This is a genomic window from Streptomyces sp. NPDC093544 (assembly GCF_040683495.1).
GTDB lineage: Bacteria > Actinomycetota > Actinomycetes > Streptomycetales > Streptomycetaceae > Streptomyces.
In genome coordinates this window covers 111,473-169,143 of the sequence record NZ_JBFBEA010000021.1, presented here as the reverse complement: position 1 = coordinate 169,143, position 57,671 = coordinate 111,473, and the positions used below count along the sequence as shown (strand labels likewise).

General features: G+C 68.0%; 46 protein-coding genes, 1 pseudogene and 1 riboswitch (1 of these 48 cut by a window edge). Of the genes and pseudogenes, 23 read left to right on the top strand and 24 right to left on the bottom strand.

Translation table 11 applies throughout. The features are described from left to right. The 4 genes from sigM to AB0N66_RS29940 form a co-directional block, all read right to left on the bottom strand. Positions 1-427, bottom strand: partial view of an RNA polymerase sigma factor SigM gene (gene sigM / locus AB0N66_RS29955; RefSeq protein WP_365440815.1) — the 5' portion only. The gene continues 290 nt to the left of window position 1, outside the view; the window shows 427 of its 717 coding nt (coding positions 1-427); its start codon is at positions 425-427; the stop codon falls past the left edge of the window. 28 nt (positions 428-455) lie between these two features. Next, entirely contained in the window at positions 456-2,171 is a 1,716-nt protein-coding gene (locus tag AB0N66_RS29950; RefSeq protein WP_365440813.1) for a protein kinase family protein, read from the bottom strand. Positions 2,172-2,287: 116 nt separating this feature from the next. After that, positions 2,288-4,543, bottom strand: a complete 2,256-nt coding sequence (gene murJ, locus AB0N66_RS29945) for a murein biosynthesis integral membrane protein MurJ (protein ID WP_365440811.1) — start codon at positions 4,541-4,543, stop codon at positions 2,288-2,290. A 46-nt stretch (positions 4,544-4,589) separates the two neighbouring features. Further along, positions 4,590-7,001 carry a DUF6049 family protein gene (locus AB0N66_RS29940; RefSeq protein WP_365440810.1) on the bottom strand — a complete coding sequence of 804 codons (2,412 nt, stop codon included), beginning with the start codon at positions 6,999-7,001 and terminating at the stop codon, positions 4,590-4,592. A 222-nt stretch (positions 7,002-7,223) separates the two neighbouring features. Between AB0N66_RS29940 and AB0N66_RS29935 the strand changes: the two genes are divergently transcribed. Beyond that, entirely contained in the window at positions 7,224-8,723 is a 1,500-nt protein-coding gene (locus AB0N66_RS29935) for a CCA tRNA nucleotidyltransferase (protein ID WP_365440809.1), read from the top strand. Positions 8,724-8,769: 46 nt separating this feature from the next. Here the strand turns inward: AB0N66_RS29935 and AB0N66_RS29930 are convergent, their stop codons facing one another. The 3 genes from AB0N66_RS29930 to AB0N66_RS29920 all read right to left on the bottom strand — a co-directional run bounded on the left by AB0N66_RS29930 (position 8,770) and on the right by AB0N66_RS29920 (position 11,963). Then, positions 8,770-10,053, bottom strand: a complete 1,284-nt coding sequence (locus AB0N66_RS29930) for an MFS transporter (protein ID WP_365440807.1) — start codon at positions 10,051-10,053, stop codon at positions 8,770-8,772. A 100-nt stretch (positions 10,054-10,153) separates the two neighbouring features. Further along, positions 10,154-11,236: an inositol-3-phosphate synthase gene (locus tag AB0N66_RS29925; protein WP_365440805.1), complete on the bottom strand. Its 1,083-nt coding sequence runs from the start codon at positions 11,234-11,236 to the stop codon at positions 10,154-10,156. Between the two features lie 43 nt (positions 11,237-11,279). After that, positions 11,280-11,963: a PadR family transcriptional regulator gene (locus AB0N66_RS29920; protein ID WP_365440803.1), complete on the bottom strand. Its 684-nt coding sequence runs from the start codon at positions 11,961-11,963 to the stop codon at positions 11,280-11,282. A 376-nt stretch (positions 11,964-12,339) separates the two neighbouring features. Here AB0N66_RS29920 and AB0N66_RS29915 point away from each other — a divergent pair, with 376 nt between their 5' ends. Both AB0N66_RS29915 and AB0N66_RS29910 read left to right on the top strand, forming a co-directional pair. Then, positions 12,340-15,045 carry a transglycosylase domain-containing protein gene (locus AB0N66_RS29915; protein ID WP_365440801.1) on the top strand — a complete coding sequence of 902 codons (2,706 nt, stop codon included), beginning with the start codon at positions 12,340-12,342 and terminating at the stop codon, positions 15,043-15,045. A gap of 118 nt (positions 15,046-15,163) precedes the next feature. After that, positions 15,164-16,669, top strand: a complete 1,506-nt coding sequence (locus AB0N66_RS29910) for a glycosyltransferase 87 family protein (protein WP_365440799.1) — start codon at positions 15,164-15,166, stop codon at positions 16,667-16,669. A 90-nt stretch (positions 16,670-16,759) separates the two neighbouring features. Here the strand turns inward: AB0N66_RS29910 and AB0N66_RS29905 are convergent, their stop codons facing one another. From AB0N66_RS29905 to AB0N66_RS29895, 3 genes are all read right to left on the bottom strand, one after another. Further along, a complete protein-coding gene (locus AB0N66_RS29905) occupies positions 16,760-17,791 on the bottom strand; it encodes an alanine racemase (protein ID WP_365440797.1) in 1,032 nt (343 codons plus the stop codon). Positions 17,792-17,919: 128 nt separating this feature from the next. Continuing rightward, positions 17,920-19,041, bottom strand: coding sequence for a peptidoglycan bridge formation glycyltransferase FemX (gene femX, locus AB0N66_RS29900; RefSeq protein ID WP_365440795.1), 1,122 nt, complete (start codon positions 19,039-19,041; stop codon positions 17,920-17,922). Positions 19,042-19,208: 167 nt separating this feature from the next. After that, on the bottom strand, positions 19,209-19,523 hold the full coding sequence (locus AB0N66_RS29895) for a hypothetical protein (protein ID WP_365440793.1): 315 nt from the start codon (positions 19,521-19,523) through the stop codon (positions 19,209-19,211). A gap of 287 nt (positions 19,524-19,810) precedes the next feature. On the opposite strand from AB0N66_RS29895, the gene rpsF reads away from it, so the two are divergent. The 4 genes from rpsF to rplI all read left to right on the top strand — a co-directional run bounded on the left by rpsF (position 19,811) and on the right by rplI (position 21,563). Further along, entirely contained in the window at positions 19,811-20,101 is a 291-nt protein-coding gene (gene rpsF, locus AB0N66_RS29890; RefSeq protein ID WP_073787253.1) for a 30S ribosomal protein S6, read from the top strand. A gap of 77 nt (positions 20,102-20,178) precedes the next feature. Continuing rightward, positions 20,179-20,811 carry a single-stranded DNA-binding protein gene (locus AB0N66_RS29885; RefSeq protein WP_365440790.1) on the top strand — a complete coding sequence of 211 codons (633 nt, stop codon included), beginning with the start codon at positions 20,179-20,181 and terminating at the stop codon, positions 20,809-20,811. A 50-nt stretch (positions 20,812-20,861) separates the two neighbouring features. Continuing rightward, a complete protein-coding gene (gene rpsR, locus AB0N66_RS29880; RefSeq protein ID WP_003949403.1) occupies positions 20,862-21,098 on the top strand; it encodes a 30S ribosomal protein S18 in 237 nt (78 codons plus the stop codon). An 18-nt stretch (positions 21,099-21,116) separates the two neighbouring features. Further along, a complete protein-coding gene (rplI, locus tag AB0N66_RS29875; RefSeq protein ID WP_266458477.1) occupies positions 21,117-21,563 on the top strand; it encodes a 50S ribosomal protein L9 in 447 nt (148 codons plus the stop codon). A 145-nt stretch (positions 21,564-21,708) separates the two neighbouring features. Here rplI and AB0N66_RS29870 read toward each other — a convergent pair whose 3' ends face one another. After that, complete coding sequence (locus AB0N66_RS29870) at positions 21,709-23,046, bottom strand: MATE family efflux transporter (protein ID WP_365440787.1); 1,338 nt, start codon at positions 23,044-23,046, stop codon at positions 21,709-21,711. A gap of 459 nt (positions 23,047-23,505) precedes the next feature. On the opposite strand from AB0N66_RS29870, the gene dnaB reads away from it, so the two are divergent. Both dnaB and AB0N66_RS29860 read left to right on the top strand, forming a co-directional pair. Then, positions 23,506-24,981, top strand: coding sequence for a replicative DNA helicase (gene dnaB / locus AB0N66_RS29865; RefSeq protein ID WP_365440785.1), 1,476 nt, complete (start codon positions 23,506-23,508; stop codon positions 24,979-24,981). A gap of 101 nt (positions 24,982-25,082) precedes the next feature. Next, on the top strand, positions 25,083-26,468 hold the full coding sequence (locus AB0N66_RS29860) for a serine hydrolase domain-containing protein (RefSeq protein ID WP_365440783.1): 1,386 nt from the start codon (positions 25,083-25,085) through the stop codon (positions 26,466-26,468). Positions 26,469-26,540: 72 nt separating this feature from the next. Here the strand turns inward: AB0N66_RS29860 and AB0N66_RS29855 are convergent, their stop codons facing one another. Then, the gene (locus AB0N66_RS29855) at positions 26,541-26,993 is read right to left on the bottom strand and encodes a GNAT family N-acetyltransferase (RefSeq protein WP_365440781.1); all 453 of its coding nucleotides are present in this window, start codon (positions 26,991-26,993) and stop codon (positions 26,541-26,543) included. Positions 26,994-27,033: 40 nt separating this feature from the next. Next, the gene (locus AB0N66_RS29850) at positions 27,034-27,492 is read right to left on the bottom strand and encodes a MarR family transcriptional regulator (protein ID WP_365440779.1); all 459 of its coding nucleotides are present in this window, start codon (positions 27,490-27,492) and stop codon (positions 27,034-27,036) included. Positions 27,493-27,633: 141 nt separating this feature from the next. Between AB0N66_RS29850 and AB0N66_RS29845 the strand changes: the two genes are divergently transcribed. Beyond that, positions 27,634-28,842 (top strand): MFS transporter, encoded by a 1,209-nt coding sequence (locus AB0N66_RS29845; RefSeq protein WP_365440777.1) that lies wholly within the window; start codon positions 27,634-27,636, stop codon positions 28,840-28,842. A 99-nt stretch (positions 28,843-28,941) separates the two neighbouring features. Continuing rightward, on the top strand, positions 28,942-29,364 hold the full coding sequence (locus AB0N66_RS29840; RefSeq protein ID WP_365440775.1) for a heme-binding protein: 423 nt from the start codon (positions 28,942-28,944) through the stop codon (positions 29,362-29,364). An 85-nt stretch (positions 29,365-29,449) separates the two neighbouring features. Here the strand turns inward: AB0N66_RS29840 and AB0N66_RS29835 are convergent, their stop codons facing one another. Further along, positions 29,450-30,316, bottom strand: coding sequence for a GNAT family N-acetyltransferase (locus AB0N66_RS29835; RefSeq protein WP_365440773.1), 867 nt, complete (start codon positions 30,314-30,316; stop codon positions 29,450-29,452). An 820-nt stretch (positions 30,317-31,136) separates the two neighbouring features. Here AB0N66_RS29835 and AB0N66_RS29830 point away from each other — a divergent pair. Continuing rightward, entirely contained in the window at positions 31,137-32,807 is a 1,671-nt protein-coding gene (locus AB0N66_RS29830; RefSeq protein WP_365440771.1) for a globin domain-containing protein, read from the top strand. Positions 32,808-32,856: 49 nt separating this feature from the next. Here AB0N66_RS29830 and AB0N66_RS29825 read toward each other — a convergent pair whose 3' ends face one another. The 5 genes from AB0N66_RS29825 to AB0N66_RS29805 form a co-directional block, all read right to left on the bottom strand. Beyond that, positions 32,857-33,339: an NUDIX hydrolase gene (locus AB0N66_RS29825; protein WP_365440769.1), complete on the bottom strand. Its 483-nt coding sequence runs from the start codon at positions 33,337-33,339 to the stop codon at positions 32,857-32,859. Positions 33,340-33,441: 102 nt separating this feature from the next. Beyond that, positions 33,442-34,347: a LysR family transcriptional regulator gene (locus AB0N66_RS29820; RefSeq protein ID WP_365440767.1), complete on the bottom strand. Its 906-nt coding sequence runs from the start codon at positions 34,345-34,347 to the stop codon at positions 33,442-33,444. Positions 34,348-34,658: 311 nt separating this feature from the next. Further along, positions 34,659-35,804, bottom strand: coding sequence for a cystathionine gamma-lyase (locus AB0N66_RS29815; protein ID WP_365440765.1), 1,146 nt, complete (start codon positions 35,802-35,804; stop codon positions 34,659-34,661). Then, entirely contained in the window at positions 35,801-36,292 is a 492-nt protein-coding gene (locus AB0N66_RS29810; protein WP_365440763.1) for a low molecular weight protein-tyrosine-phosphatase, read from the bottom strand. Before AB0N66_RS29810 ends, AB0N66_RS29815 begins: the two co-directional genes overlap by 4 nt. Positions 36,293-36,301: 9 nt before the next feature. Beyond that, positions 36,302-36,682, bottom strand: a complete 381-nt coding sequence (locus tag AB0N66_RS29805) for a phage holin family protein (protein ID WP_365440761.1) — start codon at positions 36,680-36,682, stop codon at positions 36,302-36,304. 81 nt (positions 36,683-36,763) lie between these two features. Here AB0N66_RS29805 and AB0N66_RS29800 point away from each other — a divergent pair, with 81 nt between their 5' ends. The 4 genes from AB0N66_RS29800 (at position 36,764) to AB0N66_RS29785 (ending at position 39,246) form a co-directional block, all read left to right on the top strand. Further along, entirely contained in the window at positions 36,764-37,081 is a 318-nt protein-coding gene (locus tag AB0N66_RS29800) for a cupin domain-containing protein (RefSeq protein ID WP_266458532.1), read from the top strand. 164 nt (positions 37,082-37,245) lie between these two features. Then, the gene (locus AB0N66_RS29795; RefSeq protein ID WP_365440758.1) at positions 37,246-37,458 is read left to right on the top strand and encodes a DUF5326 family protein; all 213 of its coding nucleotides are present in this window, start codon (positions 37,246-37,248) and stop codon (positions 37,456-37,458) included. A 450-nt stretch (positions 37,459-37,908) separates the two neighbouring features. After that, positions 37,909-38,709 carry an IclR family transcriptional regulator C-terminal domain-containing protein gene (locus AB0N66_RS29790; RefSeq protein ID WP_365440856.1) on the top strand — a complete coding sequence of 267 codons (801 nt, stop codon included), beginning with the start codon at positions 37,909-37,911 and terminating at the stop codon, positions 38,707-38,709. Positions 38,710-38,808: 99 nt separating this feature from the next. After that, positions 38,809-39,246, top strand: a complete 438-nt coding sequence (locus AB0N66_RS29785) for an SsgA family sporulation/cell division regulator (protein WP_365440756.1) — start codon at positions 38,809-38,811, stop codon at positions 39,244-39,246. 103 nt (positions 39,247-39,349) lie between these two features. Here AB0N66_RS29785 and AB0N66_RS29780 read toward each other — a convergent pair whose 3' ends face one another. Next, on the bottom strand, positions 39,350-40,864 hold the full coding sequence (locus tag AB0N66_RS29780; protein ID WP_365440754.1) for a YibE/F family protein: 1,515 nt from the start codon (positions 40,862-40,864) through the stop codon (positions 39,350-39,352). Between the two features lie 71 nt (positions 40,865-40,935). Then, positions 40,936-41,092, top strand: a riboswitch (TPP riboswitch). On the opposite strand from AB0N66_RS29780, the gene thiC reads away from it, so the two are divergent. Beyond that, a complete protein-coding gene (gene thiC, locus AB0N66_RS29775) occupies positions 41,085-42,908 on the top strand; it encodes a phosphomethylpyrimidine synthase ThiC (protein ID WP_365440752.1) in 1,824 nt (607 codons plus the stop codon). (Overlaps the previous riboswitch by 8 nt.) A gap of 227 nt (positions 42,909-43,135) precedes the next feature. After that, a pseudogene (locus AB0N66_RS29770) lies at positions 43,136-43,446 on the top strand (stress response protein); the annotation flags it as partial. Positions 43,447-43,785: 339 nt separating this feature from the next. Here AB0N66_RS29770 and AB0N66_RS29765 read toward each other — a convergent pair. The 3 genes from AB0N66_RS29765 to AB0N66_RS29755 form a co-directional block, all read right to left on the bottom strand. Beyond that, complete coding sequence (locus AB0N66_RS29765; RefSeq protein WP_365440750.1) at positions 43,786-44,649, bottom strand: hypothetical protein; 864 nt, start codon at positions 44,647-44,649, stop codon at positions 43,786-43,788. 182 nt (positions 44,650-44,831) lie between these two features. Beyond that, positions 44,832-45,908, bottom strand: a complete 1,077-nt coding sequence (locus AB0N66_RS29760; RefSeq protein WP_365440854.1) for a metallophosphoesterase — start codon at positions 45,906-45,908, stop codon at positions 44,832-44,834. 186 nt (positions 45,909-46,094) lie between these two features. Continuing rightward, complete coding sequence (locus AB0N66_RS29755; protein ID WP_365440748.1) at positions 46,095-47,207, bottom strand: LacI family DNA-binding transcriptional regulator; 1,113 nt, start codon at positions 47,205-47,207, stop codon at positions 46,095-46,097. 420 nt (positions 47,208-47,627) lie between these two features. Here AB0N66_RS29755 and hisC point away from each other — a divergent pair, with 420 nt between their 5' ends. Next, the gene (gene hisC, locus AB0N66_RS29750) at positions 47,628-48,707 is read left to right on the top strand and encodes a histidinol-phosphate transaminase (protein ID WP_365440746.1); all 1,080 of its coding nucleotides are present in this window, start codon (positions 47,628-47,630) and stop codon (positions 48,705-48,707) included. A 4-nt stretch (positions 48,708-48,711) separates the two neighbouring features. On the opposite strand, the gene AB0N66_RS29745 is transcribed toward hisC, so the two are convergent. After that, a complete protein-coding gene (locus AB0N66_RS29745) occupies positions 48,712-49,122 on the bottom strand; it encodes a cyclophilin-like fold protein (RefSeq protein ID WP_365440744.1) in 411 nt (136 codons plus the stop codon). Positions 49,123-49,372: 250 nt separating this feature from the next. Between AB0N66_RS29745 and AB0N66_RS29740 the strand changes: the two genes are divergently transcribed. The 4 genes from AB0N66_RS29740 (at position 49,373) to AB0N66_RS29725 (ending at position 57,580) form a co-directional block, all read left to right on the top strand. After that, positions 49,373-50,890 (top strand): cytochrome ubiquinol oxidase subunit I, encoded by a 1,518-nt coding sequence (locus tag AB0N66_RS29740; protein WP_365440742.1) that lies wholly within the window; start codon positions 49,373-49,375, stop codon positions 50,888-50,890. A gap of 20 nt (positions 50,891-50,910) precedes the next feature. After that, complete coding sequence (gene cydB, locus AB0N66_RS29735) at positions 50,911-51,918, top strand: cytochrome d ubiquinol oxidase subunit II (protein ID WP_365440740.1); 1,008 nt, start codon at positions 50,911-50,913, stop codon at positions 51,916-51,918. Between the two features lie 97 nt (positions 51,919-52,015). Continuing rightward, positions 52,016-55,567: a thiol reductant ABC exporter subunit CydD gene (cydD, locus tag AB0N66_RS29730; protein WP_365440738.1), complete on the top strand. Its 3,552-nt coding sequence runs from the start codon at positions 52,016-52,018 to the stop codon at positions 55,565-55,567. A gap of 252 nt (positions 55,568-55,819) precedes the next feature. Continuing rightward, on the top strand, positions 55,820-57,580 hold the full coding sequence (locus AB0N66_RS29725; protein WP_365440736.1) for a GAF domain-containing protein: 1,761 nt from the start codon (positions 55,820-55,822) through the stop codon (positions 57,578-57,580). Positions 57,581-57,671 lie beyond the last annotated feature (91 nt).

Below are 57,671 nucleotides of genomic sequence, written 5' to 3'. Positions count from 1 at the left end.
GGTCGGGCGGAAGGGTGGCCAGAGCCTTGAGGAGCTCTCGGTGTAGATCGTTGCGCTCCGCCGGAGCGGAGGCGGACTCGTGCGGCTCGAGGAGCTGCTCCAGGCGTTCGGTGTCATCGACGGGAGAGGTCTTTCTGGAAGCGGCTTTGCGGGCGCGGTCCAGGCAGGCGTTCACCGTGATGCGGTGCAGCCAGGTGGTGACGGCCGACTGGCCGCGAAAGGTGTGGGCGGCGCGGTAGGCGGAGACCAGGGCGTCCTGGACGGCGTCAGCGGCTTCCTCACGGTCTCCCAGCGTCCGCAGGGCCACCGCCCAGAGGCGGTCGCGGTGACGCCGCACAAGCTCACCGAAGGCATCGGAGTCACCCTCGACATGCCGGGCGAGGAGGTCCTGATCGCTTGCTTCGCCGTATGTGGCTTCATCGGCCATCGGACCCCCTCCCCTTTGTCGATGAGCGTCAGCTGGTGAACTTCACGTCCGTGATGGCTTGCTTGTAGCCGGCGTCGCTGTATTGGTCGCCGGATGCGTGCGGCACCGCGGTGAGCCAGAGCAGAACGTATCGGGTCTTCACCGGCTCCTTGGCCGAGATCTTCAGGTCCTTGCCCGAGGTCGTAGCTGTCGCGATCTGCGACATGGAGCTGAGCGGGGCGGACGACGACAGTGAATCGGCGGCGTACAGGGTGGCTGTCGTGTGATCGCCGGGGTAGTAGAGCCCTATCGAGGCCGCCGACAGATCCTGGCTGGAACCGAGGTCGTAGACGATTCCCACGCCTTGCTTGAACGGTGCCAGTTCGGGACCGCCCTTGTAGGAGTAAGTCCGCCAGTACGTCGAACTGTCGTCGTCGTAGGTCAGCTTCGCGTCACTCGCGTGCTGCGGTTTGCCATCCGGGTAGTACTCGGCCGCATCCTGGATGGTGATCGGCTCGACAGGCTTTGCCTTTTCGCTGCTCTTGTCGTCGCTGTCCGTCGTCTGCGTCTGGTTCGTGTCGTCGGACTTGAGCTGTTCCATGAGCGCGTCCGCGAGCTGCCAACTGCCGAGGCCCAGCGCGGCGATGAGGAGAGCCGACACGGCCCACTTCAGGGCCTTGCCGGTGCGGCTCTGTAGCGGGGACGGCGGGGCAGGCATGGGCTGTGTCACGCCTGGACGCGGCGCCTGACGACCGTAGGTGCCCTGCTGGTACGACGTGCGCTGGTACTCCGGCGGGGCGGTGAACGCGGGCTCCGGCGGGCGGATGCGAGGCATCTCGCTGATCGCCTTCACCAGTTCCTCCGGCGCGGTGCACGCGGTCTCGTGGCGGGAGGCGGTCGCGCCGTCGTTGGCGAGCGCGCGCATGGTGAGTTCGGACAAGCCTCGGTGAACGCCGGCCCGAACCTGGTCGGGAGGGATGAGACCGATGTCTTTGGGCAGCCCCGACAGACCGTAGGCGTCGTTGTCGTACGGCCAGCGTTGGGTCAGCGCGGCGTACAGAAGCGCGCCGATCGCCTCCGTGTCGGTGCGCTGTGGGGTGTCCGAAGTGATGCCGCGCAGCGCGGCGTTGACCGCGAGCCCGCGGATGCGCCATTGGCCGGACGAGGTGCGCAGCACGGCGCCCGGGGTCAGCCGCAGGTGCGCCAGGCCCTCACGGTGCGCCGCAGCCATGGCCTGGGAGACCTGGGTGACCATCTGGTACGCGTCGTGCACCTCCAGCGGGCCGGAGGCCAGGAGCGTCGTGAGCTCCGTGGCGTCCGGAAGCCACTCGTGCACCACATAGACAAGGTCGTTCTCCTCAACCGCGTCCAGGACTTGGACGAAGCGGGGATCGCCCAGCAAGGCGGAGGAGCGGGCCGCTGCGAGTACGGATCGGGCCCGCGGATGGTCGGCGGGCAGCAGATGCACACCGACGGCACGGCGGAGTTTCTCGTCCATCGCACGCCAACTGCTGAAACCGTCCAGACGGGTGACGCACTCTTCGAGGCGGTACCGTCTGGCGAGCTTGTGACCGCTGTGAAGTTCGGGCGGTGAGGCCTTTCCGGGACGCTCGGTCCCGCCGCTCCCCTGTGCCTTTTCGCTCTCCGTGTCCCGCTCCCGCTTCTGGGCCACCCCGTCGGCCGTGGACTGGTCCGCCTTGGCGGTCAGCGGCTCGTCGCCGCTGTTGTCTGCCACGTCGACGGCAGCCGTGCTCCGTTCCGCCACCGTCGTTCCCGCCTCCCCATCCGTTGCGTGCTCCCACGCAGAAACCAATTGTGCCCACAGTCCGCCGCTATGCACGACACGCGGCGGCTAACGATGGTTGTGCGCGTACCCCCGCCTCAGCGTCCCAGGCGCCCGCGGACCATTCCGACCAGTGAGTTGAGCTCTTCGATGCGCATCTTCCGTGCTGCGATGTAGAAGACGCCGAGGAGGGCGATACCGCCACCGAGGAGGGCGAGTAGCGAGCCACCAACGCCCTGTCCCAGCGTGTGGCTGATCCCGTAACAGGCTGCCCCGCTGAGCAGAGCGGCGGGCAGCGATGCGATACCCAGCCGGGCGTACGTCCGCAGGACCCGTGTGCCGTCGAGGTCGCCGCCCAGCCGCTTGCGTAGACGGCTCCAGGCGATACCGACGCCGATCGCGTAGGCGAGGCCGTACGAGGCCGCCATGCCGACGACGGCCCAGCGGGCAGGGAGCACGAAGAAGCAGAGCGCCGAGGCCCCGGCGTTGACGACGGCAACGATGACCGTGTTGTAGAAGGGGGTCCGGGTGTCTTCGTACGCGTAGAAGGCGCGCAGCACGACGTACTGCACGGAATACGGGATCAGGCCGAGGCCGAAGGCCATCAGCATGTAACCCATGTTCGTGGAGGCGCTGATGCCGGATGAGCCGAAGATCAGCGTGCACATCGGAATGCCGAGTGAAACGAAGCCGAAGGCGATGGGCACAATCGCGACGGCCGTGGTGCGCAGGCCCTGGGAGATGTCGTCGCGGATGGCGCCGGCGTCTCCCTCGTGGGCCGAGCGGGAGATCCGTGGCAGCAGGGCAGCCATGAGGGAGACGGTGATGATCGCTTGCGGAAGGCCCCAGATGAGCTGGGCGTTGGCGTAGGCGGCGAAGCCGACGCCCTCGATCTTGCCGGCGTCCTTGCCTGCGGCTGTCGACAGCTGGGTGACGACCATTGCACCCGCCTGGTTGGCGAGGACGAAGAGCACCGTCCACTTGGCGAGCATCGCGGCCTTGCCGAGGCCGTGGCCCTTCCAGTCGAACCTAAGGCGCAGCTTGAATCCGGTCTCGCGCAGGTACGGGATCATCGCCAAGGCCTGTACGACGAGGCCGAGGAGAATGCCGATGCCGAGGAGACGTTGGCCCTCCGGCGGGATGTTCCCCACTGCCATCCCGGAGTCCGCCGCGCTGCCGTACACCCAGATGAACATTCCGAGCGTCACGATGATGACGATGTTGTTCAGGACCGGGGTCCACATCATCGCGCCGAATTTTCCGCGAGCGTTGAGGATCTGCCCCATCACCACGTGGATGCCCATGAAGAAGATCGAGGGCAGGAAGTAGCGGGTGAAGGTGACGGCGACGTCATTGGCCTCAGGGCTGCTGGCAACGGGCACCGAAAGCATACGGACCAGTAGCGGCGCGGCGAAGATCGCGAGCGCGGTGAGTGAGCCGAGGGCCACCATGACGAGGGTCAGCAGGCGGTTGGCGAAGGCCTCGCCGCCGTCGTCGTCATCCTTCATGGCGCGCACGAGCTGGGGCACGAAGACCGAGTTGAGCCCGCCGCCGACGGTCAGGATATAGATCATCGTCGGTAGCTGGTAAGCCACTTGGAAGGAGTCGCCCAGGAGGCCTAGGCCCAAGGCGGAGACGATCATCGCTGACCGGATGAAGCCGGTGAGGCGGGACACCAACGTTCCCGCCGCCATCACCGCGCTCGACTTCAGCAGCCCCGAAGCCCGCCCGCCCTGCTTCGGTGCGGCAGCGGGCGGCGGTGGCTGCGCGGCGGCCGGAGCCGGTTCGGGGGCCGGTGACGGTACGCCGGGCGGACCGGCGTACGGACGGCCGGCGCCCTGCCCCTGGTCACGGAAGAGGTGGGCGAAGGCGTCGGGCTCGTGCTGCTGCTCGCCCGCCTGGGTCACCAGGTCGTCGACGCCCACGAACTGGGTGGTGCGCGCGTCCTCACCGTAAGGAAGGTGCCGGGTCGGGCCCGCGGGCTCCGGCGGGGGCGTCTGGGCCCAGACGCGCGGGTCGGGGGCGTACTGCGACGTGGGCGGCTGGGCGTACAGCGGAGGCTGCGGGTAGTACGTGCCCGGGGGCGGCGGGGGGTGCGCGGCGCGGTCGTAGAGCGCCTCGGTCACCGGGTCCTGGGCGGAGAGGTCCTGCGCTCGGTAGGGGTCCTGGGCGTATGTGTCCTGGAAGTACACGTCCGCGGGGGGCCCCTGCGGCGCCTGACCGGACTGGGGCGGCGGACCCTCGGGATAGCCCTCCGGGTAGCCGGAGTTCCCGGTGCCTTGATCCGGGTAGCCCTCGGGGTAGTCCGAGCTGCCCGCGCCCTGACCGCGGTCACCGTCGTACGGCGCGTTCATGGTTACCCCACCTCATCGTCCCCGGGCCCACCGGCCACGACATCGCTCAACGGTCCACTCTCTCACCCGTCCCGGACGGGCCGGTGCTTTGCGGTCCGGTGTCCGGTGTCAGGTCACTCGGGTGCTCCGGGTCATCTGCCCCGGACTCCGCGTCGGACTCGCCGGAGGGGCGGTCCTGGGAGTCCTCGGCAGCGCTGTCCTCAGTGTCCACGGTGCCGTCGCCGCCTTCGCCCGCGCTCTCGGCCTCGCGAACGTCCTCCTCGGCCTGCCGGGCGGCCGCGCGCTTGCGCTGTGTGTACATCCGGTATCCGGCGAGCACGAGCAACAGGAAGCCGCCGCCGATGACCAGCATCACCGTGGAAGTGATCTCGGTGACCTTCACCTCGAAGGTGACGGGGGTGCCGTATCTCTGGCCGTCCACCGTATACAGCTGGGCGACCACCTTCACCGGACCGTTGGCCTTGGTCGAGGTGGTGAACTTCACCGACTGGCTGTGCTCGCCCGAGACCGCGATCGGCTTCTCGTCGTAGGGGCCGTCACCGATTTTGAGACGGGTGGGCTGCTGCGAGGTGAGGCGCAGGACCAGATGGTCGACGCCCTGCACAAGGTTGTTCTGCACGGTCACGGGGATCGTGGCGCTGCGACCCGAGAGTTGCGCGTCGGACTTCTCGATCAGCTTCACGAGGCCCGTGAGGTCGTTGAGATACGACGAAACGCTCGTCCGGAAGGCTGCCGCCGGAGCGGCACGGCCGCGCCAGGACGTGGACATCCCCCGGTCCATGGCCCGGCCGAACGGGGTGACCACGCGAGACTGGTCGGTGAGGATGACCTTGAAGTTGTCGAGACTGGTCTGCGTGTCCCGGATCCACTCGAAGGCCGACTGCGGCAGCTCCTGCTTGCGGAGCGAGGAGGAGTACGCGGACTCGGCGGGCACTTTCGTGGTGGCACCCGGGTCCGGCTTGGCCTTGGCGGCAGCGGAAAGGCCCTGGGATTCCGACCAGTTCCCGTCCCGGAGTGCCGTCAGCGCCTGCGCCATCGTCTCGGCCTGGCTCGCGGACGGCATGCGCTGCGGGGCGATCACGATGCTGCGCTGCTTCTGCGGCTCCTGCAGGCTGATCGCCAGGCTCTGGGCCAGGAACTCCTGCACAGCGAGGGTGGAGGTGGCGGCCTTGGTCATGTCGCCCTGGAACTCGGTCGAAAGCCGGGCGTCCGCAACCACCGCGGTCGTCCCGCCACCGATGGGGCGGGCGGCACTCGGCGTGTACGACAGCCCGCCCGTCTCAACCAGGCTGTCGCTGCGGGCGATCACCTTGTCGGCCCCCGCGGAGGTGGCGACCTTGACGATCGACGGGTCGAGGGCGCCGTCCGTCGGCCAGGCGAAGTCCGTGTTCGGCGTGACGTGGAGGACCGTGTCCACCGTGCCGGCGGCCACGTCCGTCGCGTCCTTGAGGTGACTCAGGGAGCCGGTGACGTTCGTGCCGTTGTGCGCCAGCGATGCGAGGTCGGGGTCGGCGAAGGGAAGGGCGACGACCTCCTTGTCCTTGACCGTCGTCTCCAGCTTGGCCAGCCACTGCTTGGCGATCGCCTGGTTCTTGCCGGCCGTGGTGGTGTCGCCGTCCTGGATCTGGTAGCTGCGCGTCATGGCGTCGACGGAGGCCAGCAGGTCCGGGTCGAGGACCCACGTGACGTCCAGGTCGCCTCCCAAGGACACCAGCTGGTCCAGGCGGCCGCCCGGGGAGATCTCCGCGGCCAGGTCGTCGTTCTCGAAGACGGGCGTCTGCTGCGCGTCCGAGCCGGTCTCCGCCGTGAGGTGGACCGTGGAGATCAGCGGCCAGAGATACGTCGTCTTCGTCTTCGTGTCAGCAGCGTCGGGCTGCCAGGGGAGGAACGTCCGCTGGATGCCGAGAATCTGGTCCCACGGCTGAGCGGCAGTCCGGCCCGTGAGGGAGACACCGAGCTGGTAGACGCCATCGGCGCCGAGGTCCAGCTCGTCGACGGGCACGGAGATACTGAAGGGCTGTGAGACGCCGACGGTGAGCTCGGAGAACTTCGCGACGTACGTGCCGCCGACCTCCGTGGGATCGAGACCCGACTGGAACCCGGTCCGCTTCGCGGCGCTGTCGATGGCGGAGCGGCTGTTGAGCGACGGACCTACGCGGACGCCCACGTGGGCGTCCGTGATCGCCTGCTTGCCGTTGTTGGTGACCGTGCCGGAGACGGTGATGGTGTCGCCGGTCGTGGGGACGCTGGGGGTGAGCGAGTCGAGGGAGACGGCGACCGTGCTGGACCCGGTGGCGTCGGCCACAGCGGTCTTCTCGGTGGCGTACGCGGACGTGCCCAGGGGCAGCTGGAGCAGCCCGGTCAGCAGGGGCACACCGGCGAGCAGTGCGCCGCTGCGCCGGAGCCACCGGCGGGCAGGTGAGGGACTCATCCCCTGGAAGTCTGCCGCCTCGGCCACGCGCTCGCCCGTCCCTCGTCATCGTCAGTGGTCGTCGGAATGTGCGTCCACGCATGGTAACGATGTGCGCTGAGGGGAAGTGCCGCGGACTGCTCCACAAGATCGGAAGACTGGGTGGGGTGTCCTGTATGTGTGTGTATCGATGCCCTTATAAGAAGGGGACGGCTGTGCGCGTTTTATGGAGGCGCCCGTGGGGGCCTCGGCCACGTACCCTTTTCTGTTGTGCCGAACGCCAATGAAGACAATCCCAGTGCCCTGAGCCAGGTGCAGCGCCGCGCGGTGACTGAACTGCTGCGGGTGTCCCCTGTCGCCGACGATCTCGCCCGCCGATTCGAGGAGGCCGGGTTCTCACTCGCTCTGGTCGGCGGCTCGGTCCGGGACGCGCTCCTTGGCCGGCTCGGCAACGACCTGGACTTCACGACGGACGCCCGCCCCGAGGACGTATTGAAGATCGTGCGGCCCTGGGCGGACGCCTTGTGGGAGGTCGGGATCGCCTTCGGCACAGTCGGCGCGCAGAAGGACGCCCGCGTGGGCGATGTGCAGCAGTCGTTCCAGATCGAGATCACGACGTACCGTTCCGAGGCGTACGACCGGACCTCCCGGAAGCCCGAGGTGTCCTACGGCGACTCCATCGAGGAAGATCTCGTGCGCCGTGACTTCACCGTGAACGCGATGGCCGTCGCGCTGCCGGAGAAGGAGTTCATCGACCCGCACGGAGGCCTGGACGACCTGTCGGGTCGCATCCTGCGGACCCCGGGTACCCCCGAGGCGTCCTTCTCCGACGATCCGCTGCGGATGATGCGAGCCGCACGGTTCGCCGCGCAGCTGGACTTCGAGGTGGCGCCCGAGGTGGTGTCCGCGATGACGGACATGGCTGGGCGCATCGAGATCGTCTCCGCCGAGCGGGTACGGGACGAGCTGAACAAGCTGATCCTTTCCGCGCACCCGCGTAAGGGTCTGACGCTGCTCGTCGACACAGGGCTCGCCGACCATGTGCTGCCGGAGCTTCCCGCGCTTCGCCTGGAACGCGACGAGCACCATCGGCACAAGGACGTCTACGACCACACCCTGATCGTCCTGGAGCAGGCGATGGAGCTGGAGGAGGACGGTCCCGACCTGACTCTTCGGCTCGCCGCGCTGCTGCACGACATCGGCAAGCCGAGGACGCGCCGCTTCGAGCAGGATGGGCGGGTCTCCTTCCACCACCACGAGATGGTGGGCGCGAAGATGACCAAGAAGCGGATGACGGCACTCAAGTACTCGAATGACCTCGTGAAGGACGTCTCACGTCTGGTCGAACTCCACCTGCGCTTCCACGGGTACGGCACCGGTGAGTGGACGGACTCCGCGGTTCGTCGCTATGTACGCGACGCGGGCCCCCTCCTGGACCGGCTCCACAAGCTGACCCGCTCCGACTGCACCACCCGTAACAAGCGGAAGGCGACCGCACTCTCCCAGGCGTACGACGGCCTGGAGGAACGCATCGCCCAGCTCCAGGACCAGGAGGAGCTGGACTCGATCCGCCCTGATCTCGACGGCAACGAGATCATGGACATCCTGGGTATCGGCCCCGGGCCGGCCATTGGCCAGGCGTACAAGTTCCTGCTCGAGCTTCGGTTGGAGAACGGGCCGATGGAGCATGACGCAGCTGTGTCGGCACTCAAGGAGTGGTGGGCCGCGCAGGGCTGTCTTGGACCGGGTCATGTTTCACGTGAAACATGACCCGGTTCGTTACGGAGGGACGATGTTTCACGTGAAACACCGCTCCTCACGGCTGGGGCGCCAACGGCCGCGCTTTGAGGCGGGCCAGAGCAGCAGCCACTGCTGCGTAGAGAACTGCCACGGTAAGGACGAGGGAGACCGACCGTCCGTCTGGAGGCAGTATTAACGCGGCTACTGCGGCCGCACCGACGAAGGCGACGTTGAACAGGACGTCGTAGACGGAGAAGATCCGGCCGCGGAAGGCGTCGTCGACCGAGGACTGCACGATCGTGTCCGTCGCGATCTTCGCGCCCTGCGTGGTCAGGCCCAGGACGAAGGCGGCGACCAGCATGGGAGCAGCGGCGAACGGTAGGCCGAGTGCGGGTTCCAGGACTGAGGCGGCGCCGGCGCACGCGACGATCCAGCCGCCAGGGCCCAATCGCCCCGCAACCCAGGGCGTCACCACGGCCGCGACGAAAAACCCCGCACCCGAGATGCCCAAGGCCAGCCCCAGCAGTGCGAGTCCATCGTCATCCGAGCCTGAGGTCCAGGCGTACCGGCACAGCATCAGCACCATTACGGTCAGAGCGCCGTAACAGAAGCGCATCACCGTCATCGCCATGAGCGCCCAGGCCGCCTCCCGCCGGGCGGGCTCGGCCAGATGGCGCACGCCTGACGCGAGGCCGCGTGCTGTGCCGGTGAGAGCCGTGGACAGCCTTGACGGCATCAACTCCTGGTCGGGTCCAAGCAGTTCCGGAGCGAGGCGCAGGGAGGCGAGGGCCGAGCACAGGTACAGGGCCGCCCCGACGAGAACGACTGCCGCGTCGGAGTCCGAGGCGACCAGCCGTACGACGAACGCGAGCCCACCGCCCATGGTCGCGGCGAGCGTTCCGGCGGTGGGCGAAAGGGAGTTGGCCATGACCAGCCGGTCGGAGTCGACGACGCGGGGCAGCGCGGCCGAAAGACCGGACAGGACAAAGCGATTGACCGCAGTGACGCAGAGCGCGGAGACGTAGAAGAGCCAGTCCGGGACATGGCTCAGCATCAGGATGGCCGTCACGCATGCCAGTGCCGCCCGTAGAAGGTTGCCGTACAGGAAGACCTGGCGGCGTCGCCAGCGGTCCAGCAGGACGCCGGCGAAGGGGCCGATGAGGGAGTACGGGAGCAGCAGAACGGCCATGGCGGAGGCGATCGAGCCCGCCGAGGTCTGCTTCTCGGGTGAGAAAACGACGTACGTGGCGAGCGCGACCTGGTAGACCCCGTCGGCGCCCTGGGACAGCAGCCGTACGCCGAGCAGGCGCCTGAAGTCCTGGAAGCGCAGGAGTACGCGCAGATCACGTACGACAGCCATGGGCACAGCCTCACATACGAGGAGGGTCCCCGGGCGAAATGCCCGGGGACCCTCAACAGCCTTCAAGGAGATGAGCTTTGGCGCGCACCCCTGTGTCTCGCTAGCGCTCGACCTCGCCCTTGATGAACTTCTCGACGTTGGCGTAGGCCTCGTCGTCGAAGTACTGGACCGGCGGGGACTTCATGAAGTAGCTCGACGCGGAGAGGATCGGGCCGCCGATGCCGCGGTCCTTGGCGATCTTCGCGGCGCGCAGGGCATCGATGATGACACCCGCGGAGTTCGGGGAGTCCCAGACCTCGAGCTTGTACTCCAGGTTCAGCGGGACATCGCCGAAGGCACGGCCTTCGAGGCGCACGTACGCCCACTTACGGTCGTCCAGCCACTGCACGTAGTCCGACGGACCGATGTGGACGTTCTTCTCGCCCAGGTCGCGGTCCGGGATCTGCGAGGTGACGGCCTGCGTCTTCGAGATCTTCTTGGACTCGAGGCGGTCGCGCTCCAACATGTTCTTGAAGTCCATGTTGCCGCCGACGTTGAGCTGCATGGTGCGCTCAAGACGGACACCGCGGTCCTCGAACAGCTTCGCCATCACACGGTGCGTGATGGTGGCGCCGACCTGCGACTTGATGTCGTCACCGACGATCGGGACGCCGGCCTCGGTGAACTTGTCCGCCCACTCCTTGGTGCCGGCGATGAAGACCGGGAGGGCGTTGACGAAGGCTACCTTGGCGTCGATGGCGGCCTGGGCGTAGAACTTCGCCGCGTCCTCGGAGCCGACGGGCAGGTAGCAGATGAGGACGTCGACCTGCTTGTCCCTGAGGATCTGGACGATGTCGACGGGGGCCTCGTCGGACTCCTCGATGGTCTGGCGGTAGTAAAGGCCGAGGCCGTCGAGGGTGTGGCCGCGCTGGACCGTGACTCCCTTGTTCGGGACGTCGCAGATCTTGATGGTGTTGTTCTCGCTGGCACCGATGGCGTCGGAGAGGTCGAGACCGACCTTCTTCGCGTCGACGTCGAAGGCGGCGACGAACTCGATGTCACGGACGTGGTACTCGCCGAACTGGACGTGCATCAGGCCGGGCACCTTGGCCGCCGGGTCGGCGTCCTTGTAGTACTCGACGCCCTGCACCAGCGAGGCGGCGCAGTTGCCCACGCCGACAATGGCTACGCGAACCGAACCCATTCCGATTGCTCCCTGTATGTACTGGTGAAACCCCGAACGGATCTCACGTGGTGGTGTCGTCGGACGGATCCGGCCGGGAGCTGTCCCGGTGCCGGGGCAGGCCGCCCGCCTCGCCAGATGTGCTGTCCTGCTGAGCGGAGCTTTCGGGGGCGGGACCTTTGACGTCCCGTCCTGCTCGCTCGCTCTCGATGAGCTCGTTCAGCCAGCGCACTTCGCGCTCCACGGACTCCATTCCGTGGCGCTGGAGCTCAAGCGTGTAGTCGTCGAGGCGCTCCCGGGTCCGCGCCAGAGAAGCGCTCATCTTCTCCAGGCGCTCCTCGAGGCGGCTGCGGCGGCCCTCCAGTACGCGCATGCGTACATCGCGTGACGTCTGCCCGAAGAAGGCGAAGCGAGCGGCGAAGTGCTCGTCCTCGTATGCGTCGGGGCCCGTCTGGGAGAGCAGCTCCTCGAAGTGTTCCTTACCTTCCGCCGTCAATCGATAGACGATCTTGGCGCGGCGCCCTGCGAGTGCAGCGGCGAGGGCGTCTTCGGGTGTGGCCCCCGTCTCCTCGATCAACCAGCCGTTGGTGACCAGCGTCTTGAGGCAGGGGTAGAGCGTTCCGTAACTGAAGGCACGGAACACACCCAGTGACGTATTGAGTCGTTTGCGCAGCTCATAGCCGTGCATCGGCGATTCGCGGAGCAGGCCGAGGACGGCGAACTCGAGGATCCCGGAACGCCGGCTCACGTCGCCTCCTCCCTGTCGCTGTCGCCTCGGCACGGTCTTTATGCCGAGCTGATGTATCGACTCGATACATCGACACGATAGAACGGCCACTCGGATGCGGCAAGAGGGGTCACGGTGAACGGCGTCACATCACTGATTCATACGAAGCAAGTTGCCTGATTTGGGGTGAACTTCGGCGCTAGGCGGGTTTTGACGGTGCGTAGTCTGTGCGGCATGCACACCACGGGGAACCAAGTGACGTCTGAGGACGTCACCGTCCTCGGTGCAGTACGGATGAATGCGATTACAACCGCATCCGTACTTCGGGGGGACCGGAAACCAGCCGCTGCCGTTTCCAGGCGTGCATGGGTGCGCCTGCCCGAGGAGTAATCGTTCGATGAGCGAGCACCGTCGCAAACTGCCGCAGACGCAGGAAGGCGGACGTGCCGCGGCCCGACGCGGCCAGTCCGGCTCGACCTCCGGCCGCCGCGCGGCACCGCGAGGCGCCACCGAGTCTCCTTCCGACTCCTATGGGTCGGGGGGTGAAGAGGAGCGCTCGTACGGTGGCCGTGCCGAGGCACGCCGTGCCGCGCAGAGAAGTGGCGGCGGCCGGCGCAGAGGAGCCGACGGCGCCGGAAGCGGTGGCCCCGGAGGCGGAGGCCGACGCGGTGGCCCCGGCGGTCCGACCGGGCCCGGTCGGGGCCGCGGCCGTGGATCCGAGCCTGCCAAGAAGCGCATTGTCGACTATCCGCGCGCGAACAAGTACGGCGCAGCGCGCTGGATTCCGTCCTGGAAGCTGGTCACGGCGCTGTTCATCGGCTTCTTCGGCAGCCTGGTGGCAGTGGCGGGTGTCGCGTACGCCCTGGTGGGTGTCCCGGACGTGGCCAAGACTGCCGAGGCACAGAACAACGTCTATTACTGGGCCGACGGCAGCGAGATGGTCGCCACAGGTGGTGAGACGAACCGCCAGATCATCAGCTACGCGCAGATCCCCAAGGAGATGCGGTACGCGGTGATGTCGGCCGAGAACAAGACGTTCGAGACCGACAGCGGTGTCGACCCGATGGGTATCGCCCGAGCCTTCTACAACATGGCCAAGGGCGGCCAGACGCAGGGTGGCTCCACCATCACCCAGCAGTTCGTGAAGAACGCGATGCTGGACGACCAGTCGCAGACGATCTCCCGGAAGTTTACGGAGCTGTTCGTCTCCGTAAAGGTCGGTGCCTCCATGGGCAAGGAGGAGATCATGGCCGGCTACCTGAACTCCGCGTACTACGGGCGCAACGCCTACGGCATCCAGGCGGCGGCGCGTGCCTACTTCGACAAGGACGCCACGGACCTGAACCCGAGCGAGTGCGCCTTCCTGGCGGCGATGCTCAAGGGCGCCACGTACTACGACCCCGCGGGTGCCGTGTCGATCGACCCGTCCGCCACTCCGGAGGCCAACCGCGAGCGCGCCGAGTATCGGTGGGACTGGATTCTCGACGAAGAGGTCAAGGACGGGCGCCTGACCGCCGCGGAGCGCAACAAGTACCCGAAGTTCCCCGAGCCTCAGAGCCCGCGTTCGAACGCCCAGCTGAGCGGGCAGGTCGGCTACCTCGTCGACCTGGCCAATTCGTACCTCATCAACAACAAGACCAAGATCACTCAGGAGCAGCTTCAGCAGGGCGGCTACGAGATCCATACGACCTTCGAGAAGGAGAAGGTCGACGCGCTGGCAGCTTCCGTGAAGGAAGTCCAGGACAAGAACATCGATCCCAAGAAGCGCCCGCAGACGGACACATTCGTCCAGTTCGGCGGGGCTTCCGTGGACCCGGACACCGGCGCGATCAAGGCCATCTACGGTGGCGAGGACGCGACCAAGCACTTCACGGACAACGCCGACGCGACCGGTGCCCAAGTCGGTTCGACGTTCAAGCCGTTCGTCCTGGCGGCCGCCATGTCGTGGGGTGCGCGGGATCCCGACGGTGACGCGGTCCAGGCGCAGGACGAGCGCACCGTCGTTTCTCCGAAGAGCCTCTACAGCGGGAAGAACAAGCTGAAGATCGAGGACTACGACGGCACCATCTGGACGGACAAGGAAGACAAGGAGTGGCTGCAGACGAACGACGGCGGTGAGTCGTACAACGCGCCCAGCTACGACATTGACCTCCGCGAGGCGATGCGCGAGTCCGTCAACTCCGCGTACGTCCAACTGGGCATGGACGTCGGCCTGGACAAGGTCAAGGAGGCCGCAGCGGACGCGGGCATCCTGGAGTCGAGCTTTGCCGGCGCCAGTTTCCCGTCCTTCTCGCTCGGTACGTCCTCCCCGAGCGCGATTCGTATGGCTGGTGCGTACGCCACCTTCGCGGCCAGCGGCAAGCAGAACGATCCGTACTCGGTCGAGAAGGTCACTGACCAGACCGGCACCGTCTTCCAGCACAAAGGCGCGGCCAAGGAAGCCTTCACCGCGGACGTCGCCGACAATGTCACCGACGTCCTGAAGACCGTGGTCGACAAGGGAACCGGCACCGCCGCCAAGCTGACGGGCCGGGATGTGGCTGGTAAGACCGGTACCACCGACGGCAACAAGTCGGCCTGGTTCGTCGGGTACACCCCGCAGTTGTCGACCGCGATCGGCATGTATCGCATGGACGACGACGAGACCAAGAAGAACCGTGAGTTCCTGGAGATGTACGGCACGGGTGGCGAGGAGAAGATCCACGGTGCCTCGTTCCCGGCTCAGATCTGGCACGACTACATGGAGCAGGCGCTCAAGGGCGAGAAGGCGGAGGACTTCCCGACGCCCAAGGACATCGGGAAGGTTCTCAACGACACCCCGAGTCCGAGCGTGACCCCCTCGCCCACCGAGAGTGTGGTGGAGAGCCCGACGCCGACGCCGACTCTCAGCGAGGAGACCGCTACGGCCTCGCCCTCGCCCTCGGCGAGTGAGACCTGTGGCAACTTCGACTGGAACTGCTCCGACGATGGTGGGACAGACACCGGCGGTACCGATACGGGTGGTACGGACGGAGGGGCGTCCGCCACACCATCGGAGTCGACCAGTGAGAGTACGAGTAACGGCAACCAAAACGGAGGTCTCTTCGGAGGATCGAGCGGATAGCCGCCTCCGTGTGTGTTTCACGTGAAACGCACCGTTTCACGTGAAACGAGGGCCGCCGCACCGACCAGGTGCGGCGGCCCTCGTCGTGTACCCAGGTGCGTACGGCAGGATGTGCGCCATGCCCAGTGCAGAGACGACGCGAGCGAGCGTGCGCGAGCCAGAGCTGGTACGGCCGACCAAGGAAGATGAGGTGGCCGCGACCGGCAGTGAGCTGATCGGCGGCCCCATCGGACGACGAGCCCTGCTCGGGACGTCCTGGTGGACCCCCGTGCGGGTGGTCGCACTCATCGCGATCGGCGTATTCGCCCTCGGAATGGTGCAGAAGCTGCCGTGCTACGACGGCGCCTGGTTCTTCGGGGCCAGCTCCCAGTACACGCACGCGTGCTACTCGGACATCCCGCACCTCTACCAGGGGCGCGGCTTCGCCGACGGTCTCGTGCCGTACTTCGACAAGCTCCCCGGCGACATGGACTACCTCGAGTACCCGGTGCTGACCGGCGTGTTCATGGAGGTCGCGTCCTGGCTCACTCCAGGCAGCGGAAGCATCCAGGACCAGGAGCAGATCTACTGGATGGTCAACGCCGGGATGCTGATGGTGTGCGCGGCGGTCATCGCCGTATGCACCGCGCGCACCCACCGTCGCAGGCCCTGGGACGGCCTCCTGGTCGCTCTCGCGCCGGCTTTCGCGCTTACGGCCACCATCAACTGGGATCTCCTCGCTGTGGCCCTCCTGGCCGCTGCGATGCTCATGTGGTCGCGAGGCCGTGTGCTGGCGTTCGGTGTGCTCATCGGGCTCGCCACGGCCGCCAAGTTCTACCCGTTCCTGGTACTCGGACCGCTTTTCCTGCTGTGCTGGCGAGCGGGCAAGTGGCGTGAGTTCGGGACCGCGCTGCTGGGCGCGGTCGGAGCCTGGCTCGTCGTGAACCTTCCGGTGATGTATCTCGCACCGGAAGGGTGGTCGAAGTTCTACAGCTTCAGTCAGGAGCGGGGAGTCGACTTCGGTTCGATCTTCCTGTTCCTCTCGAACTGGCTGAAGATCACGATCACCGCCGACACGGCGAACACCTGGGCGCTGATGATGATGCTGCTCGTCTGCCTGGGCCTGGCCGCGGTCACCCTCACCGCCCCGCGCCGCCCCCGCTTCGCTCAGCTCGCCTTCCTGATCGTCGCGGCCTTCATCCTCACCAACAAGGTCTACTCGCCCCAGTACGTACTGTGGCTGGTCCCCCTCGCCGCGCTGGCCAGGCCGCGCTGGCGGGACTTCCTGATCTGGCAGGCGTGCGAGGTCGCGTACTTCCTGGGTATCTGGATGTACCTCGCCTACACGACCAGCGGCGACGCTCACAAGGGCCTGCCGACCGAGGGCTATCAAGTCGCCATCGCTGTACACCTGTTGGGGACGCTGTACCTGTGCGCCGTGGTCGTACGCGACATCTTCATGCCCGAGCGGGACATGGTGCGCCTCGCTGGTGACGACGATCCGTCGGGCGGAGTGCTGGACGGTGCGGAGGACGCCTTCGTGTTCGGGGCCGCCGCCCATCCGCCGCGGCACGCCGCGCACTTCGACGGGCCTCAGGTGGACTGGGGCAGCGGGAGTGCCACGGCTGGAGACCGTTCGCCCTGAGCGAACAGGACGTAGCGAAGCCAGTTGAAAGGCCGTACACGGACACCGTGTACGGCCTTTCAACTGGGTCGAGCTGGTCGAGTTCCGGGGTCAGAGTTCGACGACCCGGTCGAACTGCGTGGTGGTGTGCCGCAGATGAGCCACGAGTTCGTCACCGACCTTCGGCTCGGTGGCGTCGGCGGGCACGAAGAGGATGGAGACCTGCATGTGCGGGGGCTCCGCGAACCAGCGCTGCTTGCCCGCCCAGACGAACGGGGAAAGGTTCCGGTTGACCGTCGCGAGGCCGGCACGGGCGACGCCCTTGGCGCGCGGCATGACGCCGTGCAGCGCTTTCGGGGCCTCCAGGCCCACACCGTGCGATGTACCGCCCGCGACGACCACCAGCCATCCGTCGGAGGCGGCCTTCTGCTGGCGGTAGCCGAAGCGGTCGCCCTTGGAGACGTGCGTGACGTCCAGGACAGCCCCGCGGTACTCGGTCGCCTCGTGGTCCCCCAGCCACAGCCGCGTGCCGATGCGGGCGCGGAAGCGGGTCTGCGGGAACTGCTGCTGGAGACGGGCGAGTTCGTCGGCCTTGAGGTGGCTGACGAACATCGTGTGCAGCGGCAGGCGGGCCGCGCGTAGGCGGTCCATCCAGCCGATGACCTCCTCGACGGCGTCCGAGCCGTCGGTGCGGTCCAGCGGCAGGTGGATGGCGAAGCCCTCCAGCCGGACGTTCTCTATGGCGGAGTGCAGATGGGGCAGATCCTGCTCGCTCACACCGTGCCGCTTCATCGAGGACATCACCTCGATGACGACACGGGCGCCCACAAGGCCGTACACGCCGTCGATGGACGACACGGAGCGGATCACGCGGTCGGGCAGCGGTACTGGCTCCTCGCCCCGCCTGAACGGCGTCAGGACCAGCAGGTCGCCGCCGAACCAGTCCTTGATCCGTGCGGCTTCGTATGTGGTGCCGACGGCGAGGACGTCCGAGCCCAGGCGGGTGGCCTCGTCAGCGAGGCGCTCGTGGCCGAAGCCGTACCCGTTGCCCTTGCAGACGGGGACGAGCCCCGGAAACTGCTCGGACACCTGCTTGTGGTGTGCCCGCCAGCGCGCGGTGTCGACGTAGAGCGTGAGCGCCATGGCCGGTCCCGGAACCTTTCTCGTGGCTGCGGTGTATCAGAGGTATGAAGGGAAATTCTGGCGGATTCGCCGGACCGATGGAGCGAAACCGGGCCCGGTCAAGGGCACGGCATGCGGATCGGGCCGGGTCAGCGGCGCGACATGTAGATGTCGAGTGCCTTGTGGAGCAGCTTGTTGAGCGGGAAGTCCCATTCGCCGAGATACTCCGCGGCCTCCCCGCCCGTGCCCACCTTGAACTGGATCAGGCCGAAGAGATGGTCGGTCTCGTCCAGCGAGTCGGAGATACCGCGCAGGTCGTAGACGGTCGCCCCGAGCGCGTACGAGTCCCGCAGCATCCGCCACTGCATCGCGTTCGAGGGCCGGACCTCCCGCCCGATGTTGTCCGAGGCGCCGTAGGAGTACCAGACGTGCCCGCCGACGACCAGCATCGTCGCGGCGGACAGGTTCACGCCGTTGTGCTGGGCGAAGTAGAGCCGCATGCGGTTGGGGTCCTCGTTGTTGAGGGCCGTCCACATGCGTTGGAAGTACGACAGCGGGCGGGGCCGGAAGTGGTCGCGGGTCGCGGTGATCTCGTACAGCCGCTGCCACTCCTCCAGGTCCTGGTAGCCGCCCTGGACGACCTCCACGCCCGCCTTCTCGGCCTTCTTGATGTTGCGGCGCCACAGCTGGTTGAAGTTCTTGTGGACCTCTTCCAGGGAGCGGTTGGCGAGCGGCACCTGGAAGACGTAGCGGGGCTGTACGTCGCCGAAGCCGGCGCCGCCGTCCTCACCCTGCTGCCAGCCCATGCGGCGCAGTTTGTCGGCGACCTCGAAGGCGCGCGGTTCGATGAAGTCCGCCTCGATGTCACGCAGGCGCTTCACGTCCGGGTTCTGGATGCCGCCCTTGATGGAGGTGGCCTCCCAGCGCCGGATGATCACCGGCGGGCCCATCTTCACGGAGAAGGCGCCCTGCTGCTTGAGGTGCGCGAGCATCGGCTCCAGCCAGTCGCCGAGGTTCGGAGCGAACCAGTTGATGACCGGACCCTCGGGCAGATAGGCGAGATAGCGCTTGATCTTGGGCAGCTGGCGGTACAGCACAAGACCCGCCCCGACCATCTCGCCGGACTTGTCGTCGAACCACCCGAGGTTCTCGGAGCGCCACTCCGCCTTGACGTCTGCCCAGGCCGGGACCTGCATGTGGCTAGCCGCGGGCAGACTCTGGATGTATGCCAGATGCTGCTCACGGCTGATGGTCCTCAGGGTCAGGCTCATTCCGGGCGCTCCTCGGGCTGGTGTGTCCCCATGGGTACAGGGGCTCCGGCTCTCGCGCCGAAGCCTACTGCGCCCTGCGAGCGCCTCGTCTGGCCGTATGGAAGCTGCGCCCCGACCGATACGCGGCCAGGACGCCCTGAGGTGTTGTTCGGCCGTCTGGCGGGCCGTCAGCCGATGACGCCGCCGAACAGGCCGCCATGTGCCATGCCCAGGAAGAAACCGACTCCCGCGGCACCGAGACCCAGGATCAGCCCGAAGCGCTCCCGTGTCGTCTCCGAGATGAACTGTCCACCGGCGCCGGTCAGGATGCCCACCAACCCTGTCCAGGAGCTGAGCAGATGAAGGCTGTGGAACTGGGCCGTGATGAAGGCCGTCACCCCGAGCACCAGGGTCAGCCCGACCAGTGTGTCCTGGAGGGGGTGGGGCTTGTGGTCGGTGGCGAGCAGGGAACCGACGGTGTTGGGTCGCAATGTCTGTGCCATAAGGCACCTCCTGCGGAAGGCGGCGCACTGTAGCGCCATACACACCCGATGTGTACAGATTGACGCTCAACCCGGTCGGATTTCAACCGGAAGCCCATGTGCAGGTAGTCTGTATCCTCTGCACCGGTGTCTGCCCAGGCCATGGCCAGGTCACGACAGGGAATCCCGTTCGGTTCGCCGCTCGGGGAGCCCGATTGTCAGTGGCGGCCGATACCGTTGCGTACGCATCACAACCCTCCTGCCACGGAACGACCGTGGCCGCTGAGTCCAAAGGAGGTGGGTTCCATATGCGTCACTACGAAGTGATGGTCATCCTCGACCCCGATCTCGAAGAGCGCGCTGTCTCTCCGCTGATCGAGAACTTCCTCTCCGTCGTCCGTGAGGGCAACGGAAAGGTCGAGAAGGTCGACACCTGGGGCCGTCGTCGTCTGTCCTACGAGATCAAGAAGAAGCCCGAGGGCATCTACTCGGTCATCGATCTGCAGGCTGAGCCCGCGATCGTCAAGGAGCTCGACCGACAGATGAACCTGAACGAGTCGGTCCTCCGGACCAAGGTCCTCCGTCCCGAGACCCACTGAGCTCTCCAGCTCAGCTGATCCCGGGATTCGAGTAGCAGCACCAGCAGCCAGCAGCAAACCCGCCGAGAGGTTCCCCCATGGCAGGCGAGACCGTCATCACGGTCGTCGGCAATCTTGTCGACGACCCCGAGCTGCGCTTCACCCCTTCCGGTGCGGCGGTCGCGAAGTTCCGTGTCGCGTCCACCCCCCGCACCTTTGACCGACAGACCAATGAGTGGAAGGACGGCGAAAGCCTGTTCCTGACCTGCTCGGTCTGGCGTCAGGCGGCGGAGAACGTCGCCGAATCGCTCCAGCGAGGCATGCGCGTCATCGTGCAGGGCCGGCTGAAGCAGCGGTCCTACGAGGACCGTGAGGGCGTCAAGCGCACGGTCTACGAACTGGACGTCGAAGAAGTCGGCGCCAGCCTGAAGAGCGCCACGGCCAAGGTCACCAAGACCACGGGCCGAGGCGGTCAGGGCGGATACAGCGGCGGCGGCGGTGGCGGCGGTCAGCAGGGCGGCAGCTGGGGCGGAAGCTCCGGCGGCGGTCAGCCGCAGGGTGGCGGCGCTCCCGCCGAAGACCCCTGGGCGACCAGCACTCCTGCCGGTGGCAATCAGGGCGGTGGCGGTGGCGGTGGCGGTGGCGGCTGGGGCGGAAGCTCCGGCGGCTCGACCGGCTCCGGCGCTTCTGGTGGCTCTGGCGGCGGCTACTCGGACGAGCCCCCCTTCTAAAAGGGGTGGGGCTCGTACCCCCAACTTCTTGATCACACAGGAGAAACACCATGGCGAAGCCGCCTGTGCGCAAGCCTAAGAAGAAGGTCTGCGCTTTCTGCAAGGACAAGGTCACGTACGTGGACTACAAGGACACGAACATGCTGCGGAAGTTCATTTCCGACCGCGGCAAGATCCGTGCCCGCCGCGTGACCGGCAACTGCACGCAGCACCAGCGTGACGTCGCCACGGCTGTGAAGAACAGCCGTGAGATGGCGCTGCTGCCCTACACCTCCACCGCGCGATAAGGGAAGGGTGACTGACATATGAAGATCATCCTTACCCACGAGGTCTCTGGCCTCGGTGCCGCGGGCGACGTCGTCGACGTCAAGGACGGTTACGCTCGCAACTACCTGATCCCGCGGAACTTTGCGATCCGCTGGACCAAGGGCGGCGAGAAGGACGTCGAGCAGATTCGTCGTGCTCGCAAGATCCACGAGATCGCGACCATCGAGCAGGCCAACGAGATCAAGGCCCGCCTCGAAGGCGTGAAGGTCCGTCTGGCTGTTCGCTCCGGCGACGCCGGTCGACTCTTCGGTTCCGTCACCCCGGCCGACATCGCCTCGGCGATCAAGGCTTCCGGTGGCCCCGAGGTCGATAAGCGCCGCATCGAGCTGGGCGCGCCGATCAAGACCCTGGGCGCCCACGCGACGTCCGTGCGTCTGCACCCCGAGGTTGCCGCCAAGGTCAACATCGAGGTCGTCGCGGCCTGACCGCCGCGCTCGGCATAGCTGAGGGAAGGGCCGTACCCGGCTGGGTGCGGCCCTTCTTCGTTCTACGACGGTGCGGTTGGGTTTCACGAAGGCGTGACTCTTCTTCGTTTCACGTGAAACAGGGCGGAGGTTTCACGTGAAACGCTCAGCGCGTCGCGCCCGTGACGATCCAGCGTCCCGAGCGGGAACGCAGCCACAGGGTCATCATCCGGACAGTCATCATCAGCGTCATTGCTCCCCAGAGCGCGGTAAGACCGCCGCCGAGTATGGGTACGAGCAGCGCCACGGGAGCGAAGACCAGCAGAGTGAGCAGCATCGCCCAGGCCAGATATGGGCCGTCGCCCGCACCCATCAGGACCCCGTCCAGGACGAAAACGATCCCGCTGACCGGCTGCGACACGGCGACCAGCAACAGGGCGGGCAACGCCGCGTTCTGTACGACCGAGTCGCTGGTGAACAAGGGGAGGAACAGGGGGCGGGCGGCGATGACCAGCAGGCCGAGCACGACTCCCGTGGCGATTCCCCACTGGACCATGCGACGGCAGGCCTCCCGGGCACCCTGGGTGTCGCCCGCGCCGAGGTAGCGTCCGATGATGGCCTGCCCGGCGATGGCGATCGCGTCGAGTGCGAAGACGAGCAGGCTCCACAGCGACAGGATGATCTGGTGTGCGGCCATGTCGGCGTCACCGAGGCGGGCGGCGACCGCGGTGGCGATCATGAGAATGGCACGCAGCGACAGCGTGCGCACCAGCAGGGGCGCACCGGCCTGTGCGCAGGCCCGTATCCCAGCGGCATCGGGCCGCAATGAGGCGCCGTGCTTCCGGGCGCCGCGGATGACGACGTACAGATAGACCGCGGCCATGCCGCACTGGGCGATGACGGTGCCCCAGGCGGAACCTGCGATGCCGAAGCCGGCGCCGTAGACGAGCCCGACGTTGAGAGCGGCGTTGGCGACGAAGCCGGCGACGGCGACATACAGCGGGGTTTTTGTGTCCTGCAGACCGCGCAGGACACCGGTGGCCGCGAGCACGACGAGCATGGCCGGGATGCCGAGTGCCGAGATTCGCAGATAGGTGACGGCGTACGGAGCGGCGGTGTCCGAGGCGCCGAAGAGTTCCATCAGGGCTGGTGCCGTGGGCAGGGTGACGGCTATGACGGCTGCGCCGATCAGCAGGGCGAGCCAGATGCCGTCCATGCCTTGGCGGATCGCGGCGCGCAGATCTCCCGCGCCGACGCGGCGGGCGACGGCAGCCGTGGTGGCGTATGCGAGGAAGACGAAGACACCGACGGCCGTCATGAGAAGGGCTGAGGCAATGCCGAGGCCGGCCAGTTGCGCGGTGCCGAGATGGCCGACGATTGCTGTGTCGGCCATAAGGAAGAGTGGCTCGGCGACGAGTGCGCCGAAGGCTGGAACGGCCAGCGCGACGATCTCTCGGTCGTGTCGGCGTCGGACAGCCTTGGACGCCGCGGGAGCCTGTGTCATGAGCACCAATCTAATCTTCCACAGGTAATAGATACAACCCATGAAGAACCCTTACTTGCTGTCTGATGGGACACGCCGTCGTACGCCGTTTGCAACGATCTTGGTCCGACCGGGAAAGTTTTTCTTCTGCACAGCCAGTGGACGGGAAATGGGCAGGTCAGGGCGGGTTCCTTGGAGATGTTGAGTGCTTGTTCACAGGCCTGTCCACCGGGTCGTGCACAGGTTTTGTGAGGTTCTCCACAGCATCCGGGCCGTCGTCCACATGGCCTGTGGATAACCAGATTGGCTGACGGTGCCCGCGGGCCTAACGTGGGGCGGCGCCCACTCTCTCCGACGTCCTCGAAAACCTCGCAAAAACGACGCGACAGAACCGGAGTTGGGCCTCTTAGTTGTCAGTGCTGTGCCGTAGAAATAAGGGGCACGGCTAGGTCCGCTCCGCGGACGGGAGGAGGTGGCTCGGTGAGTATTTCCGAGCCCTTGGACGACCCTTGGGCCGACAGCGGTCCCAGTGATCGTCTGCCATCCTCCCGTCGGCGCCAAGACGGCGGCCGGAGCCGCGACGAGCAGCACGACCGCGACCGGGACACCGGCTCGTGGGAGGGCGGAGGTTCGGCCTTCGAGCGCGTACCGCCGCAGGACCTGGACGCCGAGCAGTCGGTTCTCGGCGGCATGCTCCTCTCCAAGGACGCCATCGCCGATGTCGTGGAGGTTCTCAAGGGCCACGACTTCTACCGCCCGGCGCACGAAACGATCTTCCAGGCGATCCTCGACCTGTATGCGAAGGGCGAGCCCGCCGACCCCATCACGGTCGCGGCCGAGCTCACCAAACGGGGTGAGATCACCAAGGTCGGCGGGCCGCCGTATCTGCACACCCTGGTACAGACGGTCCCAACGGCGGCGAACGCCGAGTACTACGCGGAGATCGTGCACGAGCGCGCGGTCCTGCGCCGCCTGGTCGAGGCGGGGACACGTATCACGCAGATGGGATACGCGGCCGACGGCGACGTCGATGAGATCGTCAACAGTGCCCAGGCCGAGATCTACGCGGTCACCGAGCAGCGCACCACCGAGGACTATCTACCGCTCGGCGACATCATGGAGGGCGCGCTCGACGAGATCGAGGCGATCGGATCCCGGTCGGGGGAGATGACCGGCGTGCCGACCGGCTTCACCGACCTGGATTCGCTCACCAACGGTCTCCACCCGGGCCAGATGATCATCATTGCCGCCCGTCCCGCCATGGGTAAGTCGACGCTGGCGCTGGACTTCGCGCGAACCTGCTCGATCAAGCACAACATGCCCAGCGTGATCTTCTCGCTCGAAATGGGCCGCAACGAAATCGCGATGCGTCTGCTGTCGGCCGAGGCCCGTGTGGCCCTGCACCACATGAGATCCGGCACGATGACCGACGAGGACTGGACGCGGCTCGCGCGCCGTATGCCCGATGTCTCTGCCGCCCCGCTCTACATCGACGACTCCCCGAACCTGTCGATGATGGAGATCCGCGCCAAGTGCCGCCGCCTCAAGCAGCGCGCCGACCTGAAGCTCGTGGTCATCGACTATCTGCAGCTGATGCAGTCGGGCGGCAAGAGATCCGAGAGCCGGCAGCAGGAGGTCTCCGACATGTCGCGAAACCTGAAGCTGCTGGCCAAGGAGCTGGAGCTGCCGGTGATCGCGCTGTCTCAGCTCAACCGTGGCCCCGAGCAGCGCACGGACAAGAAGCCCATGGTCTCCGACCTGCGTGAGTCCGGATCGATCGAGCAGGACGCGGACATGGTCATCCTGCTGCACCGCGAGGACGCGTACGAGAAGGAGTCACCGCGCGCGGGCGAGGCGGACATCATCGTGGGCAAGCACCGTAACGGTCCGACGGCCACCATCACGGTGGCCTTCCAGGGCCACTACTCGCGCTTCGTGGACATGGCGCAGACCTGATCCGACATCTCGTCGGCCTGGCCAGACCCGGCTCCGACACCTCGCTGGGTCTCGGAGAAAATGTGCTCGACGTGCGATGCCGGGGCAGGTGGACTGGGGGCATGACGACACCTCAGGAAGAGCTCCTTCCCGCAACGGGCCGGGCTCTGTTGCACCGTATCGCCGTCGCTCAGGCCGAAGGACGGGCGCCGTCACTGGTCGCTTCGGTGGTCCGGGGCCGGGAGACGATCTGGACCGGCGCGCGCACCTCGGTGGACGGGCACGGGCCGGACGAGAACGTGCAGTACCGGATCGGCTCCATCACCAAGACCTTCACCGCCGTGCTGGTGCTGAGGCTGCGTGACGAGGGGTTGCTGGATCTCGGTGACCCCCTGGAGAAGCATCTGCCGGGCACGGGTGCGGGGGAGGCCACCATCGCCGAACTGCTCGCACACACGGCGGGGTTGGCTGCCGAGTCACCCGCTCCCTGGTGGGAGCGCACGCCCGGCTCCCTGCGCCCCGAGCTGGCCGATGTGCTGGGTGAGCAGCCTTTCCGGCATCCGGTCGGGCGTCGGCACCACTATTCGAACCCCGGCTACACGCTGCTGGGAGCGTTGGTCGAGGAACTGCGGGGCGCCCCTTGGGAAGAGGTCCTTCAGCGGGAGGTGCTCGAGCCGCTGGGACTGCGCCGTACCAGCGGACGGCCGCAGGCGCCGCACGCGGGCGGGTGGGCCGTCCACCCCTGGGCGGACGTGATGATGCCGGAACCGGCCGAGGACCTTGGCCGTATGGCCTCGGCCGGACAACTCTGGTCCACCACTGGGGATTTGGCGCGCTTTGCTGTGTTCCTTGCTGGGGGCGACGACCGGGTGCTGTGCGCGGAATCCGTGCGGGAGATGCGGACGCCCGCCGCGCCGCCCGAGACAGCGGACCTGGCCACGGGTTCCGCTTATGGCCTGGGTATGCAGATCGTGCACCGTGACGGCCGGACCCTCGTCGGCCACTCCGGTTCCCTGCCGGGCTTCCTCGCCGGTTTGCTGGTGAGTGTGGAGGACGACCTGGCGGCGGTCGTGCTGTCCAACTGCACCTCGGGACCGGCTGTGCTGACCGTCGCCGCAGATCTGGTACGGATCGTGGCGGAGGCCGAGCCCCGGGTCCCTGAGCCCTGGCGTCCGCTACCCGAAGTGGACTCAGCGGTACTGGAGTTGGCAGGGCAGTGGTACTGGGGGACCCATGCCTTCGGGCTGCGGCTGGTCGCCGACGGGGGCGTTTCGCTGGAGCCGTTGTTCGGCACGGGTCGGGGCGCGCGCTTTCGGTCGAACAGTGACGGTACCTGGACGGGGCTGGACGGCTACTACGCCGGAGAGCTTCTCCGGCCCCTGCGGCGCCCTGACGGGTCCGTGAGCCACCTCGACCTCGGGTCGTTCGCCTTCACCCGTCAGCCGTACGAGGAGGGGGCTCCTGTGCCGGGTGGGGTGGACCCTGACGGCTGGCGAGGGGTTCGGTAGGCGCTGCGTAACGGCGGGAGGCGGGTGTTTCACGTGAAACACCCGCCTCCCGCCGTATGCGCGGGTCGCTCCTCAGAGCGGCAGCTTGAAGCCCACGTGGGAGCCCGTGAAACCGAGCCGCTCGTAGAACCAGTGTGCGTCAGTACGTGTGACGTCGGAGGTCAGCTGGACCAACTGGCAGTCCTGGCGCCGGGATTCCTCGATCGCCCACTCGATGAGCCGGGTACCGAGGCCGCTGCCGCGCTCGTCGGCGTGGACACGTACGCCTTCGATGATCGAGCGGGTCGCCCCCTTGCGGGACAGCCCGGGAATCACCGTGAGCTGGAGGGTGCCGACGACGAGGCCCTGGCGCACGGCGACGACGAGGTGCTGGTTTGTATCGCCGCTCAAGCGTTTCAGGGCGACCAGGTACGGGGCGAGGTCGTCCGGCGACTCCCGCTGGGCTCCCAGCGGGTCGTCCGCGAGCATCGCGACGATGGCGGGGACATCGTCCGGAACGGCGGCTCGTATCTCAAGATCTCCCATGGCCGCACCTTACGAGAGCGGGCTCACTCCCGCGCATCGCCTAAGCGGGCACCTTCGCCGATTCCACGACCCGGACCAGTGGGGCCAGTTCGGGGTTTCCGGCCGCCTCGTCGAGCGCCCCGCGCAGGGCGGCGTCATTGGTGGGGCGCGCCTCTTCGAGGAGGGTGAGGCCCGCCTCGCTGACGTTCGTGTAGATGCCGCGCCGATCGGTCGGGCACAGGTAGCGCGAGAGCAGCCCGCGGTCCTCGAGTCGGGTGACGAGCCGGGTGGTAGCGCTCTGGCTGAGGACGACCGCATCCGCCACCTGCTTCATCTGCAGATGACCGCCCTCGCCGTCGTGCTGCCGGCTGAGCACGTCGAGCAGGGAGTACTCCCGCACACTCAGGCCGTGCTTGGCCTGCAGGGCCCGCTCGATGTGGGCCTCGATCCTCCCGTGAAGCAGGGAGAGAGCGCACCAGCCCTGTGAGAGGGCGGTGAGTGCGGGGTCCGTGGCTGTCATGGCGTTTTCTCCGTCCCGGAGCGACTGGATCCAGGATAGAGCACGACTGCAATAGCCCGCACTTGCGCATAACCCGCGTCTGCAACTATTGTGAACGCACGCAAAGCGCTACTGCAATCGTCTGGGAAGGTGTACCCCACCATGCCTCTCGCGCTTCTGGCCCTCGCGATCGGGGCCTTCGGAATCGGAACCACCGAGTTCGTGATCATGGGTGTGCTGCCCCAGGTCGCCGGTGACTTCGGTGTCTCCATCCCCACCGCCGGACTGCTGGTGACCGGTTACGCCCTCGGTGTGGTGATCGGCGCCCCGATCATGACCGCGCTCGGCACGAAAGTGTCCCGCAAGCGGATGCTGATGGTGCTGATGGGCCTGTTCGTGCTCGGTAACCTGCTCTCCGCCGTCGCCCCGACTTTCGGGCTGATGCTGACGGGCCGCGTGGTCGCCTCCCTTGCCCACGGTGCCTTCTTCGGCATCGGCTCCGTGGTCGCCGCCGAGCTGGTCGCCCCTGAGAAGAAGGCAGGCGCGATCGCCATGATGTTCAGCGGTCTGACCGTCGCCAATGTGGTCGGCGTCCCGCTGGGCACAATGATCGGGCAGTCCGCCGGCTGGCGTGTCACCTTCGCGGGCGTTGCCTCGCTCGGCGTGATCGGGCTGCTGGGCATCGCCAAGCTGGTCCCCGAACTGCCGAAGCCTGAAGGCGTGCAACTCCGTCACGAGCTGGCCGCCTTCAAGAACGTCCAGGTTCTTCTGGCCATGGCGATGACCGTGCTCGGGTTCGGCGGTGTCTTCGCGGCCATCACCTACATCGCGCCGATGATGACGCATGTCGCAGGCTTCGCGGAGGGGTCCGTCACCTGGCTGCTGGTCCTCTTCGGCCTCGGCATGGTCGGCGGGAACCTGATAGGCGGCAAGTTCGCCGACCGTGCGCTGATGCCGATGCTGTACGTGTCCTTGGGCGGCCTCGCCATTGTGCTCGCCCTGTTCACGGTCACCGCACACAACAAGATCCTCGCGGCCGTCACGATCGCGCTGATCGGCGCCCTCGGCTTCGCCACCGTGCCGCCGCTACAGAAGCGTGTCCTCGACCAGGCACACGGCGCTCCCACGTTGGCCTCTGCTGTCAACATCGGCGCCTTCAACCTCGGCAACGCCCTGTCGGCCTGGCTCGGCGGCCTCGTCATCGCTGCGGGCATGGGCTACACCGCCCCCAACTGGGTCGGAGCAGTCCTTGCCGCGAGTGCGCTCGTCCTCGCTGTCCTCTCGGCCGCCCTGGAGCGGCGCGCCGGCGCCCGCGGCGCTGTCGTCGCCGGTGGCGTGCCCACCGGACAGCGGACCGCCGTCCACCACTGACCGGGTTGGAGCTCGGTGCGGGGCCAGGGCCGTCCCCGCACCCTCTCGACTCAGCATCACCTGTTGCGACTCAGCATCACCTGCAAGGAGAACCCCCTCATGAGCACCACCACCGCCGTTGCCCCGCTGACCACTGAGGACGCCGAGGTTCTCGTCACCGCGGCCCACCGTGCCGCCGAAGTCTCCGGAGTCCGGGTCAGCGTCACCGTCCTCGACGCGGGCGGTCACCCGCTGGCTTTCCGCCGCGATGACCAGGCCGTGCTGATCTCCGGCGAGACCAGCACCCGCAAGGCCTACACAGCACTCCAGTTGGACTCCGCCACCGCGGACCTCGTCGAGGCGGTCCAGCCCGGCGGCCTCTTCCACACCCTGCCCACCGCGCTCGACCGCCCGCTTCTGTTCATCGCGGGCGGCGTACCGGTCCATCGTGACGGCCGCCTGATCGGGGCCATCGGGGTCGGCGGCGGTGCACCGGACCAGGACCACGGCTTCGCCGTGGCCGCCGTGAAGGCACTCGCCTGACAGCGATTCAGCGCAGACGCGCCGGTCCCCCAAGTCTGGTGGACCGGCGCGTTCTTGTTGTCGGCTGCCAGGCTGTCGCCGTCTTCTAGCCGGCCGCCACCGTCAGGGGAGCGAAGCGTTGTGTCCAGTCGCCGGGCAACTCCGAGATCCCGTACGTCATCACCGCGTTGAAGCTGGTGGACACGAGGCCACGCTCCTTCACCCAGGACAGCAGCTCTTCGTGCCGTACGTCGATGTCGGTGCGCAGAGGGCCGTCGATGTGAGCGGCAAGCGAGGCGATGAGTGCTTTCGCCGTCTCTGTGTCGTGGGCGATCAGCGGACCCACCACGTGGTTGTCCATATTGGGCCAGGCGGCTGCGTATCCGGTGATCCGGCCGTGCTCCTCGGCGACGTGCAGTTGGTCGGAGAAGGCGGGCAGTCGGGTGATCACATGGGTGCGGTCGCAGCCGAAGATCTCCTCGTCGAGCCGGAGAATCGCGCTGAGGTCGCCGGCCGTCGCCGGGCGCGTGAAGACCTTGGGATGCGGCCCGCCGGTGGTGAAGTGGCCGCGGACCATCTCGGCCCGGCCGGTGACTTTGAAGCCCATCTCCTCATAGAGCGGACGGCCGTACGGGGTGGCGTGCAGCGTCAGTGGGGTAGCGCCCATTTCCTCGACGACATGCCGCATCAGACGTCGGCCAACTCCCTGACGGGCGTGTCGTTCGGCGACGAGCACCATGCCGATTGCGCTCAGATCAGGGCGCTCGCGCGGTCCGTACTCGGTCACGATGCAGGCTGTGACAAGTCCGCCTTCGGTTGCGTCGATGCCGTATCCCGTGCCGGCAGCGAGGAGGAGGCCCCACTTGTGTTCCTCGCGGGGCCAGCCTCGGTCCTCGGACAAGTCGGCGCAGGCGATGAGATCGCGAAGCGTCAGGCGACGAATGGGCAGAGCGGCGAGGGAAGGTGTCGGCACGCAGGTCAGGCTGTCCGACCCGCACCCGCGGCGTCCACCTGTTTGCGGGTAGACGTACATGCTTTTGGCCAGGTCATACGCAACCACACAGCACGCGGACAGATGTTTCACGTGAAACAGCTCGCGCTTCCCGGCCGTTGCCTCGGGCGAGCCAACGGATCCGAGTGGGGGATTCCCACTCCCGTGGACAAAGTGCAGATCGCGAACCGGCTCTGTGAAGAATTCGAGGTGAACCGGGCTGACTGTGTGGCCCGCGATGACTCACTGCCGGACAGGGAGCAGTTCGGTGCAGTACCCGTATCCGTAGCGGTCAATACGGGTCGCGATCTGACGGGCCTAGTCACCTACCCCTATGCAGGCAGGACCCTGTGGGGTGCCTATGAATTGACCCGTCGGGCCCGGCAATTGAGGCGACGGAGGCTTGGGTCCAGCCCATTCGTGCTGAAGGAAGGCAGGACTTGTGTCTGAGGCGGCTGCCGGTATGGTCGAGTCCGGTTCGCGGCCGCCGAGATGTGCGCAAGTCGCGTGGAGGCACGAACGCATGCCAATGCAGCCTAACGGGACGGAGAGATCGAAGACCCGCATTCTCCGTTATGTGGCCAGGCATTGGCTCGGGGTGGGATGCTGCAAGTACTGCGGTCAATGTCACATTCTCGACTTACTTGTCCGTACGGAGTGGTAATCCGGGTTCAATGTGGCCGCATTGACCGACCGGGACTGAACCGGGAAAGAAAGCAAGCCGTCTGCGGGGGAAAGTAGGCATCTTCCGACCGTGGAGGTGCGCAGACCGACCGAAAGATGTTCGAGGCGAGGCACACCCATGGACGCTCCGACCACCACGTCGGCCGACAACGGCACTTCCGGCGGCAACGGCGGGGGCGGCTGGTTCACACCGCGCAAGGATCCCGCACCGGCGTCCGCCGGCAGGGAGCAGGAGGCGGAGGGGAGCCGTCTGGCCGCGTTGCGACCGGTGGGCCGGTCGACCGAGAGCAGGCCGACGGACGCGGGTCACACCGGAGGCACTCCCCGAGCAGGCGAGGGCTCAGCCCCGCAGGAGCGAATACAGGCCGTCGAGCGCTCCGAGACCGCTCACACCCGGCGCCCCGAGGCCGCACCCGCCGCCCCAGCGGTGCACCGCAAGCAGGGGCCCCCACCCGAACCCGTACGACCGCAGTCGGACCCCGCACGGCCCGAGCCCGGTTCTCCGCAGACCGAGCAAGCCTCGCCACAGTCCGGGTACGGCTCTCCGAGGCCCGAACCCGGTTCTCCGCATTCAGGCCACGGCTCTCCGCGGCCCCAACCGGCCCCGGAGCAGCCCGCTCCCGCGCCGGAGCCGCGCGTGCCCGCCCAGAGTTCCGTCTCCACTCCTGAGGCGTCTCCGGACGCCGTACTGGTCCGTCGGACCATGGCCGAGGCCGGCCCCGTCGCCGACAAGGTCACCTCCTACTTCTACGCGCTGCTCTTCGTGCGTCACCCGGAACTGCGGTCGTTGTTCCCCGCCGCGATGGACACCCAGCGGGACCGGCTGCTCAAGGCACTGCTGACCGCGGCCGAGCACATCGACAACACCGAGGTCCTCGTCGCGTACCTGCAGAACCTCGGCCGTGGACACCGCAAGTACGGCACCAGGCCCGAGCACTACCCGGCCGTCGGAGAGTGTCTGATCGGGTCACTCAGCCGGTTCGCCTCGGCGGTCTGGGACCCCGAGACCGAGGCGGCCTGGGTCCGCACGTACACGACGATCTCCCAGGTCATGATCGACGCGGCGGCCCGGGACGAACTGCGAGCCCCGGCCTGGTGGTACGCCGAAGTGGTCTCGCACGACCTCAGGACTCCAGACATCGCGGTCATCACGGTCCGCCCCGACCAGCCGTACCCCTTCCTTGCCGGGCAGTACACGAGCCTGGAGACGCCGTGGTGGCCGCGGATCTGGCGCCACTACTCGTTCGCCTCGGCGCCCCGCTCCGACGGGCTGCTTTCTTTCCACGTCAAAGCGATTCCGGCAGGTTGGGTGTCCAACGCGCTGGTGCACCGCGCCCGGCCCGGCGACATCATCCGGCTCGGCCCGCCGACCGGTTCGATGACCGTCGACCACACCACCGACAGCGGACTGCTCTGTCTGGGCGGCGGCACCGGCATAGCGCCCATCAAGGCGCTGGTCGAGGATGTCGCCGAGCACGGGGAGCGGCGCCCGGTCGAGGTCTTCTACGGTGCCCGTACCGATCACGACCTGTACGACATCGACACGATGCTGCGGCTTCAGCAGAGCCACCCGTGGCTCGAGGTGCGCCCGGTGGTCGACCAGCGGGCCCATCATCTCCAACTTCCCGATGTCATACGCGAGTACGGGCCGTGGAGCGAGTACGACGCCTACCTCTCGGGTCCGCCCGGGATGATCCGCAGCGGGGTGGACGCCCTCAGGGACATCGGCATCCCGTCGGACCGCATACGCCACGACGCGGTGGAGGAACTCGTCGCCACTGCGGACTGACCTCAGGACGCGTCGGCACAAGACTGACACGGCGTGGCCCGGCAGAGCGTCAGCCCAGGTCAGGCGCGTGCATGGCCCGTACGCCCTCGATGTTCCCATCGAGATAGTGCCGCAGGGACAGCGGGACTAGGTGGACGGAGGCGATGCCGACCCGGGTGAACGGGACCCGTACGGTCTCGTACTCGCCGCACGGCTCGTCCATCTCGGGGCCATGCCGCAGCGCCGGATCCATGGACTCCAGACGGCAGACGAAGAAGTGCTGCACCTTCACGCCGGTCGCGCCGCCGTCGTCGCCGATGTGCTCGACGGTGTCGACGAAGCAGGGCACCACATCGATGACCTTGGCGCCGAGTTCCTCGTGTACTTCACGGTGGAGGGCGTCGACGACAGTTGCGTCCTCCGGTTCGACCCCGCCACCCGGTGTGAGCCAGTAGGGGTCGACGCCGGGCTTGGTGCGCTTGATGAGAATCAGGTCGTCGCCATCCAGCAGGATGGCGCGGGCGGTGCGCTTGACCACGGGTCGGACGGTCATGGGAGGAATGTGGCCCGGTTGGTTCCACGTGAAACATCGCGAAGCCGCTGGGGTGTCAGGAGATGACTCAGAAGGGGGAGGTCGGGGGCCCGGGAGGGGACTTCACGACCAGTCGGCCGCGGCACGCAGCAGCCACTCGTGTGCCCGTGCGATATGTGGCATGGCGAGCGTGCCGGTGCGGACCACCAGAAAGTAGGTACGCAGCGGAGGCACCGCCGGATCGAGGAGCGCCACGACATCCCCGCGCTCCAGGGCGGCGGTGCACAGATACCGGGGCAGCACGGCGAGCCCCGCGCCCGTGGCAGCGCAGGCGAGTACCGCGCGGAGATCAGGCACGACGACAGTGCCGGAGGCCGCCGGGCGGCAGTCGAAGACGGAGGCCCAGTAGCGGGCGACGAGAGGAAGGGACTCGTGCACCTCGACGACGGGGAAATTCTCCAGCGTGTGGGCGCCCTTGCGGTGCAGCTTGCCGGGACCTATGCGGGAGGCCCAGCGCGGGGCGGCGACCAGGACGTGCTCCTCGTCGCAGAGCGGAGTCGCGGTGAGCAGCGGGCCGCGCGGTTGGGCTGTGGTGATGGCCAGATCGTGATGTCCGGCAGAGAGCCCGTCCAGCGTTTCTTCTGCGTTCCCGAAGGAGGCGCGCAGCGCGAAACCCTGGCCGTCGTCGCCCGTCAGCTCCGTCAGCGCGGGCAGGGCGCGTTCGGCGGTGAACTCCGGCGGCCCGGCGAGGTGCAGGGTCCGTAAGGAGGAGTCCACTTCGAGCCCGGTCTCGGCGATCTCCACCAGGGCGTCAAGGTGCGGTGCGGCCTTGTGGGCGAGCTCGTCGCCGATGGTCGTGGGTGTCACCCCGCGCGCCTGACGCAGGAAGAGTGGCCTCCCCAACTGCCGCTCCAGTGCGCGGATCTGTGAGGTGACGGCAGGCTGCGAGAGTCCGAGCAGTGCGGCGGCCCGGGTGAAGGAACCGGCACGGTGCACGGTCACGAACGTCCGCAGCAGCGCCAGATCCATGGTGCCACTCCCCTCCCACCGCTCCCGGCCGAGCCCCAACTATAAATAAGTCGATAGGTCGCTGTCGCTACTGTGATTGGACACTGACAAAGAGTCAACTAGCCTTGTGCGCGCGGTTCTTCGCGCGTGGAACCGGGACGGTCCGAGCCACGAGGGGGGAGGCTCGGACCGTCTGTTGTGCGTAGCGAAGTGCCACAACTCCCAGCTCGGACGGGCGTTGCCGCTCGCTCACCGGTCGCCCGGGAAGAACTCGGCCCGCGGACGAGAAGGGCTCGGCCCTCGGATCGGTGAAGGCGCTGATCGTTGAAGACTCAGTCCCCGGACTCGTCGAGCGCCCGCAGCACGTCCGCCACCAGGTCCTCCGGATCCTCGGCGCCTGCGGAGAAACGGATGAAGCCCTCGGGCACCGCGTCCCCGCCCCATCGTCCGCGCCGCTCGGCCGTGGACCGTACCCCGCCGAAGCTCGTCGCGTCGTCCACCAGCCGCAGCGCGTCGAGAAAACGATCGGCACGCGCGCGCGTGGGCAGCGTGAAGGACACCACGCACCCGAAGCGCCGCATCTGCTGCGAGGCGATCTTGTACGAGGGGTCGTCGGGCAGCCCCGGGTAGCGCAGCCCGGTCACCTCGGACCGATTCCGCAGCGCCTCGGCGATCGTCAGGGCGTTGGCTGTCTGCCGGTCGGCACGCAGGTGGAGGGTGGCGAGCGAGCGGTGTGCCAGCCATGCCTCCATGGGCCCGAGGATCGCGCCGACGACCTTGCGCCAGCGCCGTACGGGAGTCATCAGAGCGGCGTCGCGCCCGGTGACGTATCCCAGGAGGATGTCGCCGTGCCCGGTGAGCATCTTGGTGCCGCTGGCCACGGAGAAGTCGGCGCCGAGCTCCAGCGGGCGCTGCCCGAGAGGGGTCGCCAGTGTGTTGTCGACGGCGACGAGGGTGCCCTGTTCGTGTGCCGCCGTCACGAGCCGCCGTACGTCGCACACGTCGAGCCCCGGGTTCGACGGGGTCTCGATCCACAGCAGCTTCGCGCCGTCGAGGACGTCGAGCTGGGCGTCGCCGCCGGTCGGGGCCGTGCGTACCTCGATGCCGAACGCGGTCAGCTGCTCCCGCACCAGTGGCAGCACCTGGTAGCCGTCGTCCGGCAGTACCACGATGTCGCCGGCCCGCAGCTGGGAGAAGAGCACCGCCGAGATGGCGGCCATGCCCGAGGGGAAGGCGAGCGTCTCGACGCCGTCCTGGCCCGGGGCTTCCAGCTCGCCGATGGCGCTCTCCAGGAGTGTCCAGGTCGGGTTCTCGTCACGGCCGTAGGTGTACGGGCCGGTGGGTTCCCCCGGCAGATGGAAGTGCGCGGCGAAGACCGGGCCCGGGAGCGTCGGCTCGTACTTGACGGGTTCGGGCAGTCCGGCCCGCACGGCGCGCGTGCCGTCACCGCTCCCGGTGACGAAATCCCCTGACGTCATGCCGCTCGTCCCTCCACTTGCTCCTGCACGGCGGCGAGCAGCCCGCGGCTCGCCGCCTCCACCATCTCAAGACAATCCTCGAAGCCCTCGATATGTCCGTAATACGGATCGGGGACGTCGGGATCGGCGCCCGCGGCGGGGTCGTACGAACGCAGCAGTCGGACCTTCTCCGCGTCCTGAGGTGTGGGTGCGAGGCGGCGCAGGGCCTTGAGGTGGCCGGAGTCGAGGGCGATGACGAGGTCGAGGCGGGCGAACCACGAGGCCTGGAACTGCCGGGCCGCATGGTCGCTCCCGTAGCCGTGCGCCTCCAGCACGGCGACTGTGCGTGGGTCGGCGCCGTCGCCCTCGTGCCAGCCGCCCGTGCCCGCGCTGTCGACCTCGACCAGGCTGTCGAGCCCGGCCTCCTCTATGCGGGCACGGAAGACGGACTCGGCCATCGGGGAGCGGCAGATGTTGCCGGTGCAGACGAAGCAGATGGAGAAGGTCATCGGACGCACTCAGTCCTTGCCGTCGGGCAGGACGACGTTGAGCGCCCAGGACACGATCGAGATGATCAGGCCGCCCAGGACGGCGGTCCAGAAGCCCTCGACGTGGAAACTCAGGTCCAGCTTGTCGGACAGCCATGAGGTGAGCAGCAGCATCAGGGCGTTGACCACCAGTGTGATCAGGCCGAGCGTGAGGATGAAGAGCGGGAAGGTCAGCACCTTCACGACCGGCTTGACCAGGAAGTTCACCAGGCCGAACACCAGTGCTACGAGTAGGAGTGTGCCGACCTTCTTGCCCGTGCTGTCACCGGTCAGGGTGATCTTGTCCAGCACCCAGACGGCGATGGCCAGGGCCGCCGCGTTGGCGATCGTCTTGACTACGAAATTCTTCATGTGTCTGATCGTGGCAGAAGAGATCGACTGGCGAGCGCGGCTGTGGACAGAGCAGACCGCGTACGAGAGTGGACGAGGGCGATGAAGGCATTCCGGCTGGATGAACTGGAGGCGGAACGCGCCGCCAACGACGGTGCCTATCTGCAGTTTCTGCGAGAGCGGAACATGTCGGTCGGTCTGTACGCGCTCGACGCGGGGGACCAGGACCCGCAGCGGCCGCACCAGCAGGACGAGGTGTACTTCATCGTGAGCGGGCGTGCCTCGATCACGGTCGGTCTGGAGACCACGCAGGTGGCGCGGGGAAGCGTCGTCTACGTACCCGCGGGGGTCGCCCACAAGTTCCATCACATCACCGAGGACCTACGGGTTCTGGTGGTGTTCTCTCCGCCCGAGAGCTGACTGCCGTCTCGGGGTTCCCTAGGGGAACGGTCAGGGGGGAACAAGGGATGCGGGGCCCCCGTCCGGTTCCTCTCCGATCTAGCATCGAATGCGAGACACCAAAGAACCCGGAATCAGTGCCCCGGACTTGGGGCGACGGGCGGACAGAGGCAAGGACAAGGGCGATGCGAGAGATCTTCAACGGTATGCCGTGGTGGGTGAAGTGGGTCGCGGTGCCGGTCATCGCCCTCGTGGTGTTCGGTGGCCTGATAGCGACCGTCGTCGGCTTCGTCATCGGCCTGCTCTTCAAGGCGCTGATCTTCGTCGCGCTGGTCGGCGGCCTGATCTACGTCGTGCGAAAGTTCACGACGAGTTCGTCGTCGCGCGGCGACTGGTGAGGTGACGGGGAGGCGCGAGCGGGTGAGCGATCGGTAACGGGTGGGCCGGTAAAGGGAAGCCGAGGTTCCCTCGGCAGGGGGAAGTTTCCCGGTGGGGCGGTCTGCGAGCGGCGGCCGGCAGTTAAAGTCCGGAAGCTCGACGCGGGGTCGACCCCGCGAGCAGCGCACACCTCCCTCCCGTGTTCCCCCGCACGGGCGGTCCCCCTCGCGCTCAGGGAGTGCCCCTTGGCCACCGTTGACACCGTGCCCGCAACATCACACGCTCCACCTGTCCAGCGGTCCGGAGCGACTGCGGGGTCTCGTGTCCCGCCGACCCAGCCGCGCACGTCGCCCGGAGAGGCGCGCGCGAAGACTTCGCCCGCAGAGACGCACGACGGACGGACGGCAACCGCTGAGCAGGACGCTCCGCCGCCCGCGGCCACGCGCACTCCACCCGCGGCCGCCCACGCCCTGCTCGCCGGGGCACGAACGCCCCCGGCGGAGGCCGCGCCGCTGGAGCCGCACCCCACGACCCTCATCGGCTCCGTACAGCGGGCGATGCGCCTCCTGGAGGCCGTCGCCGCGCGCGAGCACGGTGCGCCCGCCAAACAGCTCGCCCGGGAGGCAGGGCTCGCGCTGCCGACGGCGTACCACCTGCTGCGCACTCTGGCTCACGAGGGCTATCTGCGCCGCGAGAAGGGACTGTTCTTCCTCGGCGAGGCCGCCGAGCGATTGAGCAGCAGCGGAGCCCAGCAGAAACGTCGCAGCACGGTGAGCGACCTGCTCGCGCACTGGCGCGATTTGATCGGCGTACCCGTGTACTACGCGACGTACCGCGACGGCGAGATCGAGGTCGTGTGCGTCGCCGACAGCCCGGGCAATCCCGCGGTCGAGGAGTGGGCCGACTTCCGGGAGACCGGGCACGCCCACGCGATCGGTCAGTGTTTGCTGTCGCAGCTGGACGAGAAGGTCCGCAGGGATCATCTCGACCGCTATCCGGTGCAGTCGATCACTCCGTACACGGTGCGTGACAGTGACAACCTGCTGCGGCGCTTGGAGCGCGTGGGGCGGATGGAGCTCGTAGTTGAACGACAGGAGTACGCGCTGGGCACGGTCTGCGCCGCGATTCCCCTCACTGTCGGCACCACCGCGTCGACCATGGCCATCTCCGTGCCGTCGCACCAGGCTGACCGACTCCTGCCCGCCGCACGCCAGTTGCAAGAGGAAATCGGCAGGCTGCCAGGGACACTCGCCATCTCTATCAGTATCTGAAAACTCACTCCTTGTGATCTGCTGTGTACGTTGAGCAAGATTCCAGCAGTGTCAGGGGGACGATTCCTGGCCAGTCGACGGCAAACGACGGGGTAGGCGATGCGTGAGTCGGTGCAGGCAGAGGTCATGATGAACTTCCTCGTCTCGGAGGAGCTCTCCTTCCGCATTCCGGTGGAGCTGCGATACGAGACCTGTGATCCGTACGCCGTGCGGCTGACCTTCCACTTGCCCGGCGACGCGCCCGTGACCTGGGCGTTCGGGCGGGAGTTGCTGGTCGATGGCGTGGGCCGGCCGTGTGGCGACGGTGATGTGCACATCGCACCCGCCGACCCGGACGCGTTCGGCGAGGTGCTGATCCGGCTCCAGGTGGGCGGCGATCACGCGCTGTTCAGGTCCGGCGCGGCGCCGCTCGTGGCGTTCCTCGACCGTACGGACAAGCTGGTGCCGCTCGGGCAGGAGCGTTCCCTCGCCGACTTCGACACCCACCTCGACGAGGCGCTGGACCGCATCCTGGCGGAGGAGCAGAGCGCGGGCTGAGCGCAGCCTCGCTCCCCAAGTGGAGTAACGCTTCCTCTCAACCGGCCCTGCGTACAGGGCAGAGGTCGCACGGCGCGCCAAGTGCCCTGGGCGCCGCCTGGCTTCAGTGCTTACGGCGGCGGCCCTTCCCGCCGCGTACCGGCGTCCTGGCGGCCTCCACGGGCTCCACAGGGCCGCCCGGAGCCACGGGCCGGCCTACCGGAGTCCCCGTGCGGTCGGCCGAGACGACCAGGGCGGCCAGTGCGGTGGTGACCGGCACAGAGGCAACCAGGCCGATCGATCCGACCAGGGTGCGCACGATCTCCTCGGCGACCAGTTCGCTGTTGGCGACTGAGCCGATGCTGCTCTGCGCGATCGAGAAGAGCAGCAGCAGGGGCAGCGCCGCGCCCGCGTACGCCAGCACGAGCGTGTTGACGACCGAGGCGATGTGGTCGCGGCCGATGCGGATGCCCGCGCGGTACAGCCCCCGCCAGCCCATCGTCGGATTCGCCTCGTGCAGCTCCCAGATCGCGGAGGTCTGCGTCACCGTGACGTCGTCGAGCACACCGAGCGAACCGATGATGACGCCCGCGAGCAGCAGACCGCTCATGTCGATGTTCGGATACAGACCGTGGATCAGGCCGGTGTTGTCGTCCGTGTTGCCGGTCAGGGCGGCCCAGCTGATGAACACGGATCCGAGCACCCCGATCAGCAGCAGCGAGAGCAGGGTGCCGATCACCGCCACCGACGTCCGGGCCGAGAGGCCATGGCACATGTAGAGGGCGATCAGCATGATGGCGCTGGCCCCGACGACCGCCACGACCAGCGGATTCGAGCCCTGCAGGATGGCGGGCAGGATGAAGAACGTCAGGATCATGAAGCTGACGGTCAGCGCGACCAGCGCCATGACGCCGCGCAGCCGGCCCACCCCCACGACGACCAGCGCGAAGATCCCGGCGAGCAGTGCCATCGGGATCCTGCGGTTCACGTCGCTGACCGAGTACTGCAGGTCCTTGGGCGCGGAGGGCTCGTACGCGACCACGACCTTCTCGCCCTGGTGCAACTGGCGTGACTGGTCCGGCTGGACGATCTCGGTGAACGTACGGCCCTTGTCGCTGCCGGTGTCGACCCGGATCGTCGCCTTCTTGCAGTCGCCCGTCGCCTGCTGCTGTGCGGAGGAGCCCTCGGCGGTGGAGGTGTCGCCGGTCGGGGTCTCCCCCGAGGCGTTCACAGAATTGCAGTCCACCTTGTCGATCTTGGTGACCGTCGCCTGCTGGGTCTGCCGGTCGAAACCGACGCCGGTGCGCTCGTGCCCTGGGGCGCCGCCCGGCCAGAGCACCACGAGCCCCACGACGACCGCGGCGGCGAAGGGGATCAGCACCGCGCCGATGACCTTGCGCAGGTGCTTGGAGACGGGGGCAGCGGGGCCATGGCTGTGACTGTGCGAGTGGCCGTGGCTGTCGCCCGGGCCCTGTCCGCCACCGGGTCCCTGGCCACCACCGGACCACTGCCCACCGCCCGGCCCATGGCCGTCGCCGGGTCCTCTGCCGCCACCGGGGCCGTGTCCGTGGCCGTCGCCGGGGCCATGTCCGTGCGGCGGCTCGGATGGCGGAACAGGGGGCTGCTGCATCGTGGTCACCGGCCGATCATCGCAAGAACGGACGGGGCCCACTGTTCAGCGCGCCCGATGTGACGCTAGCGTGGAGGCACCTTTGCACACGCGGGAGCTCGGAGCACCGGGCTGAGAGGGCGCTGACCTTCGTCTTAGCGATGTTTCACATGAAACATCGGCAGACGGAAGCCGCTGCGTCGACCGCCGAACCTGTTACCGGGTAATGCCGGCGTAGGGAGTAGGTCTCATGACCAACAAGGACGTAGTAGGCACGCCTGCCTCCAGCCAGACGGACGGGGTTCCTTCCCTGTCCCAGAGCGACGAGGCCGGGCGGTCCATCGGCTGGCACAAGGCGTACGTCGAGGGTTCGCGCCCCGATCTGCGGGTGCCGGTCCGTCAGGTGCACCTCACCAACGGGCAGTCCGTCACGCTGTACGACACCTCCGGCCCGTACACCGATCCGACCGTCGACACCGACGTACGTAGGGGCCTGGCACCGCTGCGCGAGAACTGGGTCATCGCCCGCGGCGACACCGAGGAGTACGCGGGCCGCCCGATCCGTCCCGAGGACGACGGGATCAAGCACACCTCACCGCGCGGAGGCCTCCGTAACCTCGACGCGGTCTTCCCGGGGCGGCCGCGCCAGCCGCGCCGGGGCCGCTCCGGACAGGCCGTGACGCAGCTCGCGTACGCCCGTCGCGGCGAGATCACGCCCGAGATGGAGTTCGTGGCGGTCCGCGAGAACGTCGCCGCCGAGGTCGTACGCGAGGAGATCGCCGCCGGCCGCGCGGTGCTGCCTGCGAACGTCAACCACCCGGAGATCGAGCCGATGATCATCGGCAAGCGGTTCCTGGTGAAGGTCAACGCCAATATCGGCAACTCCGCGGTGACCTCCTCCATCGAGGAGGAGGTGGACAAGATGACCTGGGCCACGAAGTGGGGCGCGGACACGGTCATGGACCTGTCCACCGGCCGCAACATCCACACCACCCGCGAGTGGGTACTGCGCAACTCCCCCGTGCCGATCGGCACCGTGCCGCTCTACCAGGCGTTGGAGAAGGTGGACGGCCGCGCCGAGGAGCTGACCTGGGAGATCTACAAGGACACGGTCATCGAGCAGGCCGAGCAGGGCGTGGACTACATGACGGTCCACGCGGGCGTGCGCCTGCCGTTCGTACCCCTCACCGCGAACCGCAAGACCGGCATCGTCTCGCGCGGCGGCTCGATCATGGCGGCGTGGTGCCTGGCGCACCACCAGGAGAGCTTCCTCTACGAGAACTTCGAGGAGCTGTGCGAGGTCCTCGCGGCGTACGACGTCACGTACTCGCTCGGTGACGGGCTGCGGCCGGGGTCGATCGCGGACGCCAACGACGCCGCGCAGTTCGCGGAGTTGAGGACGCTCGGGGAACTCAACACGATCGCGAAGCGTTTCAATGTTCAGACCATGATCGAAGGCCCGGGGCATGTCCCGATGCACAAGATCAAGGAGAACATCGACCTTCAGCAGGAGATCTGTGATGAAGCTCCGTTCTATACGCTCGGCCCGCTGACGACGGACGTCGCGCCGGCGTACGACCACATCACCTCCGGCATCGGTGCCGCGATGATCGCCTGGTGGGGCACGGCCATGCTCTGCTATGTCACGCCCAAGGAGCACTTGGGCCTGCCCAACCGTGACGACGTCAAGACCGGCGTCATCACCTACAAGATCGCCGCCCACGCAGCCGACCTCGCCAAGGGGCACCCAGGTGCGCAGGTATGGGACGACGCGCTGTCCGACGCCCGCTTCGAGTTCCGCTGGGAGGACCAGTTCAACCTGGCCCTCGACCCGGACACGGCACGGGAGTTCCACGACGAGACCCTCCCGGCCGAGCCCGCCAAGACGGCCCACTTCTGCTCCATGTGCGGGCCGAAGTTCTGCTCCATGAAGATCAGTCACAGCATCACCGAGCAGTTCGGCGGTACGGCGGCTGCGGGGGCCTCCGCTGAGGAGGTCGCTGAGGGGATGCTGCAGAAGTCGAAGGAGTTCGCGGCGAGCGGGAACCGGGTGTATCTGCCGTTGGCCGACTGACTGAGAAGACGGGCGGTGCGCCGGAGCTGTTGAGACAGGTCCGGCGCACCGCCCGGACATCGGGCTCCCCATGCTGCGACGCGTTCGAGTACGTAGCCGTCGAGTTCGGGCGGTGGGAGGTTGAGCGCGGTCACGGCCGAGGAGCGCGACTCCTGGCGAGGGGTATTCCGACGCCCGAAATCCCAGAGTCTGGGCGGACAGGTAGCGGCTTCTCCGCACACTGGTGTCGCGGCCGCTGGAGGTTCCGTGCGGTCGGACAGGGATATGCGTCCGGTCTCGCGGGCCTGGCCACCGACTTCGGTATCAGCGTGGACGAACAGACAGACGCCCCCGTGGGCGCGCGGGCCGCCACCCCGGTGCCCGCTCCGACATCAACACCCGCTTCGACGCCAACGCCTGCCGCAATGCCCGGTGCCCCCAGCCCTCATCCCCCACAAACCTCGCCTCACCGCTGTACTGGAAGGGCGTCGTGGCCGACGGGGTCGAGCGGATGGCCGCAGTCGCCGCGGAGTTGGACGGCGACGGGGTGATGCAGGCATCGCCGGTCTCGCGGACCCGGAGCTGTACGACCGGCCGCTGTCCCAGTTCCCGGCCCGGGTGACCGCAGCACGGCAGCTGGGCATCACCTGAGGCCGAGGCCGCCGCGTGGGAACGTACGCAGCCAACCGTATGCGGGCAACGTGCCGCGCGGGAGCGTACGTACGCAGCCGACTGGATGCCGGTCCGCGCCGTGTGGGCACGTACCAGTCGATCGGATCCAGGCAACCCGCCACGTGCAAGCCTATGCAGCCGACCGGACGCGGGCCCGCGCCGATGGGGCGCGAGCCCGGTTCCTCGTCACGTGACCGTCCCCGACCGTCGGCCGGTCGGCCGGGCGTCACTCCGGCTGGTGTTCAGGCCCCCCGAAGTCCGGGCTGGAGAAGTCCGGGCTCGAGTAGCTCGGGCGCGGGCCCGCCGCCGGGCCGCCGTCGGGGCTGCTGAACCCCGGCCGGTTGTAGCCCAGTTGCGGCATACGGCTCGTCGGTGTCGGCGACGGACGGCCGTATGCCGCCGAGCCCGGGTCCGCGAGTGCCTCCCGGAGGAACGGCAGGATGCCGCGCTCCAGGAGGGCCTCGCGCCAGGCTTCCCTGGCCCGGGCGACCTGTTCGTCGAGCTCGCCGTGTGCTCCGGCCTGGAGCGAGGACGAGCCGTTGCGCAGTGCGGTGAGCAGGAGGCCGACCGCGGCGACCAGAATCGCGGCCGCCGTGATCGCACCGAAGACCCACCCGGTGGTCAGGAGGGTCTTGGCGAACGCCGGCTCGGGGTCGAGCATTTTCAGGATGTACCCCACGAGCAGGAATATCGCCGCGGCTGTCCCGGCGAGGACGGGGGCGAGCACCGCGACGACGGCGATGGCGCCCGCGCCGGCTGTCTCGGTGACCTCCCCCACGGTGGCGGCGAGCCCCATCGCGCTCGAACCCGGCTCGGCGGAGCCGGCTTCCTTGCGGACGGGGGTGGTCGGCGCCGGCTGGCGCAGCTCCTCACGGACCTGCACGTAATGCTGGTACTCGGCGGTCGCGGCCACCGTGATGAGCGCGGTGGCGTTGAGCGCCATGGTGCGCAGTTGCTCCGGGTTGAGCCGCTGGCCGACAGCGGCGAGTTCCGGGCGGTGTGGTGCGGAGCGCAGCGCCTCATCGAGGATCCGCTCGTAGTCCTGGCGGTCCTCGCTCAGCAGGTGCTGCGGAACGCTGTTCATCTGCATCCCCCGATGCTCCGTAGGGCTGATGGCTCGCACGCTGACGAGCCGTTGGGCAGAAACGGAGGGGAGCCTGCTACGGATAGTCCGATGGTAGAGCGGTGACGGCACGCCGTGACAGGGGGTTTCCAGAAATTGCCCCCTGGCCAGCACGGTCCTTCACAGGGCGATGTCTGCCCGAAGAACCCTCAGCTGTCCAGTGGCAGTTGCTGGACCAGCAGTTTTCCGGCCATGGTCACACCGCCGTCCATCGCGATGGCCAGTCCGTCGGCGTAGAGATGAGGTCCTTCGACCACGGGGCCCGCACTGTCCTCGCCGTCCTCCGAGCCCACGTCGCCCAGGAGGTACGGGATGGGACTGTGCCCATGGACGATGCGTGAGCCGCCGTACATGTCCAGCAGGGAGCGCACGGCCTCGGCGCCGCCGTCGTCGCGGAAGGCGAAGCGCTTGGTGAGCTTGCGGAACAGGTCCCAGCACTCGTCCGCGTCGTTGCGGGTGAGGGTTTCGCGGATGGTGTCGTTGACCGCCTCGATCGAGTCGCCGTAGTCGAGGTAGGCGGTGGTGTCGGAGTGCACCAGGAGGTGTCCGTCGACCTGCTCCATGGCGTCGAGGCGGGCCATCCACTGCAGGTGGTGGTCCTGGAGACGGTCCATGTCGGTCTTCTGGCCGCCGTTGAGCAGCCAGGCGGCCTGGAAGGTGGCGGTGCCCGCGCCGGAGTTGACGGGGGTGTCACCGAAGCGTCTGGCGCCGAGCAGCAGCAGCTCGTGGTTGCCCATGAGTGCCTTGCAGTAGCCGCCGGCGGCGGCGGCCTCGGCGGACAGCCGCATCACGAGGTCGATCACGCCGATGCCGTCCGGGCCGCGGTCGGTGAAGTCGCCGAGGAACCACAGGCGCGCGGTCCCGGCCGACCAGTCGCCTGCGTCGTCGATGAGGCCCTGCTCCTGGAGCGCGGCGACGAGCTGGTCGAGGTAACCATGCACATCGCCTACGACATACAGCGGGCCCGGTCCGTCGGCGCCCTCCGGAGCGGCGGGGTCGACATCGACCTGAACCGTGTCACCCCGAGTGATGACGGGCAGATCGCGCCGCGTCGGCGTGTACCCCTCGGGCTCCTCGGCCGGTCCCGCGTCCTCGTCGGGCGGAGTGTCCTGCGCGTACGGACCGGTCTCGTGGACGTACGCGGGCACCCGGAAGTCGCGCAACGTCGCCGTCCGCGCCACCTCGGGTACCTGACCGGCCCCCTGAGTCATCGACCCCTCCACCACCATCGCGCCGCATCTGCACCGGATCGGACTGCCTGGTCGCAGCGGCCCGCGGTGTCGTGGGCCCATCATAGGAATGCGGATCGCGCCATGTGATGACCCAGGGGTGGTGAATCGGAGCAGGAGTCCGGTTCACCGGGGTTTTCGTCCGAATTGGGCGATGCTTTCCCGCCGTGCCCGCACCGGACGTCAACCTTTCTCGGGTGATCGGGGCGGACTCACCGTCGTCCGCGGCGGACGACGTTGCGAGGAGGTCCGCACGATCAGCTCGGTCGGTATCACCTGCTCGACCGGTTGGTCCGATTCGACCCCCTCGATGGCGTCGATGAGGAGCTGGACGACCGCTGTGCCGATCCGGCGTGGTTTGAGTGAGAGCGTCGTGATGGGCGGCTCGGTGCTGGCGTAGACGGTGGACTCGCTGCAGCAGACGAGGAGCAGATCCTCCGGTACGCGCAGACCGTAGCGCCGGGCGGCGGCCAGCAGATCGGTGCCGTTCGGGTCGAAGAGCCCGTAGACGGCGTCGGGGCGGTCTGGGCGGGCGAGCAGCCGGTCGGCGGCGACGGCTCCCGCGCACGGATCGTGCGCCGGGTAGGCCTCGTAGACCGGATCCTGGCCCACGCGCTCGCACCAGCGCAGGTAAGCGGTGGTGGAGAGGTGGGTGTAGGTGTCGGTGGTGGTGCCCGTGAGGAGGCCGATCCGGCGGGCGCCGGCGTCGGCCAGGTGGTCGAGGATGCCGAGGACGGCGGCCTCGTGGTCGTTGTCCACCCAGGCGGTGACCGGCAGCGAGCCGGCCGGGCGGCCGTCGGAGACGACCGGTAAGCCCTGGCGGACCAGTTCGCTGACCACGGGGTCGTGGTCGGACGGGTCGATGACCACGGTTCCGTCCAGGGCGACGTTGGACCACACGTCGTGGCGCGAGGTCGCGGGGAGGATGACCAGGGCGTAGCCCCGGGCCAGCGCGGCCGACGTGGCGGCTCTGGCCATCTCCGCGAAGTACGCGAACTCGGTGAAGGTGAAAGGTTCATCCCCGTACGTCGTCACGGTCAGGCCGATGAGGCCCGACTTGCCGGTACGGAGGGTTCGGGCCGCGGCCGACGGGCGATAGCCCAGCCGGTCGGCGACCTCGCGGACATGGCGTCGGGTGGCGTCCGGGAGCCGGCCCTTGCCGTTGAGGGCGTCGGAGACGGTCGTGATGGACACTCCGGCGGCTGCGGCCACATCTCTGATGCCCGCCCGTCCCGGCCGACCGCCGCGGCGGGTTGTCTCCGCCCGGCTCACCTGGTGCTTCCCTGCTGCTGTCATGGCGAGCCGATAGTAGGGCTCATGCGGTGGGGTAGTGCGGACGCATATGCACTCGTTGACAGGCACGTTTCTGCATGGTCGAAATGGGCCAACTGCCTTAGAAAAGAAGTCAGTTGAACGATCCAATGGCAGGACGTGACTTGTCGGCGCGCATGGGCCTGCCAACCGGGCCATGTCTCGAAGAGGTCTCAACTCACCTTGACGAGGGATGCGCGCCACGGCGTGAGCCACCGGCGCGCGGCGCGAAGCTCAGCGCGCCCCCATTCGTGTGCCTTCGTACGGAGATGATCACTCGGGCTGTTCGTGGCGGCGAGGTGGTTGTCCACAGGCCATTCGCAGCGGCGCGGAATCCTCATAGGGTGAGGAGCATTGGTAGCCGGCGGTGATCATGAGCCGACGGTGGTCGCGAGGAGGACTGCGGTGAGCGAGACGAGCCCCAAGCTGCGTGCCGAGCTGGAGGGTATCCCCACCTACAAGCCCGGCAAGCCGGCCGCGGTCGGTGGTGCGGTGGCGTACAAACTGTCCTCCAACGAGAACCCGTATCCGCCGCTGCCCGGGGTGCTCGAGAGCGTGACCGCCGCGGCCGGCTCCTTGAACCGCTACCCGGACCTGGCGTGCACCGGTCTGATGAACGAACTGTCGGACCGCTTCGGCGTCCCCCTCTCGAACCTGGCCACCGGCACCGGTTCCGTCGGAGTCGCACAGCAGCTGGTGCAGGCCACGAGCGGCCCGGGCGACGAGATCATCTACGCCTGGCGGTCCTTCGAGGCGTACCCGATCATCGCGCAGATCAGCGGGGCGACCCCGGTCGAGGTGCCGCTGACGCCGGGCGAGGTGCACGACCTGGACGCGATGGCGGACGCGATCACCGACCGGACCCGGCTGATCCTCGTCTGCAACCCCAACAACCCGACCGGCACCGTGGTGCGCCGGGCCGAGCTGGAGCGGTTCCTGGACCGGGTGCCCAGCGATGTGCTGGTGGTCCTGGACGAGGCGTACCGCGAGTTCATCCGCGATGTCGAGGTGCCGGACGGCGTCTCGATCTACCGCGACCGGCCCAACGTCTGTGTGCTGCGCACCTTCTCCAAGGCGTACGGGCTCGCGGGCCTGCGGGTCGGTTTCGCGATCGCCCATGACCCGGTTGCGGCGGCACTGCGCAAGACGGCGGTGCCCTTCGGTGTGAGCCAGCTCGCACAGGACGCGGCGGTCGCCTCGCTGCGCGCCGAGGACGAACTGCTCGGCCGGGTCGGCTCCCTGGTGTCGGAGCGCGTGCGGGTGGTCGAGACGCTGCGCGGGCAGGGCTGGACGGTGCCCGAGACGCAGGCCAACTTCGTGTGGCTGCGGCTGGGGGAGCGCACGCTCGACTTCGCCGCCACCTGCGAGCAGGCAGGGGTCGTCGTGCGGCCGTTCGCCGGCGAGGGGGTCCGGGTGACGATCGGCGAGACCGAGGCGAACGACATCTTCCTCAAGACGACGGAGGGGTTCCGCAAGGAGCTCTGATTGCCTACGGCGGTTCCTGGTCCGCCACGAGTTCTACGCGTACGGGGTCGCCGTCGCGCACGGTGGCGAGCGTGTGGGGGTCGCCGTCGACGCGACCCAGCACGTTGCACGGGCTCGCGAGGCGGCATTCGGTGCCCCGCGAGACCGGGGTCGGCCCGTAGGGGAGCGCGATGGCGTCGCCGTCGGTCCAGAAGGCCACCGTGCCGGGCTCGACGACCTGTTGGGCGCCGTCCTCGCGGGCGACGGAGACGCCGGTGTCGAAGTAGACCTCCTGGCCCCAGGTGCGGGCGGTGGAGGCGAGCGGCAGCGCCTGGGCGAGGGCTTGGGCGGTCGGGGTGTCGTCGAGGGCCGCGGTGAGGTTTCCCGCGGGCCACGAGATCCGTATCCGCGTGCCTGCCTCTGTCCTTGCCTGCATGACCAGGGATTCAACAAGGCGTTGAAGGGCTTGCCAAGGGTTCGAACCGGCCTCTTTGTGTCGACAATCCGTCAGTGACCAGCCGGTCCGCGCTTAGGCACCCCCCGCCTGTCAACCCTCGAACGGCCATGCGTCATACTTGCTTGTGAATGTGAACGCGTTCACAAACGTGTCCCGGTTGCTCCCGCGATGTTCGTGACAAAGGGGGCAAACTGCCGCTGTACCACGGCGATGTAAGGAGACTGACGACGTGGAATTGGCTTTGGCGCCCGAGACTCTGGCGCGCTGGCAGTTCGGCATCACCACCGTCTACCACTTTCTCTTCGTCCCCCTGACGATCTCGCTCGCCGCACTCACGGCGATCCTGGAGACCGCCTGGGTGCGAACGGGCAAGGAGCACTACCTCAGGGCGACCAAGTTCTGGGGGAAGCTGTTCCTGATCAATATCGCCATGGGTGTCGTGACCGGCATCGTGCAGGAGTTCCAGTTCGGCATGAACTGGTCCGACTACTCGCGCTTCGTCGGTGACGTCTTCGGTGCCCCGCTCGCCTTCGAGGCGCTGATCGCCTTCTTCTTCGAGTCCACCTTCATCGGGCTGTGGATCTTCGGCTGGGACAAGCTGCCGAAGAAGATCCACCTCGCGTGCATCTGGATGGTCTCGATCGGCACGATCCTGTCGGCGTACTTCATCATGGCGGCCAACTCCTTCATGCAGCATCCGGTCGGCTACCGGATCGTGAAGAAGGCGGACGGCAGTACACGGGCCGAGCTCACCGACTTTCCCAAGGTGCTTTTCCAGGAGACGGTGCTCGTCAACTTCTGGCATGTCATCAGCGCCTCCATCCTGGTCGGCGGCGCCTTCATGACCGGCATCGCCATCTTCCATCTCCGCAAGAAGCAGCACATCCGGACCATGCGGATGTCGCTGCGGCTCGGCCTGGTCACCGCGCTCGTCGGCACGATCCTCACCGTCGTCAGCGCCGACACCCTCGGCAAGGTGATGTACGACCAGCAGCCGATGAAGATGTCGGCAGCCGAAGCCCTGTGGGACTCGGAACAGCCCGCGCCCTTCTCACTCTTCGCGTATGGCGACGTCGCCAAGGGCCACAACACGGTCGCCATCGAAATCCCGGGGATACTGTCCTTCCTCGCCAAGAACGACTTCAACGCCAAGATCCCCGGCATCAACGACCTCAACAAGGCCGAGCAGGAGAAGTACGGGCCCGGCGACTACCGTCCCAACATCCCCACCGCCTACTGGTCGTACCGCTGGATGATCGGCTTCGGCGGCGTCTCGATGATTCTGTGCGTCGTCGGCCTCTGGCTGACCAGGCGGAAGTTCTGGCTGGCAGCGGAACACCGCACGGGGGACGAGGACGTGCCGAAGCTTATGCTCACCAAGCAGAGGGAGCTGACGCCGAAGCTGGGCATCTGGTGGTGGCGACTGTCCCAGTGGACGCTGATCTTCCCGCTCATCGGCATCTCCTGGGGCTGGATCTTCACGGAAACCGGACGTCAGCCCTGGGTGGTGTACGGCCTGTTGAAGACCAAGGACGCCGTCTCGCCGGGGGTCTCGCAGGGCGAGGTGCTGACCTCTCTGATCGTGTTCACCCTGATCTACGCGATCCTCGCCGTCATCGAGGTGAAGCTGATGGTCAAGTACGTCAAGCAGGGGCCGCCCGAGCTCACCGAGGCCGACCTCAACCCGCCCACGAAGATCGGCGGCGACTCCACTGACGCCGACAAGCCGATGGCCTTCTCCTACTAGGCCCAGGGAGCCACTGAGTCATGGAACTCCACGATGTCTGGTTCGTCCTCATCGCGGTCCTCTGGACCGGCTACTTCTTCCTGGAGGGCTTCGACTTCGGGGTCGGCATCCTCACCAAGCTGCTGGCCCGCGACCGTACCGAGAAGCGGGTCCTCATCAACACCATCGGACCCGTCTGGGACGGCAACGAGGTCTGGCTGCTCTCCGCGGGCGGCGCGACCTTCGCCGCCTTCCCCGAGTGGTACGCCACGCTCTTCTCCGGCTTCTACCTGCCGCTGCTGCTCATCCTGCTCTGCCTGATCGTGCGCGGTGTCGCCTTCGAGTACCGGGTGAAACGGCCCGAGGAGTACTGGCAGCGCAACTGGGAGAACGCGATCTTCTGGACCTCGCTGATCCCCGCGTTCATGTGGGGCGTGGCCTTCGGCAACATCGTGCGCGGTGTGAAGATCGACCAGCACTTCGAGTACGTGGGCAGCTTCTGGGACCTGCTCAACCCGTACGCGATCCTCGGCGGTCTGGTCACGCTGACGCTGTTCACCTTCCACGGGACGGTGTTCGTCGGGCTCAAGACCGTCGGGGACATCCGGGAGCGGGCGCGGAAGCTGGCGCTGAAGCTCGGTCTTGTGACCGCCGTGCTGGCTCTTGCCTTCCTGATCTGGACCCAGATCGACAACGGTGACGGCAAGTCCCTGGCCGCGGTGATCGTTGCGGTGGCCTCGCTCGTCGCGGCGCTGGTGGCGGTGAAGGCGGGCCGTGAGGGCTGGGCGTTCATGCTGTCGGGGCTCACGATTGTGGCGGCCGTCGCGATGCTCTTCCTGTCTCTCTTCCCGGACGTCATGCCGTCCTCGCTCAATGACGACTGGAGTCTGACGGTCACCAACGCTTCGTCGAGCCCGTACACCCTGAAGATCATGACCTGGTGTGCGGGGATCGCGACACCGATCGTCCTGCTCTACCAGTCGTGGACGTACTGGGTGTTCCGCAAGCGGATCGGTACGCAGCACATCGCCGTGGACGGCACGCACTGAGTCCCGCTGTGCGCGCTGGGTCCGCCCAAGCGCGCCGAGTCCGAATAACGGCATGTTTCACGTGAAACATGCCTGATGAGCCAAGGGTGTGTTTCACGTGAAACCAATCGACCCGCGCCTGCTTCGGTACGCCCGCGCCACTCGCTTCTTCCTCGCGGCGGTTGTCGGTCTGGGGGCCGCCGGGGCGGCGCTGGTCATTGCCCAGGCGATGATCATCGCCGAAGTGGTGGTCGGCGCGTTCCAGCACGGCTACTCGGTCGCTGAACTCCGCGCGCCGCTGGGCCTGTTGGTCCTGGTCGCGGTGGGGCGGGCCGTTGTTTCCTGGCTCACCGAGCTCGCCGCGCACCGGGCGAGCGCGGCGGTCAAGTCGGAGTTGCGGGGGCGGCTGCTGGAGCAGGCCGCGCTGCTCGGTCCCGGCTGGCTGAGCGGGCAGCGGACGGGTTCGCTGGTAGCCCTTGCCACACGGGGAGTTGACGCACTCGACGACTACTTCTCGCGTTATCTGCCGCAGTTGGGGCTCGCGGTGGTGGTCCCTGTGGCAGTGCTCGCGCGGATCGTCACCGAGGACTGGGTGTCGGCGGCAATCATCGCCGGCACGCTGCCGCTGATCCCCGTCTTCATGATTCTCATCGGCTGGGCCACCCGGAGCCAGATGGACCGTCAGTGGCGGATGCTGTCGCGGCTCTCCGGACACTTCCTGGACGTGGTCGCGGGGCTGCCCACGCTCAAGGTGTTCGGCCGGGCCAAGGCACAGGCCGAGTCGATCCGGAAGATCACTGGCGACTACCGGCAGGCGACCATGCGGACGCTGCGGATCGCCTTCCTGTCGTCCTTCGCGCTGGAACTGCTTGCCACGATCTCGGTCGCGCTGGTCGCGGTGACCATCGGTATGCGACTCGTCCACGGCGAGATGGATCTGTACGTGGGGCTCGTCGTCCTCGTCCTCGCGCCCGAGGCGTATCTGCCGCTGCGGCAGGTGGGGGCGCAGTACCACGCCGCCGCCGAGGGACTCTCGGCGGCCGAGGAGATCTTCTCGGTGCTGGAGACACCGGTGGCCGCCTCGGGCTCGCTCCCCGCGCCGGAGGGCGAGATCGGCTTCGAGAGCGTGACCGTGCGGTACCCGGGACGGTCAAGTGATGCGGTCTCGGACGTCTCCTTCGCCGTCGGGCGGGGGGAGACCGTGGCTCTTGTCGGGCCGAGCGGTGTGGGCAAGTCGACGCTGCTGAACGTACTGCTGGGATTCGTGGAGCCCACCGAGGGGCGGGTACGGATCGGGGGAGTCGATCTCTCCGAGGTCGACCTGGCGGACTGGCGCTCGCGGGTCGCCTGGGTACCGCAGCGCCCCCACCTGTACGCCCGGTCCATCGCCGATAACGTACGTCTGGCGCGGCCCGACGCGGACGACACGGCGGTACGGCAGGCGCTGGCCGACGCGGGCGCCACCGGCTTCGTCGACGCGCTGCCTGACGGGGCCGACACGGTGCTCGGTGAGGACGGCGCCGGACTGTCGGCCGGCCAGCGCCAGCGTCTCGCTCTGGCCCGGGCGTTCCTCGCGGACCGTCCGGTACTGCTCCTCGACGAGCCGACGGCCACGCTGGACGGGGCGACGGAGGCGGAGGTCGTAGAGGCGGTGCGGCGGCTCGCTGTAGGGCGGACGGTGCTGTTGGTGGTGCACCGGCCCGCGTTGCTGGGAGTGGCCGACCGCGTGGTGCGGCTGGAGCCCGGGGCAGACGCCCAGGCGTCCGGAGTGCCAGACGCCGCGGCGTCTGGAGTGCCCGCCCAGGCGTCCAGGTCGGTGCATGCCGGAGACGCGCGGGAGATCCGGGCGGCTACTGAGAGGCCCTGGAGCGTGCCAGCGGCAGCTGGGGACGACTCGCACCTGTCCACGCGAGGGCGTGGAGGCGTACTTGCCCGCGTCCGTGCCATGGCTGCCCCCAGGCGGGGAGCGCTCGCCCTCGCCCTCCTGCTCGGCAGCCTCGCCCTCGGGAGCGCCGTCGGGCTGATGGCCACCTCCGGGTGGCTCATCTCACGGGCCGCTCAGCAGCCGCCCGTGATGTATCTGATGGTGGCGGTGACAGCCACCCGGGCGTTCGGGATCGGGCGGGCCGTGTTCCGGTACACGGAGCGGCTCGTGTCGCACGACGCGGTGCTGCGGATGCTGGCCGACACCCGGGTCGCGGTGTACCGGCGCCTTGAGCGGCTGGCGCCCGCGGGGCTGCGGGCGACCCGGCGCGGGGATCTGCTGTCGCGGCTCGTCGCCGATGTCGACGCCCTCCAGGACTACTGGCTACGGTGGCTGCTGCCCGTCGGGGCCGCGGGTCTCGTGTCCGCCGGCTCCGTCGCCTTCACCGCGTGGCTGCTCCCCGAGGCCGGTGCCGTTCTCGCCGTGGGGCTGCTGGCGGCCGGGGTCGGCGTGCCGCTGCTGACCGGCGCCGTGGCGCGCCGTGCTGAGCGGCGGCTGGCACCCGCGCGCGGTGTCCTGGCGACACAGGTGGCCGATCTGCTCACGGGAACAGCGGAGTTGACGGTCGCGGGTGCGCTGCCCGCTCGTACCGCCGAGACGCGCAGGGCCGACTCGGTGCTCACCCGCCTCGCCTCCCGGGCCGCCACCGCGACCGCACTCGGCGACGGGCTCACCGCGTTGGTGTCCGGGCTGACGGTCGCGGCCGCTGCCCTTGTGGGCGCCCAGGCGGTCGCCGCCGGGCGGCTGAGCGGCGTGGCGATGGCCGTCGTCGTCCTCACTCCGCTGGCCGCCTTCGAGGCCGTCCTCGGACTGCCGCTCGCCGTCCAGCACCGCCAGCGGGTGCGCAAGAGCGCGGAGCGGGTGTACGAGGTGCTGGACGCCCCCGACGCCGTACGCGAACCGGAAGAGCCGGCGCAGGCGCCCGCGTCCGCGTTCCCCCTGGTCCTCAAGGAACTGGGCGCTCGGCACGCCGGACAGGACCGGGACGCGCTCGCCGGGCTCGACCTGACCCTGGAACAGGGCCGCAGGGTCGCCGTCGTGGGTCCCTCCGGGTCCGGCAAGACCACGCTCGCGCAGGTGCTGCTGCGGTTCCTGGACGCGGACGCGGGGACGTACACGCTGGGTGGAGTGGACGCGTACGAGTTGGAAGGGGACGCCGTACGCCGACTGGTCGGGCTGTGTGCCCAGGACGCGCACCTCTTCGACAGCTCGGTGCGCGAGAACCTGCTGCTGGCCCGGAAGGACGCGACCGAGGCCGAGCTGCGTGACGCGCTCGCGCGGGCCCGGCTCCTCGACTGGGCCGACGGGCTGCCCGACGGGCTCGACACGCTCATCGGCGAGCATGGCGCCAGGCTCTCCGGGGGCCAGCGCCAGCGGCTCGCGCTCGCCCGCGCGCGGCTCGCCGACTTCCCCGTCCTCGTCCTGGACGAGCCCGCGGAACACCTCGACCTGCCGACGGCCGACGCCCTCACCGTGGATCTGCTCGCCGCGACCGAGGGCCGTACGACGCTGCTGATCACCCACCGTCTGGCCGGGCTTGACGCGGTGGACGAGGTGATCGTGCTGGCGGAGGGCCGTGTGGCCCAGCGGGGGCCGTACGCGGAGTTGGCGGCGGTCGAGGGTCCGCTGCGGGAGATGGCGAAGCGGGAGGCGGCGGGGGATCTGCTGGTCGGTGCCGTGGTCTAGTGGCCCTGTCGGCCCTGTCGGCCCTGTCGGCCCTGTCGGCCCTGTCGGCCCTGTCGGCCCTGTCGGCCCTGCCGATCCCGCTGACCTCGCAGCCTCGGCTTCGCGGCGCGGTGGCGAGGTGGCACGGGTTGTCTCTCGGGGCGGCCACGGTACTTGGATTCGGGGCCTGGCACCGGCTTTCCGCGACGGCGGGCTCGATCTTCCTTTTTCTCTCGACTTTCCATGGCAAATGGGACTAACTACGCTCAATGTATGTCGGCAGCCCACGCCTCACCCGAGTCCGAGCCTGATGACGATTCAGGTGCAGCTGGTCTGACCGCCCGCGGCAAACAGGGGCTGTCCGCCGAGCTGGCCGTGCGGGTGCCTCAGCTGTTGGAGGCGGTGCGGTCGGTCGCTGCGGGGCTGGAGTTGCACACCACGCTGGATCGGATCTGTGAGACGGCGGCTGAGCTGGCGGATGCGCGGTATGCGGCGATCGGGGCTGTGGCGGAGGAGGGGGACGGGCTCGTGGACTTCGTGTTCCACGGGGTCGAAGGGGAGACCGCCGGGCTGATCGGGCGGTTGCCCGACGGGTGCAGAGGGCTGCTCGGGGCGCTCATCCACGAACCGGCGCCGGTTCGGCTCGCGAATCTCGCAGACGATCCGCGCTCCTGCGGCTTTCCGGAGCACCATCCGCCGATGCGGAGCTTCCTGGGGGTCCCCATCCGGGTGCAGGGCGAGATCTTCGGGAATCTGTACGTGACGGAGAAGCGGAGCGGCGGGTCCTTCAGCGACTACGACCTCGCCATGGTCGGCGTGCTGGCCACGGAGGCGGGCATCGCCATCGGCAACGCCCGTCTGTACGAGGCCGCTCAGCAGCGCGAGCGTTGGATCGACGGTTCGGTGGCCGTCACGACCGCTCTTCTGTCGGGCGGTGGCGCCGAGGAAGCCCTTCAGGTCGTCGCTGAACAGGCCCGCCGACTCTCCGGCTCGGCGGCCGGGGTCGTGCTGCTGCCGGCTGCCGAAGGCGGCCTGGAGGTCGTCGCCGTCGCCTCGGAACGCCCCTCGAAGGCGCTGGGAACGGTCTTCCCGCCGGAGAACGAGTTCGTCGCCGAAATCCTCGACGGAAAGATCGTGTTCGTCGAGGACGCGGTCACCGACCCGCGTATGGTCACCGACTTCGCCCGCGTGTACGGGCCGATGATGATGCTCCCCCTGCAGAGCGACGGCCGCGTCCTCGGGTGCCTCGTCACACCTCGTGCGCCGGGCGCTCGCCCGTTCACGGAGACCGAGCGGACCCTGGCCGCGCAGTTCGCCGCGCAGGCCGCGCTCGCGCTGATGACGGCCGAGGCACAACGCGACCGGGAGCGGCTCGCGGTGTACGAGGACCGCGACCGGATCGCCCGAGACCTGCACGATCTCGTGATCCAACGGCTCTTCGCCACCGGGATGATGCTGGAGAGCGCCCAGCGGCAGTCCGTCGCTCCCGAGGTCCGGGAAGGTGTCGGCAAGGCGGTCGACGCACTCGACGTCACCATCCAGGAGATCCGCACGGCCATCTTCGCGCTCCAGCAGGACCCCACAGAAACGCCGTCCGGCCTGCGCACCCGCGTACTGCGCGAGATCAACATGGCCGCCGTACCCCTCGGCTTCAAGCCCACCCACCGCTTCGTCGGCCCTGTGGACACCATGGTCGGGGAACTCACCGGCAAGAACCTCATCGCCGCTCTGCGCGAGGCCCTCTCCAATGCCTTCCGGCACGCCGGAGCCTCCCGTATCGACGTCGTCGTCGACGCGACCGTGACCCTGCGGGACGGGCGCCACGGCGTCCGGCTGACCGTCGCCGACGACGGCGTCGGCATCGCCGACGGCGGCCGGCGCAGCGGCCTGCACAACCTTGAGCGGCGAGCCGAGTCCCTGGGCGGCGAGAGCTGGTACGGCCCCGGGGCTGGTGAGGACGGGGACGGGGACGGGGACGAGGACGAGGACGGGGACGGGGGCGGTACGACAGTGGTGTGGCAGGCGCCGTACTGAGCGCACTCGGCAGCTCTGCTGAACCGAGAGTGCTCCACGGCTCCACCAAGCGCACCGCACGGCTTCCCCGAGGACACTCGACAGACACTCG

Excerpts from the sequence above, each read along its gene's own strand:
- murJ (WP_365440811.1), bottom strand. The coding sequence starts at position 4,543 with ATGAACGCGCCGTACGACGGTGACCGCGGTCAGGGCGCGGGCAGCTCG.
- AB0N66_RS29930 (WP_365440807.1), bottom strand. The coding sequence starts at position 10,053 with ATGGCTGTCGTACGTGATCTGCGCGTACTCCTGCGCTTCCAGGACTTC.
- AB0N66_RS29925 (WP_365440805.1), bottom strand. The coding sequence starts at position 11,236 with ATGGGTTCGGTTCGCGTAGCCATTGTCGGCGTGGGCAACTGCGCCGCC.
- AB0N66_RS29915 (WP_365440801.1), top strand. The coding sequence starts at position 12,340 with ATGAGCGAGCACCGTCGCAAACTGCCGCAGACGCAGGAAGGCGGACGT.
- AB0N66_RS29910 (WP_365440799.1), top strand. The coding sequence starts at position 15,164 with ATGCCCAGTGCAGAGACGACGCGAGCGAGCGTGCGCGAGCCAGAGCTG.
- AB0N66_RS29905 (WP_365440797.1), bottom strand. The coding sequence starts at position 17,791 with ATGGCGCTCACGCTCTACGTCGACACCGCGCGCTGGCGGGCACACCAC.
- femX (WP_365440795.1), bottom strand. The coding sequence starts at position 19,041 with ATGAGCCTGACCCTGAGGACCATCAGCCGTGAGCAGCATCTGGCATAC.
- AB0N66_RS29895 (WP_365440793.1), bottom strand. The coding sequence starts at position 19,523 with ATGGCACAGACATTGCGACCCAACACCGTCGGTTCCCTGCTCGCCACC.
- rpsF (WP_073787253.1), top strand. The coding sequence starts at position 19,811 with ATGCGTCACTACGAAGTGATGGTCATCCTCGACCCCGATCTCGAAGAG.
- AB0N66_RS29885 (WP_365440790.1), top strand. The coding sequence starts at position 20,179 with ATGGCAGGCGAGACCGTCATCACGGTCGTCGGCAATCTTGTCGACGAC.
- rpsR (WP_003949403.1), top strand. The coding sequence starts at position 20,862 with ATGGCGAAGCCGCCTGTGCGCAAGCCTAAGAAGAAGGTCTGCGCTTTC.
- rplI (WP_266458477.1), top strand. The coding sequence starts at position 21,117 with ATGAAGATCATCCTTACCCACGAGGTCTCTGGCCTCGGTGCCGCGGGC.
- AB0N66_RS29870 (WP_365440787.1), bottom strand. The coding sequence starts at position 23,046 with ATGACACAGGCTCCCGCGGCGTCCAAGGCTGTCCGACGCCGACACGAC.
- AB0N66_RS29860 (WP_365440783.1), top strand. The coding sequence starts at position 25,083 with ATGACGACACCTCAGGAAGAGCTCCTTCCCGCAACGGGCCGGGCTCTG.
- AB0N66_RS29855 (WP_365440781.1), bottom strand. The coding sequence starts at position 26,993 with ATGGGAGATCTTGAGATACGAGCCGCCGTTCCGGACGATGTCCCCGCC.
- AB0N66_RS29850 (WP_365440779.1), bottom strand. The coding sequence starts at position 27,492 with ATGACAGCCACGGACCCCGCACTCACCGCCCTCTCACAGGGCTGGTGC.
- AB0N66_RS29845 (WP_365440777.1), top strand. The coding sequence starts at position 27,634 with ATGCCTCTCGCGCTTCTGGCCCTCGCGATCGGGGCCTTCGGAATCGGA.
- AB0N66_RS29840 (WP_365440775.1), top strand. The coding sequence starts at position 28,942 with ATGAGCACCACCACCGCCGTTGCCCCGCTGACCACTGAGGACGCCGAG.
- AB0N66_RS29830 (WP_365440771.1), top strand. The coding sequence starts at position 31,137 with ATGGACGCTCCGACCACCACGTCGGCCGACAACGGCACTTCCGGCGGC.
- AB0N66_RS29825 (WP_365440769.1), bottom strand. The coding sequence starts at position 33,339 with ATGACCGTCCGACCCGTGGTCAAGCGCACCGCCCGCGCCATCCTGCTG.
- AB0N66_RS29820 (WP_365440767.1), bottom strand. The coding sequence starts at position 34,347 with ATGGATCTGGCGCTGCTGCGGACGTTCGTGACCGTGCACCGTGCCGGT.
- AB0N66_RS29815 (WP_365440765.1), bottom strand. The coding sequence starts at position 35,804 with ATGACGTCAGGGGATTTCGTCACCGGGAGCGGTGACGGCACGCGCGCC.
- AB0N66_RS29810 (WP_365440763.1), bottom strand. The coding sequence starts at position 36,292 with ATGACCTTCTCCATCTGCTTCGTCTGCACCGGCAACATCTGCCGCTCC.
- AB0N66_RS29805 (WP_365440761.1), bottom strand. The coding sequence starts at position 36,682 with ATGAAGAATTTCGTAGTCAAGACGATCGCCAACGCGGCGGCCCTGGCC.
- AB0N66_RS29800 (WP_266458532.1), top strand. The coding sequence starts at position 36,764 with ATGAAGGCATTCCGGCTGGATGAACTGGAGGCGGAACGCGCCGCCAAC.
- AB0N66_RS29795 (WP_365440758.1), top strand. The coding sequence starts at position 37,246 with ATGCGAGAGATCTTCAACGGTATGCCGTGGTGGGTGAAGTGGGTCGCG.
- AB0N66_RS29785 (WP_365440756.1), top strand. The coding sequence starts at position 38,809 with ATGCGTGAGTCGGTGCAGGCAGAGGTCATGATGAACTTCCTCGTCTCG.
- thiC (WP_365440752.1), top strand. The coding sequence starts at position 41,085 with ATGACCAACAAGGACGTAGTAGGCACGCCTGCCTCCAGCCAGACGGAC.
- AB0N66_RS29765 (WP_365440750.1), bottom strand. The coding sequence starts at position 44,649 with ATGCAGATGAACAGCGTTCCGCAGCACCTGCTGAGCGAGGACCGCCAG.
- AB0N66_RS29755 (WP_365440748.1), bottom strand. The coding sequence starts at position 47,207 with ATGACAGCAGCAGGGAAGCACCAGGTGAGCCGGGCGGAGACAACCCGC.
- AB0N66_RS29745 (WP_365440744.1), bottom strand. The coding sequence starts at position 49,122 with ATGCAGGCAAGGACAGAGGCAGGCACGCGGATACGGATCTCGTGGCCC.
- cydB (WP_365440740.1), top strand. The coding sequence starts at position 50,911 with ATGGAACTCCACGATGTCTGGTTCGTCCTCATCGCGGTCCTCTGGACC.
- AB0N66_RS29725 (WP_365440736.1), top strand. The coding sequence starts at position 55,820 with ATGTCGGCAGCCCACGCCTCACCCGAGTCCGAGCCTGATGACGATTCA.